The 57,671-nt window shown below is 70.8% G+C and carries 40 protein-coding genes and 4 pseudogenes (2 of these 44 running past the window's edge); 22 read left to right on the top strand and 22 right to left on the bottom strand.

What is annotated here, in order from left to right; translation table 11 throughout:
* Both DI272_RS42335 and DI272_RS42340 read right to left on the bottom strand, forming a co-directional pair.
* A protein-coding gene (locus tag DI272_RS42335; protein ID WP_109501323.1) for a DUF779 domain-containing protein crosses the window boundary here: on the bottom strand, positions 1 to 68 show its 5' portion. Its footprint begins 292 nt before the window's first position; 68 of the gene's 360 nt are visible here — the first part of the coding sequence; its start codon is at positions 66 to 68; its stop codon lies off the left edge, out of view.
* 240 nt (positions 69 to 308) lie between these two features.
* Entirely contained in the window at positions 309 to 1,655 is a 1,347-nt protein-coding gene (locus DI272_RS42340; protein ID WP_109500451.1) for a YhgE/Pip domain-containing protein, read from the bottom strand.
* Between the two features lie 410 nt (positions 1,656 to 2,065).
* Between DI272_RS42340 and DI272_RS42345 the strand changes: the two genes are divergently transcribed.
* The 3 genes and pseudogenes from DI272_RS42345 to DI272_RS45800 form a co-directional block, all read left to right on the top strand.
* A complete protein-coding gene (locus DI272_RS42345; protein ID WP_097260934.1) occupies positions 2,066 to 2,344 on the top strand; it encodes a metal-sensitive transcriptional regulator in 279 nt (92 codons plus the stop codon).
* 98 nt (positions 2,345 to 2,442) lie between these two features.
* Positions 2,443 to 3,231, top strand: a complete 789-nt coding sequence (locus DI272_RS42350; RefSeq protein WP_109501324.1) for an SAM-dependent methyltransferase — start codon at positions 2,443 to 2,445, stop codon at positions 3,229 to 3,231.
* A gap of 20 nt (positions 3,232 to 3,251) precedes the next feature.
* Positions 3,252 to 3,362: pseudogene (locus DI272_RS45800) on the top strand (sugar phosphate isomerase/epimerase); the annotation flags it as partial.
* A 1-nt stretch (position 3,363) separates the two neighbouring features.
* Here DI272_RS45800 and DI272_RS42360 read toward each other — a convergent pair.
* The 4 genes and pseudogenes from DI272_RS42360 to DI272_RS42375 all read right to left on the bottom strand — a co-directional run.
* Positions 3,364 to 3,558: pseudogene (locus DI272_RS42360) on the bottom strand (hypothetical protein); the annotation flags it as partial.
* A 22-nt stretch (positions 3,559 to 3,580) separates the two neighbouring features.
* On the bottom strand, positions 3,581 to 4,885 hold the full coding sequence (locus DI272_RS42365) for an MFS transporter (RefSeq protein ID WP_109500452.1): 1,305 nt from the start codon (positions 4,883 to 4,885) through the stop codon (positions 3,581 to 3,583).
* 274 nt (positions 4,886 to 5,159) lie between these two features.
* Positions 5,160 to 7,136, bottom strand: a complete 1,977-nt coding sequence (locus DI272_RS42370) for a nitrate- and nitrite sensing domain-containing protein (protein WP_109501325.1) — start codon at positions 7,134 to 7,136, stop codon at positions 5,160 to 5,162.
* A 71-nt stretch (positions 7,137 to 7,207) separates the two neighbouring features.
* Positions 7,208 to 8,608: an aldehyde dehydrogenase family protein gene (locus DI272_RS42375; RefSeq protein WP_219933877.1), complete on the bottom strand. Its 1,401-nt coding sequence runs from the start codon at positions 8,606 to 8,608 to the stop codon at positions 7,208 to 7,210.
* A 190-nt stretch (positions 8,609 to 8,798) separates the two neighbouring features.
* Here DI272_RS42375 and DI272_RS42380 point away from each other — a divergent pair, with 190 nt between their 5' ends.
* The 5 genes from DI272_RS42380 to DI272_RS42400 all read left to right on the top strand — a co-directional run bounded on the left by DI272_RS42380 (position 8,799) and on the right by DI272_RS42400 (position 17,654).
* Positions 8,799 to 9,419 (top strand): TetR/AcrR family transcriptional regulator, encoded by a 621-nt coding sequence (locus DI272_RS42380; protein ID WP_109500454.1) that lies wholly within the window; start codon positions 8,799 to 8,801, stop codon positions 9,417 to 9,419.
* A gap of 145 nt (positions 9,420 to 9,564) precedes the next feature.
* On the top strand, positions 9,565 to 10,557 hold the full coding sequence (locus tag DI272_RS42385; protein WP_109500455.1) for a hypothetical protein: 993 nt from the start codon (positions 9,565 to 9,567) through the stop codon (positions 10,555 to 10,557).
* Positions 10,558 to 10,661: 104 nt separating this feature from the next.
* Positions 10,662 to 12,500, top strand: a complete 1,839-nt coding sequence (locus DI272_RS42390; RefSeq protein WP_109500456.1) for an HSP90 family protein — start codon at positions 10,662 to 10,664, stop codon at positions 12,498 to 12,500.
* A 2-nt stretch (positions 12,501 to 12,502) separates the two neighbouring features.
* Positions 12,503 to 15,439, top strand: coding sequence for a hypothetical protein (locus DI272_RS42395; RefSeq protein WP_109500457.1), 2,937 nt, complete (start codon positions 12,503 to 12,505; stop codon positions 15,437 to 15,439).
* A gap of 1,399 nt (positions 15,440 to 16,838) precedes the next feature.
* A complete protein-coding gene (locus DI272_RS42400) occupies positions 16,839 to 17,654 on the top strand; it encodes an IS5 family transposase (protein WP_181387479.1) in 816 nt (271 codons plus the stop codon).
* Here the strand turns inward: DI272_RS42400 and DI272_RS42405 are convergent.
* Positions 17,626 to 18,096: a hypothetical protein gene (locus tag DI272_RS42405; protein WP_109500459.1), complete on the bottom strand. Its 471-nt coding sequence runs from the start codon at positions 18,094 to 18,096 to the stop codon at positions 17,626 to 17,628. The two genes, DI272_RS42400 and DI272_RS42405, sit on opposite strands and share 29 nt — an antisense overlap.
* Positions 18,097 to 18,228: 132 nt before the next feature.
* Here DI272_RS42405 and DI272_RS45805 point away from each other — a divergent pair, with 132 nt between their 5' ends.
* From DI272_RS45805 to DI272_RS42425, 4 genes are all read left to right on the top strand, one after another.
* Positions 18,229 to 18,555, top strand: a complete 327-nt coding sequence (locus tag DI272_RS45805) for a transposase (protein ID WP_109500460.1) — start codon at positions 18,229 to 18,231, stop codon at positions 18,553 to 18,555.
* A 23-nt stretch (positions 18,556 to 18,578) separates the two neighbouring features.
* A complete protein-coding gene (locus DI272_RS42415) occupies positions 18,579 to 19,178 on the top strand; it encodes an IS3 family transposase (protein ID WP_258314833.1) in 600 nt (199 codons plus the stop codon).
* 246 nt (positions 19,179 to 19,424) lie between these two features.
* Positions 19,425 to 20,303: a GNAT family N-acetyltransferase gene (locus DI272_RS42420; RefSeq protein ID WP_258314834.1), complete on the top strand. Its 879-nt coding sequence runs from the start codon at positions 19,425 to 19,427 to the stop codon at positions 20,301 to 20,303.
* Between the two features lie 334 nt (positions 20,304 to 20,637).
* A complete protein-coding gene (locus DI272_RS42425; protein ID WP_109500462.1) occupies positions 20,638 to 21,594 on the top strand; it encodes an IS481 family transposase in 957 nt (318 codons plus the stop codon).
* Here the strand turns inward: DI272_RS42425 and DI272_RS46355 are convergent.
* The 3 genes from DI272_RS46355 to DI272_RS42435 all read right to left on the bottom strand — a co-directional run bounded on the left by DI272_RS46355 (position 21,502) and on the right by DI272_RS42435 (position 22,805).
* Positions 21,502 to 21,951, bottom strand: coding sequence for a transposase family protein (locus tag DI272_RS46355; RefSeq protein WP_258314835.1), 450 nt, complete (start codon positions 21,949 to 21,951; stop codon positions 21,502 to 21,504). The genes DI272_RS42425 and DI272_RS46355 overlap by 93 nt on opposite strands.
* Positions 21,927 to 22,286, bottom strand: coding sequence for a transposase family protein (locus DI272_RS46360; protein WP_258314836.1), 360 nt, complete (start codon positions 22,284 to 22,286; stop codon positions 21,927 to 21,929). The genes DI272_RS46355 and DI272_RS46360 overlap by 25 nt, the downstream gene beginning before the upstream one ends.
* 63 nt (positions 22,287 to 22,349) lie before the next feature.
* A complete protein-coding gene (locus DI272_RS42435) occupies positions 22,350 to 22,805 on the bottom strand; it encodes a hypothetical protein (RefSeq protein WP_181387480.1) in 456 nt (151 codons plus the stop codon).
* A gap of 161 nt (positions 22,806 to 22,966) precedes the next feature.
* On the opposite strand from DI272_RS42435, the pseudogene DI272_RS42440 reads away from it, so the two are divergent.
* From DI272_RS42440 to DI272_RS42455, 3 genes and pseudogenes are all read left to right on the top strand, one after another.
* A pseudogene (locus tag DI272_RS42440) lies at positions 22,967 to 23,293 on the top strand (integrase core domain-containing protein); the annotation flags it as partial.
* Positions 23,294 to 23,924: 631 nt separating this feature from the next.
* Positions 23,925 to 34,490: a LamG-like jellyroll fold domain-containing protein gene (locus DI272_RS42450; protein ID WP_258314837.1), complete on the top strand. Its 10,566-nt coding sequence runs from the start codon at positions 23,925 to 23,927 to the stop codon at positions 34,488 to 34,490.
* 20 nt (positions 34,491 to 34,510) lie between these two features.
* Positions 34,511 to 35,032, top strand: a complete 522-nt coding sequence (locus tag DI272_RS42455; RefSeq protein WP_146238432.1) for an SMI1/KNR4 family protein — start codon at positions 34,511 to 34,513, stop codon at positions 35,030 to 35,032.
* Between the two features lie 373 nt (positions 35,033 to 35,405).
* Here DI272_RS42455 and DI272_RS42465 read toward each other — a convergent pair.
* Positions 35,406 to 35,663 (bottom strand): annotated as a pseudogene (locus DI272_RS42465) (IS110 family transposase); the annotation flags it as partial.
* Between the two features lie 13 nt (positions 35,664 to 35,676).
* Here DI272_RS42465 and DI272_RS42470 point away from each other — a divergent pair.
* The 4 genes from DI272_RS42470 to DI272_RS42490 all read left to right on the top strand — a co-directional run bounded on the left by DI272_RS42470 (position 35,677) and on the right by DI272_RS42490 (position 40,045).
* The gene (locus DI272_RS42470) at positions 35,677 to 35,865 is read left to right on the top strand and encodes a hypothetical protein (protein ID WP_109500465.1); all 189 of its coding nucleotides are present in this window, start codon (positions 35,677 to 35,679) and stop codon (positions 35,863 to 35,865) included.
* A gap of 11 nt (positions 35,866 to 35,876) precedes the next feature.
* Positions 35,877 to 36,254, top strand: coding sequence for a hypothetical protein (locus DI272_RS42475; RefSeq protein ID WP_109500466.1), 378 nt, complete (start codon positions 35,877 to 35,879; stop codon positions 36,252 to 36,254).
* A gap of 720 nt (positions 36,255 to 36,974) precedes the next feature.
* A complete protein-coding gene (locus tag DI272_RS45825) occupies positions 36,975 to 39,257 on the top strand; it encodes a tyrosine-type recombinase/integrase (protein WP_258314838.1) in 2,283 nt (760 codons plus the stop codon).
* 368 nt (positions 39,258 to 39,625) lie between these two features.
* Positions 39,626 to 40,045, top strand: a complete 420-nt coding sequence (locus DI272_RS42490) for a hypothetical protein (protein ID WP_258314839.1) — start codon at positions 39,626 to 39,628, stop codon at positions 40,043 to 40,045.
* Positions 40,046 to 40,207: 162 nt separating this feature from the next.
* Here DI272_RS42490 and adh read toward each other — a convergent pair whose 3' ends face one another.
* The 6 genes from adh to xylB form a co-directional block, all read right to left on the bottom strand.
* Positions 40,208 to 41,731: an aldehyde dehydrogenase gene (adh, locus tag DI272_RS42495; protein ID WP_109500468.1), complete on the bottom strand. Its 1,524-nt coding sequence runs from the start codon at positions 41,729 to 41,731 to the stop codon at positions 40,208 to 40,210.
* A gap of 77 nt (positions 41,732 to 41,808) precedes the next feature.
* Positions 41,809 to 43,074 (bottom strand): GAF domain-containing protein, encoded by a 1,266-nt coding sequence (locus tag DI272_RS42500; protein ID WP_109500469.1) that lies wholly within the window; start codon positions 43,072 to 43,074, stop codon positions 41,809 to 41,811.
* 92 nt (positions 43,075 to 43,166) lie between these two features.
* Positions 43,167 to 43,772, bottom strand: coding sequence for an N-acetylmuramoyl-L-alanine amidase (locus tag DI272_RS42505; protein WP_109500470.1), 606 nt, complete (start codon positions 43,770 to 43,772; stop codon positions 43,167 to 43,169).
* 125 nt (positions 43,773 to 43,897) lie between these two features.
* Complete coding sequence (locus tag DI272_RS42510; RefSeq protein WP_109500471.1) at positions 43,898 to 44,911, bottom strand: acetamidase/formamidase family protein; 1,014 nt, start codon at positions 44,909 to 44,911, stop codon at positions 43,898 to 43,900.
* A gap of 403 nt (positions 44,912 to 45,314) precedes the next feature.
* Entirely contained in the window at positions 45,315 to 46,523 is a 1,209-nt protein-coding gene (locus DI272_RS42515) for an ROK family transcriptional regulator (RefSeq protein WP_109500472.1), read from the bottom strand.
* Positions 46,524 to 46,772: 249 nt separating this feature from the next.
* Positions 46,773 to 48,218, bottom strand: a complete 1,446-nt coding sequence (gene xylB, locus DI272_RS42520; protein WP_109500473.1) for a xylulokinase — start codon at positions 48,216 to 48,218, stop codon at positions 46,773 to 46,775.
* 140 nt (positions 48,219 to 48,358) lie between these two features.
* Here xylB and xylA point away from each other — a divergent pair, with 140 nt between their 5' ends.
* Both xylA and DI272_RS45830 read left to right on the top strand, forming a co-directional pair.
* Positions 48,359 to 49,525, top strand: a complete 1,167-nt coding sequence (gene xylA, locus DI272_RS42525) for a xylose isomerase (RefSeq protein WP_109500474.1) — start codon at positions 48,359 to 48,361, stop codon at positions 49,523 to 49,525.
* Positions 49,526 to 50,011: 486 nt separating this feature from the next.
* Complete coding sequence (locus DI272_RS45830; protein ID WP_258314840.1) at positions 50,012 to 50,617, top strand: hypothetical protein; 606 nt, start codon at positions 50,012 to 50,014, stop codon at positions 50,615 to 50,617.
* 88 nt (positions 50,618 to 50,705) lie between these two features.
* Here DI272_RS45830 and DI272_RS42535 read toward each other — a convergent pair whose 3' ends face one another.
* From DI272_RS42535 to DI272_RS42545, 3 genes are all read right to left on the bottom strand, one after another.
* Positions 50,706 to 52,055 (bottom strand): esterase-like activity of phytase family protein, encoded by a 1,350-nt coding sequence (locus DI272_RS42535; protein WP_109500475.1) that lies wholly within the window; start codon positions 52,053 to 52,055, stop codon positions 50,706 to 50,708.
* Between the two features lie 141 nt (positions 52,056 to 52,196).
* Positions 52,197 to 53,543, bottom strand: coding sequence for an SWF or SNF family helicase (locus tag DI272_RS42540; RefSeq protein WP_258314841.1), 1,347 nt, complete (start codon positions 53,541 to 53,543; stop codon positions 52,197 to 52,199).
* Positions 53,540 to 56,485, bottom strand: coding sequence for a DEAD/DEAH box helicase (locus DI272_RS42545; protein ID WP_109500476.1), 2,946 nt, complete (start codon positions 56,483 to 56,485; stop codon positions 53,540 to 53,542). The genes DI272_RS42540 and DI272_RS42545 overlap by 4 nt, the downstream gene beginning before the upstream one ends.
* A gap of 244 nt (positions 56,486 to 56,729) precedes the next feature.
* On the opposite strand from DI272_RS42545, the gene DI272_RS42550 reads away from it, so the two are divergent.
* Positions 56,730 to 56,912 carry a hypothetical protein gene (locus DI272_RS42550; RefSeq protein WP_059198412.1) on the top strand — a complete coding sequence of 61 codons (183 nt, stop codon included), beginning with the start codon at positions 56,730 to 56,732 and terminating at the stop codon, positions 56,910 to 56,912.
* Between the two features lie 10 nt (positions 56,913 to 56,922).
* On the opposite strand, the gene DI272_RS45835 is transcribed toward DI272_RS42550, so the two are convergent.
* Positions 56,923 to 57,045, bottom strand: coding sequence for a hypothetical protein (locus tag DI272_RS45835; RefSeq protein WP_258314842.1), 123 nt, complete (start codon positions 57,043 to 57,045; stop codon positions 56,923 to 56,925).
* Between the two features lie 130 nt (positions 57,046 to 57,175).
* Positions 57,176 to 57,671, bottom strand: the 3' portion of a protein-coding gene (locus DI272_RS42555) for a hypothetical protein (RefSeq protein ID WP_109500477.1). It continues 365 nt past the right edge of the window; 496 of the gene's 861 nt are visible here — the last part of the coding sequence; its start codon lies off the right edge, out of view; the stop codon is at positions 57,176 to 57,178.

A 57,671-nucleotide genomic window follows, 5' to 3' on the forward strand; every position in this document is an offset into this window, starting at 1 on the left:
GCGCGCAGTCGGCGCAGCAGGTCGGCGGCGGCGGGGGTGAGTTCGACGCGCGGGGTCTCCTCGTCCATGCGCCCCAGCGCATCACGCGGGAGGTTGCGAGAAGGTTGCAGCCACGGGGCGCGCCTCAGCCGTCGGCTCCTGAACGGGCCGTTCGTGCCGACGTCGGGGGTGAGCAGGCCGAGCAACTGCTCGGCCACAGTGTCGTGTTCGAGGGGGAGCCCCATGCCGTGCCCGGTGGCGAGGGGACCGTGGCGACACGCCTGCGCAGATTCCGGCCAAGCGCGGCGCCCCGGTCGCGCCGCGGCCTGTTACGCGGGCTGCGGCGTCAGGCGTTTGTGGCCCTTGCGGTCGTAGTAGACGGTCATTGCGAAGCCGAACAGCAGCCCCACGACGGCGCCGATCGCGATCATCAGCCAGGAGCGGCTCAGGCCCGCGTCCCCACGCGCGTCGAAGTAGAGGATCGCGCGGACGCCGTCGCTGAGCTGTCGCATGGGCTCGAAGTGGGACAGGAAGCGGTAGAAGCCGGGGACCGCCTGGAGCGGGACGGTGGCGCCCGAGGACGGCAGGCCCAGGACGATGAACACGAACATGGAGACCAGCTGGCCGATGCCGCCGAACGCGGCGTTGATGGCCTGCACACCGATGCCGACGGCCAGCGCGGCGCAGTACGAGTAGATCCACAGCAGCGGCAGATGGGTCGCGTCCATGTTCAGGAAGGCGACGCACGCCAGCATCACCAGGGACGCGGTGATCAGGGTGATGACCGCGGTCATCGCCATCTTCAGCAGCAGCGTCTGGGTGCGGTTGATCGGCACCGTGGGCAGCCGGGTGTGCCAGGGGCCGATCTCGTTGTCGGCGTAGCCGAGCGAGGTGTCGACGCCGTTGCTGATGACGTTGGCGCCCATGAATCCGGCCAGCACCAGCAGCAGCGTGTAGTAGAACGCGGTCAGCCCGAGGCCGCTGCGGCTGCCGAGGGGGTGGCCGACCTGGGTGGCGACGGTCACCGGGTCGGCGAGCAGCAGCCTGTCGGTGGCGGTCGCCCGGGGAGCCGCCTGGACCAGCTGCCTGCCGATGGTCTGCGAGGCCTGATGCGCCGCCTGGGTGGTGATCTGACTGGCGAGGGACGAGCCGAGGCTGCCCTTGCCGGGGTTGGTCAGCACGGTGATCGTCGGCCGTTCGGCGGCGCCGGTCGTGGTGAGCGCGGCGACGGAGGCGGTGAAGTCGGGCGGGATGACGAGCGCGCCGTAGACCTTGCCCGAGTCGAGCTCGTCCTGGGCCTCGGCCCGGCTCAGCCGCCGCCACTCGGCCTTGTCGCTCGACGTGTCCGCGAGGATCGACCGGGCGATCTGCGTGCCCAGGTTCTGCCGCTGCCCGGGCAGCGGCTTGCCCGTGTCGCCGTTGACCAGCGCGATCGGCAGATTCTTGAGGTCGCCCTGCGGATTGACGATGCCGCCCATGTAGAGCAAGGACAGCAGCAGGGCGAGCAGTCCGCTCAGGATGGTGGGCAGCACCCACAGCTTGGGGTGGCGCACCAGAGTGGCGGCACGGGCCTGTGGAGCGGCGGGGGCATCGGGAGGGGCCGGGGCTGGGGAGGCGGCGGGGGCCGGATCCCGGGGGTCGGCCGGGGCGGGGTCCTGGGGGTCGGCGTCGGTCATGGCTCTCCGTCGGGTCGCGGCGAAGCGGTGCCCTTCAGTGGTACGCGACGACGGCCCCGGCCGCACCCAGACGGCCGGGGGCGGGGGCCGGATTCACCCCCGCGTCCGTGGCCCTGTCCGGCGGCCCACCCCGCCAGGCGCAGCGGCGTCTCCCCGAACGGCACCGCGTCCGCGTCCGGCCGGTGGTGCGAAAGCTTGGCCAGGAGCATCGCCATCCCGTAGCGGTCGGTCACGGCGCGGAGGAGCAGGCCCGCGTGGCGGCCCAGCGGCCAGGGTGTGCGCGACCCCGCCGGGCGGGGGCACGGCGACGGGGGCACGGCGACGGGGGTGGGCGTGGAACAGAACCCTTCGATGAGGTGTTGTACCCCCACGGGTAAGATACCCATGGGGGTATAGAGGAGGAGAAAAGCGTGCAACTCGACATGTCCGCCGAGGAGCTGAAGTCGGCGCTCAACCGGCTGCGCCGGGCTCAGGGCCAGCTGGCCGGAGTCATCCGCATGATCGAGGAGGGCCGCGACTGCGAGGACGTCGTCACCCAGCTCGCGGCGGTCTCCCGGGCTCTGGACCGGGCCGGGTTCTCGATCATCGCGACCGGCCTGGAGCAGTGCATGACGAGCGAGGACCCGGAGGTGCGGGACTCCGCGCAGATGCGGTCCCGCCTGGAGAAGCTCTTCCTCTCGCTGGCCTAGGCCCGTCCGGGGACTGCCGACCGTCCAGCCAACTCGATCTCCTTGCGCAGAAGTTGATGTGTGAAACTGTCGTCAGCCGATCACTTATGGAGTGCAACGTGACGCAGGACGGCAACGTCGAGGAGATCGACACCAGCAGGCCGCACCCCGCCCGGATCTACGACTACCTGCTGGGCGGCAAGGACCACTACGAGGTGGACCAGGAGGCGGGGGACCGACTGGTCTCCGTCGCGCCCGAGGCACGGATCGGGGTCCGCGCCAACCGTGCTTTCCTGCGGCGTGCGGTCCAGTACGTCGTCGGCAGCGGCGTCCGTCAGATCCTCGACATCGGCACCGGGCTGCCCACCTCGCCGAACGTGCACGAGATCGCCCAAGCGGCGGCCCCTGACGTGCGCGTCGCCTATGTCGACAACGACCCGATCGTGAAGGCGCACGGCGACGCGCTGCTCAGCCGCGCGGGCTCCACCAGCATCGTGCTGGCCGACCTGCGCGACCCGCAGAGCGTCGTGGACCACCCCGAAGTGCGCCGGATCATCGACTTCGACGAACCGGTGGCCCTGCTCCTGGTCGCGATCCTGCACTTCGTCACCGAGGCGGAGAAGCCCGCCGAGATCGTCGCTGCCCTGCGCGACGCGCTCCCGGCCGGCAGCTTCCTGGTGCTCTCCCACGCCACCAGCGATTTCGCGGAGCGCAGCGACGCCCAGGCCGTCTACAACAACGCGACCGCCAGCATGAACCTGCGCACCCGCGCCGAGGTCGAGCGGTTCTTCGACGGCTTCGACCTCGTCGAGCCCGGCCTGGCCCAGGTCCCGTTCTGGCGCCCGGACACCCCGCCGACGGCCGGGGCCGAGCAGATCGGCTTCTACGGCGGAGTCGGCCGGAAGTGAAGACGCGGGCCGCGGCGACGGGTTCCTCCGGGCTGCGCCACATCCTCAACCCGCCCGGCACCACGGCCCGTAGCCGCCGGCACCTGGACATCGGCCAGGGCGAGGCCGCCCGGGACGCGTTCCTCGGCACGTGGCCTCGCTCTCGGCGGCCCGCTCCGGGCGGCGGCCGTCGAACTCGCTGTTCATCAGGTTGAACTCGCGGTTCATCAGCGGGCATTCGAGGTCGGAGTTGATCTCGATCGTCCGCCTCCAGTAGCGGACGGCCGTCTGCCGCTCGGTCTTGTCCGGCGACGACCACGTGTACAGCGGCAGCACCGAGGACGACCGCTTGACGCGAGGGGAAGGACGCTCACCGCGTGCGGGCCCGTCCGGGCAGCGTCCCGAGCCCTACGCCGACCACAGCCGCGGCGCCTCCCAGAAGGCCCACCGCACCCGCGAGGCTCCCCACCACGGCCTCCCCGCCCAGCAGCACCAGCGGACAGACGAACTCCCCGCCGAAGAACGCCGTCATCCACAACCCCGTCCCGCGCCCCCGGTCCTCGAACGCCAGCCGGGACATCGCGGTCGTCAGCAGGGCCGGCAGCAGCATCCCCGTACCCACGCAGTTGATCACCGCCCCGACGACCAGCAGCGCCGCGTTCCCCGCCATGGCCATCACCCCGAAGCCGGCCGCGCACACCATCAGCACCACCGGCAGCAGCGGGTCGGGCACACGCCTCAGCCGCGCGAAGGCGACCGCCCCGCCCACGGTCGCCGCGCTGGCGACAGCGGTGGCTGCCCCGATCACACCGGAGTCCGTCACCCCGAGGTCGTCGAGGAGGTACGACATCTCGACCGGCACGGTGTAGAACACCATCGCCCCGAAGAAGGTGAGCGTGCAGACGCCGCCCAACTGCCGCCAGGGGAAGGGTCGTCGGGCCTGGACAGCGCCCGAGCCGTCAGCCGCCGACGCATCAGCCGTAGACCTGTCAGCCGCCTGCGCCGCCCGTACCGCCGCCGGCGCCGCCCGTACCGCCGCCGGTGCGGGCAGTACCGCCGCCATCAGCGGTGCGAGCAGCAGACTCACGGCGTACACCCAGAACGGCACCCGCCAGCCCGCCGCTCCGGCCGCCCCGCCGAGCACGAAGAAGACGGTGGCCGACGCGGAGGCGCACATGGTCTGGAGCGCGAGGTACCGCACGCGCTGCCGCCCGCTGTAGTAGTCGCCGATCAGGGTGGTGCAGCACGTCATGATCGCGGCCTCGGCGACCCCGACCAGCGCCCGGCTCGCGATGATCGCGCCGAGGGACTCCAGCCACAGCGGGGCCGTACCGAACACGGCGTAGAGCACGGTCGCCACGATCAGCAGCCGTTTGCGGCCCAGCCGGTCCACGATGACGCCGGCGAACGGCGCGAGAAGCGCGAGCGCCAGTGCCGGAACGGTCAGCGCCAGCGGCACCAGGGCCTCGGCGCCGGGCACCGCCGCGAAGTGGTCCTGCATCTTCGGCAGCACCGGGGCGATGAGCACCGCCCCGAGGATCGGCAGACAGCTGCCCGCCATGAGCAGGGTCACGCGCAGCAGATGGGCCGGGCCCGCGACGGCGACAGGGGACGCGGGGGCGTCTTCCGTCACCGTGGGGGACGGGGACGGGTGCGGGGACACGGAACCGGGCATGGCGACTCCAGGACAGGTGCGGGAGCTGGGCATGCCGGGGGGAGCGCCGACGGCGCACGGCATGCGGGGGACGTCCGCCGGTGGCGGCTGCCGCACCTCTGCGGTCGGTCCGGACAGCGGCGTGCGGTGGGACGACTATGGGCGGCCGGGCCGGGCCGGCGCCATCCCTCCCGCGATCCGAATCCCGTATCCGGCTCATCCACCCGATGAATGGGTTCGCCCCGCCCCCCCCACACCCCTGCCCGTGGCGCTGAACGGTCGGAGTGCTGTCGTCTCAGAGGTTGCCGTAGGCGGGCGCCCCTTCGTCCGCCAGCGTGGTGTACGGCAGCATGACCAGCGCGATGGCGCCGTACTCCGCCCGGGCGGGTCGCAGCTGGACGCGGATGCCGTGCCGTTCGGCCAGTCGGCCGACCACGAAGAGGCCCATGCGCCGGGAGACCGCGGCGTCCACGGTCGGCGGGTCGGCGAGTTTGCGGTTGAGTTCGGCGAAGTCCTGCGGGGTCAGGCCGACCCCTTCGTCGTGGATCTCCACCATGGCGCGGCCGTCCGGGAGCCGGGCGGCGGTGACGCGTACCGGGCTGCGCGGGGAGGAGAACGCGGTCGCGTTCTCCAGCAGTTCGGCCAGCAGATGCACCAGGTCGGTCGCCGCCCGGCCGTGGACGAGCGTGTCGGGGATGCCGGAGATCTGGACCCGCTCGTACTGCTCGACCTCCGACGCCGCCGCCCGCACGGTGTCGATCAGCGGCATCGGCTGGTCCCACCGGTGCCGGGGTTCCTCCCCGGCGAGGACGAGCAGGTTCTCGCCGTTGCGGCGCATACGGGTCGCCAGATGGTCCAGGCGGAACAGGTTCTCCAGCTGGTCGGGGTCGGCCTCGTTCTTCTCCAGGTCGGTCAGCAGATGCAGCTGTCCCTCGACGAGTGCTTCCGACCGGCGTGCGAGGCTGGTGAAGATGGCGCTGACGTTGCCGCGCAACAGGGCCTGCTCCGCGGCGAGTTGGACCGCCTCGCGGTGGACCTGGTCGAAGGCCCGGGCGACCTCGCCGATCTCGTCCCTGGTGCCGATGGGGATGGGGGTGACCCGGGCGTTCACCGGATGCGGGCGCGGCTGCGACAACTTCTCGACCAGCGCGGGCATTTGCTGCTGGGCGATGTCCAGGGCGCCCGCGCGCAGCCGCCGCATGCTGCGGGTCATCGAGCGCGCGACCCACATGGCCAGCAGGAAGGCCAGGACGACCGCGGCGACGATCACCACGGAGTTGACGACCGCGTCCCGCCGGGCGTCGTCGGAGATCCCCTCGGCCTTGGCGAGCGCCGTGTCCGTCAGCTGTACCTCGACGCGGCGGTAGGCGTCGAAGGCGAGCGTCGAGGCGGTGAAGAACGACTCGGCGGTGATCCCCTCGGTCCGCAACTGCGCGGCCGTGGCGCCGGACGAGATCCGTTCGGTCATCTCCTCCAGCTTCGGCGGGGCGACGAACGGCTTCCCGGCGTCCGCGGCCTGCCGGGCCGCATCGGACGCGAGCGCCTCCCCCTTCTCCCGCGCGGCGGTCAGGGCCCGGTCGAGCCGGTCCATGTCCTCGTCGGTGCCGGCGCCGGCGAACTCCTGGAGCGCGACCTGCTGGAGGTAGGCATAGGAGCGGAACGTGGCGAGCTGGACGTCGAGTTCGCCGCCCGCCAGATCGCCGCGGTCCTGGACCAGGAGGCGCTGGCCGATGGCCCGGGTCAGCGACTCCGCGGCCTGGGTGAGGGACAGGGCGTACAGTGTACGGCCGAAGCTCGCCTGGTTGCTGCTGCCGAACCCCAGCTCGTTCGACAGCTCCATGAGGGGATGCTGGACCAGGTGGTACTTCTCCTCCGTCGTGACGCCGGGGAGCCTGGTCGTGAAGGCGTTCTCGCGCAGCTCCGTCAGCGCCTTCTCGCCGGTCCGGACGGCCGCGACGCGCTTGAGGAGGCGGGGCGACCGCGGCATGTCCGCCACCGCCGCGTCGAAGTCCTCGCGGTCCTGGTCGGTGATCGCGCGTGCCTTCGTGATCGCGCTGTCCGACCGCTTCCCCCGGAGCAGCGGGACCACCGACACGTCCCGCTCGTTGATGACGTCACTGGCGTACTTGTTGGCCGCCTGCACCAGCTGGGCGACCCGTACGGCGTCCTCGGCGTCCTGGAGCGTGTCGATCGAGCGCTTCACCCGGAGGGCGCCGAGGGACAGCGCGACGAGCACGGGGATGAGGAGGACGACGTACAGGCGCTTCGCCATGCGCCAGTTGCGCATGGATAACGCGGCCCGGCTTGCTGTGCTCACGTGCGTGACGGCCTTTCGTGGTGGGGTCAGGTGAACCGGCGCATGATCCGGTCCTTGCCGCGGGTGAACGGCGGGTACGCCAGCCGCAGGGTGTCCGGCAGCCGCGGCTTGTCGAGTACGGCCTTGACGTGGCTGAACGTGTCGATGGAGTACGTCCCGTGGTAGCGGCCCAGGCCGCTCTCGCCGACTCCGCCGAACGGCAGCCCGGGGACGGCGAGATGGGCGTTGGGCACCCCGAACGCCAGGGCGCCGGAGGAGGTTTCCGTCATCAGGCGGCGCTTGGAGGCCGCCGAGGCGGTGAACGCGTAGAGGGCGAGCGGCTTTTCCCGCGCGGTGACGAACGAGATCGCCGCGTCCAGGTCGGGGACCGGCACGACGGGCAGGATCGGCCCGAAGATCTCCTCGCGCATCACGGGCGCGTCGAGGTCCACGTCGGCGAGGACGGTGGGGGCGAAGTAGAGCCGGGAGCGGTCGTGTTCGCCGCCGACCACGACCCGGCCGCCGGCCGGCAGCGCGGCGAGCCGGTCGAAGTGGCGCTCGTTGACGATCCGGCCGTAGTCCGCGCTCGCGTCCGGGTCCGCGCCGTACATCTCCCGGATCGCGGTGCCGAGCGCGTCCGTCAGGCCGTCGGCCGTACCGCCGACGGCCAGCACGTAGTCGGGCGCGACACAGGTCTGCCCGGCGTTCATGAACTTGCCCCAGGCGATGCGGCGAGCGGCCGTGGCGAGATCGGCACCCGGCTCCACGACGGCCGGACTCTTGCCGCCGAGCTCCAGCGTGACGGGCGTGAGGTGCCGGGCCGCGGCAGCCATGACGATCCGTCCCACCGTGCCGTTGCCGGTGTAGAAGACATGGTCGAACCGCTGTTCCAGCAGGTCTGTCGTCTCAGCCACGCCCCCTTCTACGACGGCGACGGCCTCGGGGTTCAGCACCCGTGGCAGCCATTCGGCCAGGGCGGCCGAGGTCGCCGGGGCCAGCTCGCTCGGCTTGACGACCGCGCAGTTGCCCGCCGCGAGCGCGCCGACCAGCGGGGCCAGGGCCAGCTGGAGCGGGTAGTTCCAGGGGCTGATGACCAGCACCGTGCCCAACGGCTCGCGGACGGTACGGGCGCGGGCGGGTGCCAGGGACAGGGGCACGCCGACCCGGCGCGGGCGCAGCCACCGGTCCAGATGGCGCAGGGTGTGGTCGATCTCGTTGACCACGAACCCGATCTCGGTGGTGTACGCCTCGGTGCGGCTCTTGCCGAGGTCGGCGCGCAGGGCTGCCGCGAACACCTCCTCGTGTTCGGTCAGCATCCGTCGCAGCGCGCGGAGTTGAGACTTGCGCCAGGCCAGGGGGCGGGTCAGGCCGGTGGCGAAGGCGGCGTTCAGGCGGGAGACGGCGCGGGACGCCGTGTCGGGGCATGCCAGATCTGTGGAGGAGGACATGCGGGCGAGCATAAACGAAACGAAAGCTTTTCGTTTCTGTATCCCGTTACTCTGTGACCCATGAGTTCCGAGCGTTCCTCCGCTTCCGTCAGTGCTTCAGCGCGTACGTCCATGAGTCCCCCCGCCCTCCTCAGGGCCGCCGCCGGGGCGCCGGCGGACGCCCTCGCCGAGCACGCCCCGGGACTGACGCGTGACTGACGCCGTACCGCAGCGGGGGCGGCCCCGGGACGCGACGCGGGACCGGGCGCTGCTGGAGGCCACGCTCGCCGTCCTGGCCGAGAGCGGGTACGGCGGACTGACCACGGCCGCCGTCGCGGCCCGCGCCGGTGTCTCCACGGCAACCCTCTACCGCCGCTGGTCCTCCAAGGAGGACCTGGTGATCGCCGCCGTGGCCGCCTACGCCGGCGACCTCGGGGCGCAGCCGGACACCGGGACGCTCGCGGGCGACCTGCGCGACCTCCTCCGGGACAAGGCCGTCGCGCTGACCGGCCGCAGCGGTCAGCTGATCCGCACCCTCATCGGCGAGGCCGCCCACAACGACGCCCTGGCCGAGGCGCTCACCGCGGCACTGATGGCGCCGGTGCGCGAGCGTGTGGACGTGATCGTCGAGCGGGCGGTCGCGCGCGGTGAGATTCCGCCCCTGGAGGACCGCGACCTGGTCGGCGACCTGGTCATCGGCCCGGTCGTCAGCCTGTTCACGCTCGCCCCGCAGCCGCCCCACGAGATCGCCGAGACCACGGCACGGGCGGCGGCGGACCGGTTGCTGCCGTTCGTGCTGCGCGCGGTCGGCGGGCAGGCCCCGAAGGGATAGGGCGCACGCCGGCGATGCGTGTGCCCCGGCGTCGGCCGGAGCCGGGGCGGTGCCGTGGGGCGCCCGTGAAAACCCTGTGGAAGCGGTGTCGGTGGGGACGTTTATGCTGCACCGAACGATCACGCGGGCCAGGGGAGGGCGCGGCATGTTGGGCAAGCTGTTCGGCAGGAGTGCGGAGAGACCGGCGGCGGATTCGCACGTCCTTCCCGCACCCCGTCGGCGGAAAGGCGGGATCTACAAGCTGCGCGCGCTGGGGGACGCGCGGGTGCTTGCGCTGGTCGAGGCGGCCGAGAACGGTGACTGGGCGGCGGTCAAGACGGCGCTGGCCCCCTTCGACCTCGGCCGCGAGCAGGAGGTGCTGGGGCAACTGGCCGTGGTGGACGGCGTCGAGGAGTGGATCGTCCGGGCCGCCGAGGAGGACAAGGGCGACCAGGAGCTGCGGGCGACCGCCCTGCTGATCTCGGGTGCGCGCCACGTCAACTGGGGCTGGGAGGCGCGTACGTCCGCCCGTGCCGTGGACGTCAGCCGCGAGCAGTGGCAGACCTTCTACGAGCGGCTGCGCATCGCCGAGGAGCACCTGCTGGAGGCCGCCGAACTGCGACCCGACTGGGTCACGCCGTGGCGCCATCTGCTCACCTCCGGACGCGGCATGTCCGTCGACGACAGCGTCCAGGAGGCCCGGCTCGCGGCCGGCCTGCGCCGCGATCCGCTGAACCTGGACATCCATCTGGAATGGGTGTCGCACCTCCAGCCCCGCTGGGGCGGAGAGCCCGGCCAGGCCCTGGAGTTCGCCCAGAAGGCCTTCGCCGCCGCGCCCGACGGGCACCGCCTCGGATGCGTCGTCGCCATGGCGCGGATCGAGGAGTGGGTGGAGTCCGACAACCGCGACTGTCTGCAGCAGCCGCGCATCCGGGCCGAGCTGAGAGAGGCCGCGGAGCGCAGCATCCTGCATCACACGTACGAGCGCCGCCTCGGCTGGCAGGGCGACTACAACATGTTCGCCATGGCGCTCTCGCTGGCGGGCAGCAGCAAGGCCTCCAACGTCTTCCGCGAGCTGGACGGTGCGTACACCGAATGGCCGTGGACCTTCATGGCGAATCCGGAGAACGCGTACGTGCGCTTCCGCAAGGCCTTCTGAAAGGCCTTCTGAGCCGTCGGCCACTCCGTTCCGCCCGCCCGCCCCGGCCGGTCCCGCCCGGACCACCGCCCGACTCCGCCGTTCTCCTCACTCCGGACTGACCCATGCCCCTGCGCCACAACGCCGCCGACCAGGCCGCCACCGACCGTACCTTCCAGGTCGACCTCCGCGGCCTGGTGGACCTCCTCTCCCACCACCTCTACTCCAGCCCTCGCGTCTACCTGCGCGAACTCCTGCAGAACGCGGTCGACGCCCTCACCGCACGACACGCCATCGAGCCCCGCGGCGACTTCGGCATCCGCCTGTACGCGGACGGCACGACCGTACGCGTCGAGGACGACGGCGTCGGTCTCACCGAGGCCGACGTGCACACCTTCCTCGCCACGATCGGCCGCAGCAGCAAGCGCGCCGAGCAGGTCGCCGAGCAACGCGCGAATTTCATCGGCCAGTTCGGCATCGGCCTGCTCTCCTGCTTCCTGGTCGCCGACGAGATCCACGTCGTCAGCCGGTCCGCCCGCACGCCGGACGCGCCAGCCGTGGAATGGCGGGGCCGCGGCGACGGCAGCTACACCGTCCGCACCCTGCCCGCATCCGCCCGCCCCCGGCCCGGCACCACCGTCACGCTGACGCCGCGCGCCGACGCGGGCGAGTGGACCCGGCCCGTCCAAGTGCACGCGCTGGCACGCCACTTCGGCTCGCTCCTGCGGCACCCGGTGACCTTCGACGACGGCTCGGGCGGCACGAGCGTGCCCGTCAACCCCGAGCCCGCGCCCTGGTCGCGCACGTACCCCACCCCCGGAGCCCGCTCCCGCGCGCTGGCCGCGTACGGCGAGGAGGTCTTCGGATTCACCCCGCTGGACACCATCGAACTGGACCTGCCGGCCGTGGGCCTCAAGGGCATCGCCTGCGTGCTGCCCGAGGCCGTGCCCGCCGGGCGGCGGCACGGCCACCGCGTGCACGTCAAGGGCATGCTGCTGTCCGAGCAGGCCGAGGAGATCCTGCCCGAGTGGGCGTTCTTCGTACGCTGCGTCGTCGACGCCGAGAGCCTGCGCCCGACGGCGTCCCGCGAGGCCCTGTACGAGGACGACACCCTCGCGGCGGTCCGTGACGCCCTCGCCGAACGGCTGCGGGCCTGGATCGCCCGCGCCGCCGCCAGCGACCCCGAACTGCTCAACCGCTTCCTCCAGGCCCACCACCTGGCCGTGAAGTCGCTCGCGGTGCACGACGACGAGATCCTGCGGATGCTGCTGCCCTGGCTGCCGTTCGAGACCACCGACGGGCACTGCACCCTCGACGAGTTCGCGCGCACCCACCGCACCGTGCTCGTGACGTCCAGCGTCGAGGAGTTCCGCCAGGTCGCGGCCATCGCCTCGGCGGCCGGCCTCGGTGTCGTCAACGGCGGCTACACCTACGACCGCCAACTGGTCCACCGGCTGCCCGAGATCCGGCCCGAGGTCAGCGTCGCCGACCTCGACCCGGCCACCCTCACCGCCCACCTCGACCCCGTCGACCGGGAGACGGAACTCGCCGCCGCGGCCTACCTGGCCCAGGCCCGCGACGCCCTCGCCGTCTTCGACTGCGACGTCGCGCTGCGCACCTTCCAGCCCGCCTCCGCCCCCGCCCTCCTCGTCGACAGCCGTGAGGCCCGGCACGAGCGCACCCGCTCCCAGCTCGCCCGCGAGCAGGAGGGCGGCCTGTGGGGCGACATCCTCGGCGCCCTGCGCCAGGAGGCACCGCGGGCCCAGCTGATCCTCAACCAGCTCAACCCGCTGGTCCGCACCGCCGTCACCATCGACGAGCCCGAACTCGCCCGCACCAGCGCCGAAGCCCTCTACGGGCAGGCCGCGATGCTCTCCCGACGCCCCCTCAGGCCCGCCGAGTCGAGCCTCATCAACCGCTCCTTCCTCGACCTCCTCGCCCACGCCCTCCGCAAGGACAGCTGACGATGACGACCTCACCTCAGACCACCGACGAGCTGTACGAGGCGCTCCAGGAGAACGACCGGCGCCCCTACGGCCGCACCCGCACCGTCACCGCCGAGGAACTCGTCGACGCCGCCGAGCAGTTCGACGAGCCGGTCCCGCTGATCCACGCGCTCCTCGAACTCCAGGAGGCGTACACCTACGGCGCCGAACCCCGCAAGTCGCCGGTCGTCTTCGCCCGCCTGCTCACCCTCTTCGACGAACAGCCCGACGTCTTCGACGAGCGGCTGCGCCACACGCTGTTCTGGCGCTTCAAGTGGGTGGCCAACGCCCTGCTCCAGCTGCCCGAGATCCCGCTGGCCAGCCTGCGCCAGTGGCAGACGGAGATGCGCGAACGGTACGAGAAGGAGGGCCTCGGCCTCCAGCCGTACTACGGGCAGGCGTACCAGCTCGCCGCCCACGTAGGCGAGGACACCGCCCTCGCCTACGAGCTGTGGGCCGCCCGCACCCGCACCCGGCTCAGCGACTGCGAGGCCTGCGAGATCTGCGAGCGCGCCCTGTACCAGCTCACCGCGGGCGACGACGGACGGGCGCTCGCCGCCTGGGAGCCCGTCTTGGCCGGAAAGGAGTCCTGCAAGGAGGAGCCGGCCCGCTCGATCTCGTACGCGCTGCTGCCCCTGCTGCGCACCGGCGCCACCGACCGGGCCCGCGAACTGCACCTCGTCGGTTACCGCAGCTGCCGCCGCAACCCCTCCATGGCCCAGGAGGTCGGCCGCCACCTGGAGTTCTGCGCCCTGACCGGCAACGAGGCCCGAGGTCTGGAACTGCTCGCCGAGAACCGGAACCTCTTCGACGAGGTCGACTCGCCGCTGGACCAGCTCGGCTTCCTCACCGGCGTGGAGGTCCTCCTCCAGCGCGTCGAGGCCCTCGGCCACGGAGAGCTGCCCGCCGCCGGGTACGCGGGCCGCGCCTGGACGGTGGCCGGGCTGCGCGCCGAGGTGCGCGGCCGCGCCGACGACCTCGCCGCCCGCTTCGACGCCCGCAACGCGACCACGGCCCACGCCGACCGCCGCCGGACCCGCCTCGACCGGGCTCCGCTCCTGGACGCGCTGGACCTCACCCTGCGCACCCGCACCCTCGACGACGTGGCGGCGACCGCCCCGGTCCCCGCACCCCCCACCGCCCGCACGACCACCGCCGTCCCCGACGCGCTCCCCGAACTCATCCTCCGGGCACGGGCCCTGGACGAACAGGGACACCCGGACGCACAGGCCTGCTGGGCGCGGCTGCGCACACTCCTCGCGGCGCCCGACTACAGCCACCCCGACGACCCGGCCGTGGGCCCGCTCGTCCGCCTGCGCGCCGACCTGCTGGCCGAGGACGCCAACCGGGCGGGCATCAAGGACGAGTTCGCCGACTCCGCCGCCCTCCACGAGGAGGCCGCGGCCCTCTACGACGACGCCGGTGAACCGGCCGACGCGGCGGTCTCCCGCGCCTGCGCCCTGCTGGCCACCGCGGAGATCCCCCCGGAGGGCCCGGACGGCGCCGAGACGCGGGTCGCCGCGCTGACCGCCGCCCACGCGTCCATGGTCCGGCTGCACGAGGAGACGCCCGGCCTGGCCCCGTACCAGGAGGCCCGGCTGCTGCGGCTGCGGGCGACCGCGCTCGCCGTCCGCCTGCAGACCTCGGGAAGCGAGGAACACATCGCGCCGGCCCACGCCGAGGTGGAGCTGCTGCACGCCTTCGCCACCCGCCACGACCTCGCCGGACAGGTCTCCGGTGCCCTGTTGCTGCGGGCCAGCACCCACGCCGTCGCCGGCGACCTGCCCACGGCGGTCACCGAGATCGACGCCCTCCTCGACCGGCTGAGGGCACAGGGCCCCGCCTGGCACCTGCCCCGCACGCTCGGCCTGCGCGGCCGGCTCCAGCTCGGCCTGCGGGACGCCCAGGCGGCGTACGCGGATCTGACCGAGGGCCTGCGGCTGGCCGCGGACTGGCCGGCCGACATCGTCGACCCCACCCGGCTCCTCGGCGACCTCGCCGAGGCCTGCATGCACCTGGGCCGCCCCGAAGAGGCACTGCGGCACCTGACCCGCTCGGCGGAGACGGACCTGCGCCGCGGCAGCCGCATGGACGCGTTCTGCACCTACAGCAACGCGGCCCAGCTCAGCCTCGACCTCGGCCGCGTCGAGGACTGCATCGCCCTGCTCGACTCCCTGCTGACCGAACCGGACGTGGCCTCCGGCGAGCTGGACGACCGGCTCGTCGCCCAGCTGCGGCTGACCCGCGCCCGCGCCCTGCGCACCGGCGAGGACATCAAGGCCGCCACGGCCGAGTTCGTCGCCCTCGCGGCCGAATCGGCGGGCTGGGACGACGACCCGGGCAGCCACGCCATGATCGCCGCGGAGACGGCCGTACTCCTCGGCGAGTCCGGCGAGTTCGACCGGGCCCGCGCCGCCGCGGACCAGGCACTCACCGCGCACGCCCAGGCGCCGCGCTACGAGATGCTCAGCAACTGCCTGCGCGAACTCGCCCGGCTCCAGGCCCAGCAGCAGGGCTCCGACGGCCTCGCCGCCGCCCGCGCCTTCCTCGCCGACGCGGCCCGCATCGCCGACGAGGCGCGCGCCGCCGAGTACGAGGCGCACGGCCGCTCCCTGGACAGCGCCCTGGCCTACGAGCACGGCCGGGTGAACGCCTACGCGGGCGAGTACGAGGACGCGCTGACCGCCCTGGACAGGGCCCTCACCCTGCTCGGCGATCCGGGGCAGGGGGACGACCACGCCGGTGAGTGGGCCGAGTGCGTCCGCCTCGCGGGCGCCGTGGAGGGCATCTACCTGGAGCGCCCGGCTCCCGCCCTGGCCCGCCTCGACCCCGCGATCGCCCGTCTGACGGCCCTGGGCCACACCGAGGAGGCCGAGTCGTTGACGTCCCTGGCGGCCCGCCTGCGCGACGAGGCATGACACACCGGTGCCGGGGCCGCCGACCGCCCCGGCACCGGAATGCCCTGGGGAGCAAGCCCGGCCCTAGAAGAAGCCCAGCTTCCGCGGCGAGTACGACACCAGCAGGTTCTTGGTCTGCTTGTGGTACACAGCTCAGGTGCAGTTTGACCAGCGAAAACGGCGCCGAGCGTCACAAGCTGCGGAGGGCTGGTCCTGGTATGGTCCGGATCTTGGTTCGAAGGTTCGTCGTGATGAGCGCTGCTCGGATGTCGCGCTTGGACGACGATGACGGCCTCGGCGCTGCTTCGAGAGGCGACGACGGGCCGCAGAAGCTGTCCTGATCGGATCGCGCCAGGGATGGATCCGGCGCTGGCGGAGGACAGGGCGGTTTCTTCGGCCCGGCCCTACAACCGTGGCGCTGTCCTCGCACTTAGAATTCGTCCTGTGCGGGCTCGGTCGGCTGAGGCGACGCGGCGGTGGGTTGATCAGTGCCTACCGGTATCTCCCGATCACGAGACGCCCCCGGGTCATGGTCGCAGAACCACGGTCCGAAGGGGCGGCTCCGGCGCAGTATGGCTGCGATCTGCAAGCTTGGGCGCGCGACATGGACCAGCTGCTTTGGAAGGGCAGAGCCGGCTGGCAGCCGTGGGTACTTCGCTCAGGAGTACAAGGTGTGGGCGAGATGCCGGTCGCGTATCAGGTTGCCCCTCGAAGTCGACGTGTTCCCGATGACCGTGCACGTGGAGTGCGTCGCGGTGCTGGAGCGTCTCCGAGAAAGCGCCTGACCTGCGGTATCTGGGGAGCGATCGGCTGTTCCACCTGTTTGGCGTGCTTGCAACAGGTGGACGTGAAGAATGCCGCCTGAGCTGCGGATTGCGGGGATTTGGAGGCCCGGTCGCGTGCCGTGTGCGGCATACGGCGGTGATTCCTGACGCACGAATGACGCATGTTCCGATGGTTCGTCAGTTGTGTCGGGGGCGCTGGACGCGGGGCGACGTGCTTCGGTCGGGCGACCGGGTCTGGACGGGATCCGGCTCTCGTCTCGGCAGGGGCACCGTGGACGCCCTGTCGGGGATCGGGCGGGTTTCGTCCCATGTACGGAGTCAGGAGCGGTCGGTGGCAGTGCGTCGTCCGGCAGCTGAAGGGCCTTTTAGACGTCATCCGCTTGTCGATTACGGGGCTGGACTGGTCGAACAGGGTTCCTGATCGGGTGATCGCGTGAGGGCCGGCCCATGGAAGCAGGGCCTCTTGGTAGTTCGGGGGTGCGATCCCAACCGAGTACCAGGAGGCCCTGTTGCCGAAGTCTTTCGCGTCCGCGTGCGTGGAGTCCAACTCGTTGCCACCGTCGTGTGACTGCCTCGCGCACAGGTTCGGCAACGCGGCGGACGGGCCGGACCGCGCTTCGAGTTATGGCTCCGACATGACGGAGGCGGAGTGGCGGTTCGTGCGGCCGTTGCTTCCGGTTCCGGCCTGGCTGGAGGGACGCGGCGGGCGGCCGGAAGGCTATTGCCACCGCGTCATGCTCGACGCAGTGCGCTATGTCGTGGACAACGGCGTGAAGTGGGTCAACCTGCCCGCGGACTTCCCACCGTATCGCCGGGTGCATGTCTTCGCCCGCCGCTGGCAGGTCACAGGACTGCTCGCTGAACTCCACGACCGGCTGCGCGACTGCGTCCGGGAGAAGGAGGGCCGCACGCAGGATCCGACGGCCGCGATCGTGGACTCGCAATCGGTGCGGGCGGCGGCGAACATCCCGCGCGAGACGTCGGGCTGGGACGGCGGCAAGAAGGTGGCCGGCCGTAAGCGGCACCTGGTGGTGGACTGCCTCGGCCTGGTCCTGGCCGTCGCAGTGACCGCGGCGAGTGTCCAGGACCGCGACGCCGCCGTCCCGCTGCTTCAGCGGCTGCGACAGCAGTACTTCTCCATCCGACTGGTGTGGGCGGACGGCGGCTATGCCGGCCGGCTCGTCGACTGGGCCCGCGAGAAGGCCCAGCTCACCCTGCAGATCGTCAAACGCACCGACGACACGACGGGGTTCGTGGTGCTGCCGCGCAGGTGGGTGGTGGAGAGAACCTTGAGCTGGCTGATGCGCTCGCGTCGTCTGGTGCGCGACTACGAAACCCTGCCGGTCATGCACGAAGCCATGGTGCTGTGGTCGATGACCATGCTCATGAGCGGTCGCCTGGCCGGACGCCGCCCGGGCGGCTTCAGAGGGCCGGCACCGCGAGCGCGGTGAACACTCCTGGCCGCACCTGGAGTGCCCATCCTCGCTCCACCAGGCGTTTCGCCTTCGATCGCACCCCCTCGACCTTCGCCGGGACGGCCTCCAGTCCCAGCGCGATGGCCAGTTGCTGGCAGCGCATGCCCTCCCGGCCCGCTTCAGACTCCAGCACCGACAAGATCCGCTGGTAGTCCGGCGCGAGGGCCGTCGCTGTCATGCCCGACTCCCGCCGGGGCACCGTCGAACCCGCCACCGTGCTTCCCGTCGGTTCCGGGGCCACCGAAGGGGCCCCGGCCAGTACCTCGGTCACTGTCACCCGGGCATCCACCAACCGCTGAAGCACAGCCTCCGCCTCACCGAGCGCGGCCTGCACCCGCTCGGCCTCCTCTCGCAGCCCCGCGATCTCTTCCCGGACCTGTTTCTCCCGGGCCTCCAGCAGACCGAGCACCGACGCCACCAGCGACCTCCACGAGCCAGACGAGCGGACGAACCACGCCCATCTCTCCCGCCACCAACGGGAGTTCATGCCCACCCACCCGAACTAAACGATCACGTTCGGAAAGCGGATGACGTCTGAGAGGATCGAGCCATGGCACGTCCGTCCTCTTACCCGCCCGAGCTTCGTGAGCGCGCGGTACGCATGGTCGCGGAGATCCGTCCCAACTACCCGACCGAGTGGGCCGCGATGAGGGCAGTCGCAGCCAAGCTGGGCATCGGTGCGGCGGAGACGGTGCGGACCTGGGTTCGCAAGGTCGAAGTAGACGCCGGCCAACGACCAGGCGTCACGTCCGAGGAGGCCGCGGAGATCAAGCGGCTGCGGGCCGAGAACGCCGAACTGCGGCGGGCCAACGAGATCTTGAAAGCGGCGTCGGCTTTCTTCGCGGCCGAGCTCGACCGGCCGTCGAAGCGCTCGTAGCGTTCATCGACGCACACCGCAAGGTGTTCGGAGTCGAGCCGATCTGCCGTGTCTTGACCAGCCATGGGCTGAGGATCGCAACGAGCACCTACTACGCGGCGAAGAACCGTGCCTCCAGCCCCCGGTCGGTCCGGGACGCGGAGCTGAAGACGCAGATCCGCCGGGTCCACACGGACAATTTCAGCGTCTACGGGGTCCGGAAGGTCTGGCGGCAGCTGCATCGCGAGGGCATACCGGTGGCCCGCTGCACCGTCGACCGGCTGATGCGCGACCTCGGTCTTCAAGGCGCCCGACGCGGGAAACAGATCCGGACCACCATCCGGGACGACGGCCACGACAGGGCCAGCGACCTGTTGCAACGCGACTTCACCGCGTCCCGTCCTAACGAGCGGTGGGTGGCCGACTTCACCTACGTGGCCACCTGGTCCGGGATCGTCTACGTCGCGTTCGTCGTGGACGTGTTCTCCCGGGCGATCGTGGGCTGGTCCGCTGCCACCAGCAAACGGGCCAAGCTCGTCCTCGACGCCCTCGACGCCCTCGACGCCCTCGACGCCCTCGACATGGCGCTGTGGCGCCGGGACCGAGCGGGAACTTCTACTGGACCGGGCCTTGTTCACCATTGAGTGGTGTGCATCGTGAAGTAGCAGGTAACGGGCCTGGCGTGCGTCGGCTCCGGGGTACTCATGCTGGTCACGGGCGGGTGACTTCGGTGGAGATCGTCGGTCAGCGGGCGGCTTCCCCGTTTGTGAGGACGAGCAGGCGTGGGCGCCCTCCCTCATCGTCGCCCACTGCCGCGGCGCCGCCTAAATCCGCTGGCGGCCAACGCCTCGTCCTGCGACAGTGCCGGAATGGAGTGGAGAGCCGTTTCCGTGGCGGACGTCGACGCCCTCGCCGAACTGCTCGGCCGGGACGAGGAGGCGACGGTCGGTCGCCGCGAGTCCGGCCCCGCCGAGGCGCGCAGCATGCTGGCTGCCCCCGGCCTGGACCTGCCCTCCCGCACGTGGACCGCGTCGGGGCCCGACGGCCTGCTCGGCTTCGCCGCCCTCCATCCCGCGCCTCAGCCGGGCGAGCTGCGTGCCCAGTTGGTCGTCGCCCCGTCCCCGGACGCACCTGCCGTCACCGCGACGCTCCTGGACCGCCTCGACGTCTGGGCCGCCCACGACTTGCCGACCCCTGACAGGCCGGTGACGCTGTATCAGCTTCCTGGCTGCTTCCCCCACGACCAACTCCTCAGCCGCGGCTGGACCGTCGTGGACAGCAGCAGCCGCCTCACCGTCGACCTGGACGTCATCCGCTTCCCCGAGCACCCCGCGCCCGCGGTGCGCGCGGCCCGGAACGGGACCGACCTCCGCGCCGTCCACTCCGTGCTGAACGAGGCCTTCACCGACGACCCGGAGTACCCCCACCCGGACTTCGACGCCTTCCACCACGCCCAGCGCCGACGCGAGGGCTACAACCCCGACTTGTGGCTCCTCGCCGAACTCGACAGCGTCCCCGCCGGTGCCCTCATCGCCCGCGACCCCGTCGACCGCGCCTGGATCGCCTGGTTCGGCGTCCACCCCGCCCACCGCCGCCACGGCCTCGGCGCCCAACTCCTCACCACCGCATTCAGCCTCCTCCGCGCCCGCGGCCACCGCACGGTCGGCGTCGACGTGGACACCCACAACACCGGCGCCCTGCAGGCCTACACCTCCGCCGGCATGACCCTTCTCGGCGCGGCCGACCAGTGGCGCAGGACCTACGTCTGAACCCGGCGCCCGCCCTGCGTCAGGCAAGGGCGACGCCGCCGGTGGTAGGCCCGGGCGAGAGCCAGAACGATCGGTGGAGATCGCCGGTCAGCGGGCGACTTCCCGGTTCGTCAGGACGAGCAGGGCCCGCACCAGCGCGGTCGCCCACCTCGGGTCGGTGCGGAGCTTGCCCAGCACGCGCCAGTTCTTCAGGTGCGCGAAGCCGTGCTCGACCGGGGCCCGGACCGCGGCTAGCTGTATTGATCACGAGCGTTGTTGACGCTGCGGGTCTTGATCATGGCGAAGACCTCCGATGTGGTGGAGCTGTCTAGGAACACACCGCACGGAGGTCTTCGTGTCCCACCGTAATGCCCGCCTGACTGTTCACGGCAGGCGGCTGCTCGTCGAACGTGTCTGCTCTGGTCGGCCGGTCGCTCATGTGGCTGCCGAGATGGGAATCTCGCGTGCCACGGCCCACAAGTGGGTCCGCCGCTGGCAGTCAGAAGGCGAGCCGGGGCTGCAGGACCGCTCCAGCCGTCCTCTGACGACCCCGCACCGCACTCCGGCAACCGTGGAAGCCCGGGTCTGCCGACTGCGGCAGGACCGCAAACTCGGCCCCGCCCGCCTCGGCCCGATCGTGGGCCTGCCCGCCTCGACCGTGCACCGCATCCTGACCCGGCACGGCCTGAACCGGCTCGCGCACCTGGACCGGCCCACCGGTGAGGTCATCCGCCGCTACGAACGCGACCGGCCCGGCGAACGCATCCACGTGGACGTCAAGAAACTCGGCCGCATCCCCGACGGCGGCGGCCACCGGACGCTGGGCCGTCAGGCCAGCCGCGCCCGGCGCAGCAACATGGGCTTCGACTACGTTCATTCCGCTGTCGACGACCACAGCCGCCTCGCCTACAGCGAGATCCACCCGGATGAGAAGGCCGCCACCTGCGCCGGCTTCCTGCGCCGGGCCGCGGCCTTCCTCGCCACCTTCGGCATCGACCGCATCGAGCGGGTCCTGACCGACAACGCCTGGCCCTACCGCAAGAGCTTCGCCTGGCAGCAGGCCCTGACCGACCTCGGCGCGACCGGCAAGCTCACCCGTGCTTACCGGCCGCAGACCAACGGCAAGGTCGAACGCTTCAACCGCACCCTGCTCGACGAATGGGCCTACGTACGGCCCTACACCAGCAACACCGAACGCACCGCAGCCCTGGCAGACTTCCTACACACCTACAACCACCACCGCTGCCACACCGCACTCGGCGGTCAGCCACCGATCAGCCGTGTGAACAACGCTGCGGCTCAATACAGCTAGCGCCTTGTTAGACAGCTTCTGGCCCCTGGTCAGGGGCCGGTTGCGGGCCGCCTTGTAGCCGGTGATCACCGCCGGGTCCGCGTCCGAGCCGCCAGCGTCGAGACCGACGAAGCCGAGGTCCGCGATCGCGCCGAGGCCGGCCGCGCGCAGGTGGGCGGTCAGTTTGTCGTGGCGGCAGGCGGTGATCTCCGAGGTGCGTCCGGGCCTCACCGCGCTCACCCAGACCAGTCGGCCCTTGTCGTCGGTGAGCGCGATCACGAGCAGGCCGTGGCATTTGTGCTTGCCGGAGTAGTTCTTCCGGTTCTCGGTCCCGGTGCGGCGGTGGGTGCGGATCAGGGAGCCATCCAGCAGGACCACCCGCCACCCGATCGGGCGATCTTCTTCAGTGCGCGGTCCAGGCGCGGGGCGCGGGCGGCCACCAGCCCGACGACTTCCCGCACCCACCGGGACACCGTGGTGCGGTGCACCCCGTTCCCGCCGGCCAGATCGCCGGGCCGCTGGTCACAGCGCAGCACCGCCAGCACGATCCCGGCGATCCTCCCCGCGGACAGGGCCCGCCACCGCGACCCGATCTTCCCCAGGTGGCCGCGTATCAGGCAGCTGAGCCAGTTCAAGGTGGCGCTCGACAGCGGCAGGCGAGCGGTGTAGACAAGACCGTCGGGGCCCTCGGCGAGGCTGTTGCTTTTCTTCACACCAAACTCAACTGCCGTTGAGGGCACTCCAGTTACGCCACTGCGGCTGCCGGGCAGGCACGGCTACAGGCGCGCGGTGAACTTCCCGTCGCCGCGCTTGTGCAGCCAGCCGCGGTCCGCGAGCTTGACCAGCTTTGCCCGCAGCGGCTCCAGCTTCCCGCGCACCTCCACCTGAAGGCCCAGCTCTTCGCCCACCGCCCGCACCTGCACCGGACCGCCGGCGGCCCGCACGATCGCCAGGATCCGACGGTAGTCGCCGGGAAGCGCGGCGTAGTCAACACTGTCGCCGCGGTGCGGGACCAGCAGCACCGCCCGCCCGCCGACCTGCGCCGACGCTGGTGCGACGGCAGCCCGTTCCCCGGCGATCTGCTCGCTCATCCGCGCCAGAACCTGCTCAGCGACTGCGAGTTCATCCCGCTCGGCCCGCACCTGGTCCAGTTGCTTGACCAGCTGTTCTTCCAGACTGTCCAGTTCCGCGCGGCGCGCGGCGATCCGTTCCAGTACCTCGGGGTCCACCATGCCCGGGAGCGTAGGAGCCCCCGGGCTGGAACGGACCAGAACCCGCGAAGCCCTCCCTGCCCGACGATCTACACGGCAGACTGCCGCGCGCGACCAGCACGAGCATCGGGGCACGGAAGAACACCAGGCCCGTGACCTGCCACTTCACGATACACACCACTCATTCGGATGCGGGCAGTCAGTACACATCGTTCGCGTTCACCGCACATCTCCTCGATGCCGCCATCGACGCTTCGATCGGCACCGTCGGCGATGCTCTGGACAACGCGCTCATGGAATCCCAGATCGGCCTCTACAAAACGGAGTTGATCAAACCCCGCAAGCCCTGGCACGGCCTTGCCGACGTCGAACTCGCCACCGCGGAATGGGTCGACTGGTTCAACAACCAGCGCCTCCACACGGCGATCGGGGACATCCCGCCGCACGAGCACGAGACCAACTACTACGCTCAACACCAGCCCCAACCGGCGGCTGGAGTCAACGCATAGAGCCTCCACTGATCCCGGAGCGGTTCAGTGCTGGGCCGATAAGGCATACCGGGGAGCCGACCAACCCGTCTGTGTGCCCTTTTGTGGCCGTGGGCTCAAGCGGTAGCAGCGACGACACAACAGCACCCATGCCAAGTCCGCTGCCTCAATGAGCAGGCCATGGCCGCCCTCAAGAGCTGGCGCCTCCTGCGGGAACTGCGCTGCAGCACTAACCGGATCACCGACATCGTGAAGGCCGTCGTCCTTCACCACGCCTCAACCTGAGGTTGGAAAAGGCTCCTTGTGTGGTCGGGGGAGTCCTCTGGCAGCGGCACCCCGGGGCGCTGGAGAGCCTCGATACCAGCAACGGCGCGGACCTGCGGGTGCGGAGGGAGGTTCGGCAGCGGCGCCATGGTCTCTGCGTAGCGGACGCAAAGTACCTATGTGTCGGAGAGTCAGTTGTGTAGCTAATCATCCGAAGCGAAGGCATTTGCCAGCAAACATCGAGTGATCATTGTCACTTCTAGTTGAGGGAACCGGGTGAGGGTCTTGTGCATCTCATGAAGATCTCTTAAGAATCTCCTGCTCTTGATCCGTAAGTGTGGGGGGTTCCGTGCGTCCGGCACGTCCGCTTGGTGTTGTTCTCGCCTTCGTGTTGGCCTTGGTGGCCGGCACCGAGCAGGTCGCGGTGGCGCTCGGCCGGCAGGCCGCGAACTCCTCGACGAACGCTCCCGATCAGGTCTGGGGTTCCGCCGCGGGACGCGGCCACACCGCGTCCGCCGCGGCGACCGATGCTGCGGCCAAGGGCGGGCGTGCCGGTGCGCTGAGCGGTCGCGGTGAGTTGCCCGCAGAGCAGACCGACAGTGTCACCCGGCTGCCCAGTACCGCGAAGACGCCGAAGCCGGGGCCCGTGAAGCGGGCCGCCGCGCCTGGTGGTGCCGTGTCGCAGGGCTTCGACTCCCGGCGCAGCAAGGAGATCAAGGGCGAGCGTGCCGAGCAGGAGCGCACCTATCTCAATCCGGACGGCACCTACACCACCCGCTTCTACAACGAGCCGGTCAACTTCCGTGCCGAGGACGGCTCCTGGAAGCCGATCGACACTTCCCTGGTGCCTGTGGACGGCGCCGGTCCGAGCACGATGAACGTCGGTGAGGACGGTTTCGAGACCGCCTCGACCGAGGCGCAGATCGAGTTCGGCGGAACGGCCGATGCCGATCCGGTCGTGCGGATGGCCGTCGATGAGGGGGTTTCCGTCGGGTACAGCGTCGACGACGCGAGTGCCGCTGCCGGGCAGGCGGATGGCAGCACGCTGACCTACGAGGACGTACGGGCCGGTTCCGACGTGGAGTTCGTGGTCGGCAGCGACTCTGTGAAGGAGACCCTTGTCCTCAAGGACGGGGACGCGCCCACCGAGTGGCGCTTCCCGCTCCATCTGGACGGCCTCACAGCGTCCATCGACGGTCACGGCAATGTCGTGTTCAGCGACGCCGCAGGCGTGGTGCGCGCCTGGACCCCTGCCGGCTGGATGCAGGACTCGAACCTCGCCCCGGACTCCAACGAGGGCGTCATATCCTCTGGTGTCACCTACAGCCTGACCGAGGAGGGCGGCCGTCAGGTCCTCGTCGTGAAGCTGGACAAGGAGTGGCTGTCCGCGCCCGAGCGGGTCTTCCCGGTCCGGGTCGACCCGTCGGTGAAGTCCGTCGATGCCACCTCCGGCACGTACGTCGAGTACCCGTACACGCAGAACTTCGCCTCCGACACGGTGCTGAAGGTCGGTACGTACGACGGTGGCAGCCACAAGGCGGCTGCGTTCCTGCGCTTCACCGGCGTGGAGAGCACGCTGAAGAACGCGTGGGTGCTCGGCGCCAACCTCGCGCTCTACAACACCTGGTCGCAGTCGTGCACCGCGCGCCCGGTGACCGTGCACCCGATCACGTCCAGCTGGTCGGAGTCGACGACCTCCAAGTGGCCCGGCCCCTCGACCGGTTCGTCTCTCGCGTCGAAGAGCTTCGCGCACGGCTGGCGGCCTGCAGGAACTGAGAGCTGGTCCTGCGGCCCCGCCTGGTCGACCATCAAGCTCGGGTCGGCCGGCCGCAAGCTGGTCGACGACTGGACGCACGGCCGCAAGAAGAACTACGGCCTCGCGGTGAAGGCGTCCTCCACCGACTCCAAGGGATGGAAGCAGTTCGGCTCCGACGACTACCCCAACGGCAAGCCCAGCCTGGACGTCACCTGGACCAAATACGGCGCCGCCTACAAGCTCGGCGACTTCACCGCCGCGGTGACGGCGACCACCGAGGGCGCGGAGACCGTCACCGTCACCAATCAGGGGCAGGAGACCTGGCCGTCCGGCGGCAACTACCAGCTGCGCTACAACCTGTTCGATGCCGACGGTGACGAGATCACCGACAGTTCGAAGATCCGCTGGACCAAGATGCCGCAGGCCATCTCGCCCGGCGAGAGCGTCACCCTGGACGCCAAGATCGCACCGCTGACGCCGGGGACGTACACCCTGCAGTGGACGATGGACGACGTCGGCATCAGCCGTTTCACCACCGCCGGGGTGCCCGGCCCCGCCGTCAAGTTGTCCGCGGTGAACATCCCGCCGCAGCTCACCGCCGAGTCCCCGGGCAGCGGTGTCACCGTCAGCACCCTCACTCCCACGGTGTGGGCGAAGGGCAGTGACGCGGACCGTTACCCGAAGGCGGCGCTGCAGTACTGGTTCGAGGTCTGCGAGGTCTCGGGCAGCAACCTGCGCAAGAACTGCAAGACCGGCTCCAAGACCAGCGAGCAGCAGTGGGCGGTGCCCTCCGGCTGGCTCTCCTGGAACAAGACATACGCCTGGTACGGATACGCCTACGACGGCAGTGCCTCCTCCACCCGGCCCGGTGCCGCCCTCTTCACCACCCAGGTCCCGCAACCCAACGTGACCAGCCACCTCGGTGGCGCGGACAACGGCAAGGAGATCGGCACTCGTGAGGGCAACTACGTCACTGCCGCGACCGACGCGGCCCTGACCACCGTGGGCCCGGAGCTGTCGCTCACCCGCACCTACAACTCCCTCGACCCACGCACCGACGGCGCCTTCGGCACCGGCTGGTCCACCCGCTGGGACATGCAACTGCGCGAGGAGACCGCCACCTCGACGGTGCTCGTGACACTGTCCGACGGTTCACAGGCCCGGTTCGGGAAGAACGCCGACGGCACCTACACCGGGCCGTCGAGTGGTGCGCTGACGCTGGCGAAGTCGTCCACCGACTGGATCCTGCGGGAACGTTCCGGCGCCACCTACCGGTTCCTCGCCTCCGGCGTCCTCACCAAGATCACGGACGCGGCAGGACGCAGCCAGACCATCACCCACGAGACCTCCACCGGCGGCCCCGTGAAGAAGGTGACCGACAACCTCTCAGGCCGCTCACTGTCGTTCGGCTGGACCGGACGTCACGTCACCACCGTCACCACCAGCGCCGTCGACGCGAACACGCCCGGGCTGACCTGGTCCTACACCTACACCGGTGACCAGCTGACCACTGTGTGCCCGCCGACCTCGACCACCAAGTGCACCGTGTACGACTACACCGCCGGCTCGGTCTACCGCAGCGGTGTCCTGGACGCGGCCCCCACCTCCTACTGGCGGCTCGGCGAGAGCGAGGGCTCGGTCGCGGCCAGCGAGGCGGTTTCCCGCACCGGGCTCAACGACGCCGTGCACCGGGACACCGTCCTGGGCTCGGAGTCGGCGATCGCCGGGACGACGGACACTTCGGCGACCTTCGACGGCACCGACTCGGTCGTCGAACTGCCCACCGACACCCTGAAGACGGCCGCCTTCCCGACGATCGAGCTGTGGTTCAAGACGACCACCGCCTCCGGCGTCCTGGTCGGCTTCCAGAACACCGAACTCGGTGAGAAGCCCAGCTCCTGGCGGCCCGTGCTGAACATCGACGGTTCGGGCAAGCTCCGCGGGGAGTTCTGGCTGTCCGGTGTGTCCGGCGCGAGCCCGATCGTCTCCTCCAAGACCGTCACCGACGGTGCCTGGCACCACGCGGTCCTCACGGCCGCCGTGAACACCCAGACCCTCTACCTCGACGGCGTCAAGGTCGGCACCCTCGACGGAGTCCTGACCGAGCAGTCCCGCGACTACGCCTACCTCGGCGCCGGCTACGGCAGCGCCGGCTGGATGGGCCTGGCGGAGGGCGAGTACCGCTTCAAGGGCCAGATGGACGAGGTCGCCTTCTACGATCACACCCTCGATCCGGCGACCGTCTCCGAGCACTACGCCGACCGCGCCGCCATCGGCCAGCTGACGAAGGTCACGCTGCCGTCGGGTCGGGTGCACGCCACCGCCGCCTACGACGGCGTCAGCGGACGGCTCATCCAGCACACCGACGAGAACGGCGGGACCTGGAAGGTCTCCGCGCCCGCCTACTCCACCTCTTCGTCCTCCTACGCTGACACCATCCAGCGCAGTGGCCCGACCGGCTACTGGCGCCTGGGTGAACGCAGTGGCGCTGCGGCCGTGAGCCCGCTCGGCGACGACTACGCGGGCAGCTACCTCGACGGCGCGCACCCCGGCAGCGCGGGCATCTTCGCCGACGGCGACGACACGGCCGTCACCCTCGACGGGGACAGCGCGGTGGAGATGCCCGTCGAGACGCTGGGCACCAAAACGGCGATGTCCGTCGAGCTGTGGTTCCGCACCGAGAAGCCCGGCGTGCTGGTCACCAACCAGAACGCCGACCTCGGTGAGACACCGACCAGCTGGCGTCCCATGCTGCTGATCGACTCCGACGGCAAGGTCCGCGGCCGCTTCAGCGGCGGCGCCACCAGCCTCGTCTCCGGCACCACCGTCACCGACAACAAGTGGCACCACGTCCTGCTCACCGGCAATGAGGGCATCCAGGCCCTGTTCGTCGACGGTGACTACCAGGGCAGCACCACCTCGGCCGGGGTGCCGGGCGACCGCTTCTCCCAGGTCTTCGTCGGCGGTGGCTACTCCTCCGCAGGCTGGGACGGCAAGGACGCCGGCTACCGCCACTTCACCGGCCAGATCGATGAGGTCGCCTTCTACGACAAGGCGCTGGTGACCTTCCTGTACACCGGCTCGGTCTGGAAGTACATCAAGTGGGGCGCGGGCGAGACCGACACGCCCAACCAGCACATCCAGGCCCGCCGCTCTCTCGTCGCCGGACGGGGTGACCAGTACGACGGGGTCGCCGTCGCCGACGCGCCGGCCGCCTACTGGCGACTGGGCGAGGCCGAGGGGACGACGCTTTCCAGCGCGGTCGGCGGTGCGGCGATGTCGGCCACGCTCAAGCCCGACGCGGCCAACGTCTCGGCGGTCGATCAGATCGGCATCTTCGGCGCCGGCGACAACCGGGCCGTGAAGCTCAGTGGTGGCGGCACCCTTCAGATACCCGGGTCCATACCTTCCGGGGCGAGCGAGTTGACCGCAGAGATGTGGTTCAAGACTTCTACCGCGAAGGCCGTATTGCTGGGCTTCCAGAACGCGGCCATCGGCTCGACCCCCACGTCCTGGCGCCCGGTCCTCAACATCGACGGCGCCGGGAAGCTGCGCGGAGAGTACTACCTCTCCGGGGTCTCCGGCGCGACCCCGATCGTCTCCAGCCAGACGGTGACCGACGGCGAATGGCACCACGTCGTCCTGTCCGCCACCGGCAGTAAGCAGACCCTCTATCTCGACGGCGTCAGCGTCGGTGAGCTGGCCGGCGCGATCGTCGACCAGTCCCGCAGTTACGCCTACATTGGCGGCGGCTACGGCAGTTCCGGCTGGATGGGACTGGACTCCGGCAACTACTACCTCGACGGCCAGGTGGACGAAGTCGCCCTGTACCGGCACGCCTTGACCGCCGACCAGGTCTCCGCCCACTACCGGGCCCAGGCCGAGGCCGTCGACTCCGGCCTCACCTCCACCGTGACGGTCACCGATCCACGGGAGCGCGCAAGCACGACGAGCTACGACGCCCTCAACGGCCAGCGCGTTCTGGCGCGTAAGGACGCCCTCGGCGCGGTCACGTCGTACGCCTACGACAGCATCGGCAACCTGCACACGGTCACCGACCCCAACGGTCACTCGGTGGTCACCGGCACGGACGCTCGCGGCAACACCGTGTCGACCACGACGTGCCGGGACGCCGACTCCTGCTGGACGAGCTTCGCCTCGTACTACCTCAACGCGAGTGACCCGCTCGATCCGCGCAACGACAAGCAGCTCACCTACCGGGACCAGCGCTCGACGGACTACCGCGACGATGCGTACCGCACCGCCTACACCTACAACACGCTGGGCCAGCGCCTGACCACGGTCCGCCCGGACAACAGCACCGCCTCGACCACGTACACGGCAGGCACCGAGTCGGCGGTCGACAGCGGGACCGTCCCGGCCGGACTGGTGCTGACCGAGACCACCCCTGGCGGTGCCAAGACGTCGTACGGCTACTACGCCAACGGCGACCTGGCCCAGGTGACCTCCCCCTCCGGGCTCGTGACCTCCTTCACGTACGACGGCCTGGGCCGGAAGGTGACGGAGAAGCAGGTCTCCGACTCCTTTGCGAGCGGTGTGACGACCACCTACGGCTACGACAAGGCGTCCCATGTCGTCACCGAGACCGGCGCCGGCGTGAAGAACGAGATCACCGGTACGACCCACACCGCAAAGATCACCCGCGCCTACGACGACGACGGCAACCTGCTGTCCGAGTCGACGGCGGACACCACCGGCGGCGACACCGCACGCACGACGGCCTATCACTACGACGCCTACGGCCTGAACGACACGATCACCGACGCCGAGCAGAACGTCACCTCCTACGAGCACGACGAGTTCGGCCGCGTCAACGGCATGACCGACACCGCGGGCACCCACTTCACCTACACCTACACACCCCGTGGCCAGCACGCCACGACGGTCCTCGACGACTGGACGGGTGATCCGTCCGGCACGGTCCGGGATCTGACGGTGGTCTCCAACGCCTACGATCCGGCCGGCCGGCTCGCCTCCACGACGGACGCGATGGGCGCAACGACCGCGTACACCTACTACGACGACGGCCTCGCGGCCACGACCACGGCCAAGCAGGTCACTCAGTCCGACGGCACGAAGCACGACATCGTGCTGGAGGCTGCCACCTACGATCCGGCGGGCCACCTGGTCAAGCAGGTCAACGGCGGTGGCAAGACCACGCAGACGTTCAGCGTGGACGCCCTGGGCCGTACGGACACCAGCGTCCTGGACCCCGGCGGCCTGAACCGCACCAGAACGTTCGTCTACGACAGCGACGACCGGGTGAAGGAACAGACCCAGTCCATTACCGGAGACAGGAAGCTCACCGTCTCCTCGGCATTCGACGCGGCGGGCAACGTCACCCGGCAGACGGTCACCGACGGCACCAGCACGCACATCACCACCGCCACCTACGACGACCGCGGCCTGCCGTTGACGACGGTCACCCCGCGCGGCAACGCCACCGGGGCCGACGCGACCGCGTACACCACCACTTACCGGTACGACGCACTGGGCCGCCTGGTCCAGCAGACCGCTCCGCCGGTACAGGTGGAGGAGAACGGAGCCGACGCAACCACGACGAAGCCGACCACACTGACCGGCTACAACACCTTCGGCGAGGCCACGGAGGCCAAGGACGCCCGCGGCAAGGTCACCCGCACCGAGGTGGACCGTCTGGGGCGTACGACCGCGGTGACGCGACCCGACTACACTCCACCAGGCTCGACCACCGCGCTGACGGCGACGACCCGCACCACCTACGACCCGCTAGGGCTGCCGCAGACGGTCACCGACCCGCTGGGCCGGGTCACCAGCTACGACTACGACCAGTTCGGCCACCTGCTGTCGAAGACGGACCCCGTCGCCGACGCGATCAGCGCGGCCTTCGCACCGGACACCGATCTGACCCCCGAGTCCCTCACCAGCACGAACGGCGCGGGAGTCACCGCCTACACCTGGACGCCCACCGGTCACCAGCTCTCGGTCACCGACCAGACGGGCGCCCGTACCGAGGCGACGTACGACGAACTGGGCCGACAACTGACGGCGACCACGGTCGAGCGCTACCCGACCACGACGAACCTGGTCAGCAGCTACACATGGGACGACGCGAGCAACCAGACCGCGTCGAAGACCCCTGCCGGGATCACCACGTCCGCCACGTACAACCCGGCGGGCGAGCAGCTGACGGTGACCGACCCGGCTGGCACCACCCGGCTCGGCTATGACGGCCTGGGCCGCCAGATCGAGGTCACGGACGCGACGAACCGCCGCACGACCACGACCTACGACGCCCTCGGCAACGCCACGGCGACCACGGAGTACGGCACCGGCACCACCGCCCTGCGCACGGCGTCCGCGGAGTTCGACGAGGACGGCAATCGGATCACGTCCGTCTCGGCGCAGACCAAGGCGCGCACGACGTACATGTACGACGCGCTGGGCCGGATGACGAAGCAGGTCGAGCCGGTCTCGGACACGGCATCGATCACGACGGCGTTCGGCTACGACGCGGCGGGCAACCGGACCCGGCTGACCGACGGACGCGGCAACAAGACCGTCTACACCTTCAACAGCTGGGGCCTGCCCGAATCGACGATCGAACCGTCGACGACCGCCCACCCCGACGCGGCCGACCGCACCTGGACCACGGCCTACGACAAGGCCGGCCAGGCGGTGACGGAGTCGCTGCCGGGCGGGGTCAAGCGTGAGCGCACTTACGACGGTCTCGGCCGCCTGGTGGCCGAGACCGGCACCGGCGCCGAGGCGGCCACCACGGCCCGGTCCCTGTCGTACGACCTCGCCGGTCGCCTCACCGAGGTCGGCACGGCCGACGGGACCACGAAGAACACCTACACCTACAACGACCGCGGAGAACTGCTGACCGCGGCCGGCCCTGGCGGCGCCGCCGACTACCAGTACAACGCCGACGGCAACGTGACCTACCGCAACACCAGCGCGGGCAGTGCCGCATACGGCTACGACAGCGTCGGGCGTATCGACTGGGTCCAGGACTCCATCACGGGCAACCAGATCTGGTACGACTTCGACGCCGCCGGACGCCCACGCCTGGAGCAGTACGCGGCCAAGCCGGAAGGGTCCACGTCGTACACCGCCACGGGCCAGCGCACCTACACCTACGACGAACTCGGCCGCCTCCGTGCCGATACCGTCACGAACCCCGCAGGTACGACGACGGTCGCCTCGACCACGTACGACTACGACCTGGACGACAACCTGACGTCGAAGAAGACGACGGGAACGGCCGGGGCCGGGGACAACACCTACGGCTACGACTACGCGAACCGCCTGACGTCGTGGGCGAAGGACGGCACGACGGTGTCGTACGAGTGGGACGCGGCGGGCAACCGCACCAAGGCCGGCTCGACCTCCGCCACCTTCGACGCCCGCAACCGGCAACTGACCGATGGCGCCACGTCGTACGCCTACACGGCGCGCGGCACGCTGGCATCGGTCGACACCGGCAGCGGTACGGCGCGGACGTCGACCTTCGACGCTTTCGAACGCAAGATCAGCGACAGCGGCGCGACGTACACGTACGACTCCCTGGACCGCGTCCAGACCCGCGGCACGACGACCTTCACCTACGACGGAGGCTCCAACAACCTCGCCGGCGACGGCACCACCACCTACAACCGGGCCGCCGACGGCAGCCTGCTCTCCTCGGCAACGGGGACCAGCAAGCAGTGGGCCCTGACCGACCAGCACACCGACCTGGTCGCCGGCCTCGACACGAACGCCACCGCCGTCACCGGCTCCACCGCCTACGACCCCTTCGGCAAGGAGACCGCCACCAACGGCACCACGCCCGCGGTGGGCTACCAGTCAGGCTGGACCGACCCCACGAGCGGTGACGTCAACATGGCCGCCCGCTGGTACCAGCCGGGCACCGGCTCCTTCGCCTCACGGGACACCTGGCAACTCGATCCTCTTCCGTCCGGCCAGGCCAACCGCTACAGCTACGGCAACGGCGGGCCGCTCAACGGCACGGATCCCAGCGGACATTGCTTCGGCCCGGTCCTGCTGATCTGCGTGGCCGGTATCAGCGACGCCGTCTTCGGAACCAGCCTGGTCGCTGCCGGCTACTCCTCGTACCAGCTGGGCCACACCAACTTCTCACTGAGCTTCGGTGGCTCGGACAGCCTGACCACCGGCCACTACTACACCCAGTCGACCGCGCTCTCCCAGACGATGGCGAACACCGGCAGCCTGGCCGACGCGATCGCCGCACAGGCCAACAACCTGGCCCTCGGCGGCGGACACTCCGGGGGAGCCGGTGGCGGTGGCGGAGGCGGTGTCAACACTGGTCCTTACGTCTGCACCTACAACTGCGGCGGCGGTCTCGCCATCGCCCAGCCCATGGTCGTCACCCCGCCCAAGCCGCCCATCGATCAGAACCCCAACAACGGCGCGCACCCCAGGCCAGCCCCCACCCGCCCCATCCCCAAGCCCGACTGGGGCGGCAAGGGCAGCGGGGGCTGGGAGCCCGGTGACGGCTTCGATCTGATCATCAGCGCCCTGAAGATGCTCAGCCTCGCCGACGACGACGAGTACACGCCGGACACGCACGAAGCTCTGGGGACCGCACCCTCGCAGGACTCCGGACGCGGCTCGAACACGGATGACGAGGACGAGGAGAACTGCACCACGCACCTTGAGAAGACGAACGCCGAGCGCGGCGTGGCTGGGATTGTTTGCTTCAGAGCCCCCACCGGAGCGACCCAGGCTCAGATCGACGAGCTCAAGGACCACATCGCGGCTCTGAACGCGATCCCCAACTACTGGTCTCCGAAGGGCAGGGTTTCACCGCAGAACGAGCACGTCGTTGGCTCGGACGGCAAGGTGAGGACCCTCTCGAAGGTTGCCAAGAACATCAAGGAAAAGCACATCAGCGAAGTCAAGGACACTCCATACGAGTATCAGCCGGGTACTGTCGCCGGGCACCTTCCGGACACCACCTGGTCTGGCCAGCAGAGCCCCTACTGCTGGCATCAGCAGGACACACGGGTCAACTCGCTGGTGGGCTCCTACGGCACGAAGTATCAGGTCGGTTATCAACCGACAGGCTTCTACTACGCTGGCGTGAACAATGACCCCAGCACATATACGACCCAGAAGCCCACGGGGTCCGTGTCGCGCGGGCAGTACGGGATTTGCGAGATCAGCCGTCCTTGACAGTGGCCATGGAGAAAATCATGGGGATTCGAGACCTGCTCATTGAGCTAACCAATCAAATGATTCGCGAACACTTCTCCAAGACGCCGATTTACGGTATTGTTCCGCGGATTTATCCGCCCGCAACGAGGCAACAAATCGCTGCCCTCGGCGAATTTTTCGGGCAGGATTTGGAGCAAGGGTACAGTGAATTCCTCGCACTGACGGATGGGCTCGACGGCTTCTATCCTGGAATGCGGATTTTGGGGTGTCGAGACTGGTTGCGAGAGGGATCGGAAGGTATTCCCATCCAATATTTGGAGATTCTCCGCGAGTCGGGAACTCCGGCCGATGTCGGACTCCCTGGAGACGTGAACCTCTCCCCCGTCGCGATCGATTCAGATGGGACGGATGGAATTTTCATGCTAAAAGCCCCTGAAATTCTCCCAGAGAGGTTCTGGTGGATCGGCGAAGGCAGTAGCTCCTTTTTCGGGACGTTCGCCGACTTGCTCGGCTTTGCGATCGATCCACTTTCCTATTCTCCCCGCGGAGAGGTTACCTGACAGTTGGGCGCTGACCAGAAGACAAGCAATGCCTGATAATTCACCCAAGGGTCCACAAGGCGGTGCCGACTTGTCTTCGCTCATGTCCGGCGATGTGCGGGAACAACTCGCCCGCACTCCGGGCGAGAACACTCCCAAGGAGCCGTCCGCGCGAGCCCGCACGGTCGTCACCGAACGCCACCGACGGCAGGAGGCCCGGGCGAACTGCCCGAGGGCTGGCGCACCGGACCGTTGTGGCGGGAGAAGAAGCGCGGTCGGCGGATACGGTCGGCGCTCGGCGTGCTGGTCGCGGTGGCGGTCGTGGCCCTCAAGCCGTCGGTGATCCCCGGCCCGGGGGTGCTTCTATCTGTTCGGTCAAGGTCTGTGTGCTTGGTCAGGCTGCTTGTTCGTGCCTGGGCTGGTAGAGGGTGCGGTGTTTGAGCATGGCGTGCAGGACGTCGACGCGGCGGCGGATGAGGCAGATGAGGGCTGCGTTGTGGCGTTTGTTCTCCGCACGTTTCCTGTCGTAGTAGGCCCGCGATTCGGGACTGCTCAGGGAGGCGGCCAGGAACAGGGCCTGTTTGAGCGTCTTGTTGCCGCCCCGCGCCCGGCCCTCCGCCGGGTCGCCGGCCGCGGAGTGGGCCACGGGCGCGGCCGCGATCGAGGTGCCGGAGGCCAAGGCGGTCGGCGGGGTCACGGCCGCCGACGTCGCGGAGGGGCTGCGGCTCACGAAGGAGTACCTGGTCGCCGCGAACCTCGATCGCGAAGTGATGTACGGTGCCGAGCCGACGAAGGCCCTGGGGCTCATCGACCCGCTGCAGAAGGACCACCTCTCCCGGCTGCGGTCCCGCTGAGCCGGCCCACGGTGGAGAACGACCCCAAGTGGGAGTTCACGCGCTTCGACCCCGACGAGGTCGAACTCGTGGGCAGCGAGGTGAAGGTCCGGGGCCGGATGACGGTGGGGAAGCGCGGACAGTCCGGGCAGGCGCGGGTTCGGCCGGGCTACACCTTCATCTATCCCCTGGCCAAGTGCGGCGGCGAAGAGGTGGTCCGCGCGATCGTCCGCATGGTTCTCGATGTGGAGGTCTCGGACCTCGCCCGCTTCCAGAGGGCCAAGGGAGATCTCTGGGTGTTCCGGAGCAACGCCGAGATCGGCACGACTTCTGCCGGAAGGGTGACGGCTTTATCCACCCGATGTTCCAGGCCGACCCGTACGCGAGGCCCCAGGCGACCGGCGAGGTGAGCGACCCGTATGACTGCGGCAGGCCGCTGGACGGGATGGACGAGTACGGCACCGTGTCACGGACCTGACGACCCGATACGAAGAATGCGAAGAAGAGGAACAGCAGTGTTCAGTGGGAACCGCCGAAACCCGGCCATGGTGTCGCTGTGGCTGGCCCTTGCGTTGGCAGCCCTGTGCACGGTCGGGTGCGGGGCCGGTGGCGACACCGGCAGCGCCCAGCCGGAAGGGCCGGAGGCATCGCCTACGCGTTCAGCGACACCGTTGACGGACGGCGAGAGGTCTGAGCCGTCGGTGAATTCGCCCGCGAGCGCGTCGCGGTCGGCGTCCCCGAATCCGACGCCCTCGAAGTCCAAGGCAGTTCAGGAGACTTCGGGAGTTTCCTCGGGAAGTGGGTCCGGCGGTTCGGCCGGGGCCGGTGATTCCGATGCCGTCCCGCAGAACCCCAACCGTGGCTCGACGCCTCCACCGGCGCCGTCCCGGCCGACCCCTACACCGGAGTACAGCTCGGGCGCATGGCAGCACGGCGACCCCGTCGAAGCGACCGCTCCGGCCGCGACACCGAGCCAGAGTTGAGGCACAACCGTGATCAGCCGCGAGGGTCGGCCGGGTGGGGTGACTCCGGGGCGTCTATGCGACCGGTGCGCGGGGTGCGTGCCTGCAGGCTCCGTCTGCACGCTTTCCTCACGGCTTCGTGGGCCCCTTCGCCGCGCACAGCTGCCGGTGCACCGCACCGGAACGGTCAACCTGCGCGGGCTGCGGCCCTTGCTGCGGGCGGAGTTGCAGTGGGGCATGTATGTCCACGGTCTGCAGTCGGTCGCCGTGTGGCATCTGACGTGGGTGCAGTCGCTCGCGGACGAATGCCAGCGCCGCGACGTGGCGTCCCTTGTCGGCCTGGATGCGTCTGTCTTCCGCCGCGCCTACCACCAGCGCATGGTCCAGGAGGTCCAACAGGCCCTACGGAAGATCTACTTCGCTCCCTCCGACACCCGGGAGGCCGGCTACATCGAGACCGAGCACTTCGGGATGCGCTTCCCGGGCCGCTCCAGCTACGTCGACCTGACCTGTATCTCCCAGCGGTGGCTGCGCGACCTGTTGTGGGATCACATCGCTGACGCGCTGAGCTCGCCCACCTGTCCGCGCAGCGCCCAGCCGGTGGACTTCGTGCGCCGCGCTGGCGCCGGACTGTCCGCGTTCTTGGAGGCCGAGGCACCCTGCGGCGGCCACGAGCCCAGCATGCTGCGCGGCGAGCACATTCACTGTTTCGTCGCGGACCTCCGCAACCGCGAACGCCTCGGCCTGGCCTTCCGCGGCCAGGCCCGCCTGGACGGCAAAAGGGCCAAGGTTACTGAGAACTCACGCCGGATGGTATTCAACTACGGCCGGGCCCTGCTGCGCGGCGCGCTGAACAGCGGCAGCGCCGAGAGAATCGGCTTGGACCGCGGCTTCATCGCCGCCATGCCTGTCGGCGGCCCGGGCACGCCCCGCAGCCGCAACCCTTTCCTCGACGAAGTCGCCCGGGCGCTTGCCGACGAGGCCAACCTGCGGCAGCTCGCCGACGGCCACGACCGGCACGACCGGGGCCTGCGGGATATGTGGGAGATCATCATCGTCACCGGGCGGCGCGCCAGCGAGGTCATCCAGCTCCGGCTGGACTGTGTCGGCCGGTACGGCGGGCTGCCCCTGCTATGGCATGACCAGACGAAGGTCGGCAACCTGAACGCGGCCGTCCGTATCCCCGACCATCTCCTGGACCGGCTCGAAGAACGCCGCCAAAAGACCCTGGCCCACTACGCCGACCGGCACGCCAGCCGCCTGCCCACTCCCGCCGAGCGCGCCCATCTGGCCTTGTTTCCCACCGACATCCTCAACCCCGACGGCCGCCGCGCTTTGTTCTACACCTGGTTCCACACCGGCTTCCGTAGCTGGCTCGCCGAGCTTGACCTCGGCGGTCACTACGTCGCCCACCAGGCCCGGCACACGCTGGCCACCCGGCTGCTGCGACACGGCGCGAGCCTGACGCACATCCGCCGCTACCTCGGCCACGTCTCCGACCGCATGGCCGAGCACTACGTCCACCTGACCCAGCCGGATCTGGACAACGTCCTCCAGCACGTGTGGGTCGCCGGACCCGGCACCGCCCACCCCGGCGAACTCCTCCCCAGCGACATCACCCCGCTCACCCGCGAACAGGCCCAGGCCCTGGCCATCGACCTGTCCCGCCGCAGCACCCCCGCCGAGGGTGGATTCTGCACCTTCCAGCCCGTCGTGAATGGCGGCGCCTGCCCCTTCAACCTCGACTGCCACAACTGCGACAAGTTCGTCTTGTCCGGCGCCGACCTCCTCTATTGGCGCCGCAAACGGGAACAGTGGCGGCTGCTGGCCAAGACCGACGCCGCTGTTGAGTGTGTCCACCAAACCATCGCCCGGCTCCGACGCGGGAAAGCTCAGATCAGTGTCGCCGTCGTCGCCCGCCGAGCGGACGTCTCCCGCACCTTTCTCTACGACAACGTCGAGGCCAGAGCTGCGGTCGCCGCAGCTCTGACGCAGGTCGGCGAAAGGCGGACGGGGATCCTTGTTGAGCAGGACGGCGAACGCGAGGCGACCTGGCGCGAACGGGCGTTGAACGCCGAGGACGCCCTCAAGGCCGCCCACGCCGAGATCCTCGCCCAGCGCAACCGTATCGGTGAACTCCTCGGTCAAATCCGGGACTTGGAAGCCGAACGGACCGAGGAGGCCATCCAGCGGGTCAACACCGAGAACACCAGCCTCAAGCAACGAGTCCGTCAACTGGCCGCCGACAATCGCACCTTCGATGAACGGCTCAAGGCCGCCCGTTCCTTCGCTTCCAGGACCGGCGCATCGCCGACCTCGAAGCCCGGCGTGCCGACCCGCTTTGTTGAGGGGGAAACGATCTACCCTCGCAGCAACCGTCGGCGGAGGGCTTCCTGCTCTGCGCTCCGCTCAGGGGCCGCCTGCTGCGGCGCAGGCATGGTGGGCGCGTGAGCGAGGGCGTGGTCGATGCGGTCGCTGCTGCGGATGATGTCTGCGTCGGACTGTGGCGCCGGCCATGTCACCAGGAGGTAGTCCTCCACCGGCTCGGCGCTGGCCTTGTCCGGAAGGACGTTGCGGCCTCGCGCGTGAACGCGGAGGCGGTACCAGCCCGGTCCCGCTGGGCTGAGGGGCCGAGTTCCGCGACCGGGCCCTGTTCGAGGGACTCGACCCGGAGGAGGCCCGTGGGGGCGTGCACACTGACTTCCACGATCTCCCCCCAGGAGGCATCCATGCTCGCGGCCGGGGGACCGGCCAGAGCGGTTGCAGCTGACCGGATCTGACCGGTGTGGATCCCCGTGACGATGAGGGCCCCCTGGGACATGGGGACGGCGAGCCCGTTGCTCCAGTCCGCCGTCTGGACAGGGATTTACGCCTCTCACATCGAACGGTTCGGGGTCTTGCCGGACGGTCGACTGTTCCGGAATCAGGCCGGCAACTATGTGGATCCCGCGGCGTACGGCACGACGTGGGCGCGGGCGCGGAAATACGTCCTGACGCGTACGGAACTCGCTTCCGGGCTGGCCAAGCGGCCCTACGATCTCCGGCACGCGGGGATCTCGTTCTGGCTGTACTCGGGTGTCGACCCGGCGGAATGTGCCCGCCGCGCGGGCCAGAGCATCGAGGTGCTCTTTCGTCACTATGCCAAGTTCCTGGATGGCGTCCGGGAACAGGCGAACCGCCTCATCGAGCAGTCCATGCAGGAGTGGGACCGCGTCAACAGCGTGGCGGCTGTGGAGTGAGTCGGGGCTTTGGTCCGTGACTGGTCCGGAAGAGCTGGTCAGGAGTGGGACAGCGATGGGAGGAACTGGCGGTTACGACATAAAACGAGCCCCAGGGTGAGTGGAGCGAGCGAGAGGCGCCTGACGGTCGAAAGACCAGGTCAGGCGCCTTTTCTCGTGCCCTTAGAAGAAGCCGAGCTTCTTCGGCGAGTACGACACCAGCAGGTTCTTGGTCTGCTGGTAGTGCTCCAGCATCATCTTGTGCGTCTCACGGCCGATGCCCGAGCCCTTGTAACCGCCGAACGCCGCATGCGCCGGGTAGGCGTGGTAGCAGTTCGTCCACACCCGGCCCGCCTGGATGCCCCGGCCCGCCCGGTACGCCGTGTTGATGTCCCGGGTCCACACGCCCGCGCCGAGGCCGTACAGCGTGTCATTGGCGATCTTGATGGCGTCGTCGAAGTCATCGAAGGACGTCACCGACACCACCGGTCCGAAGATCTCCTCCTGGAAGATCCGCATCCGGTTGTCGCCCTCGAAGATGGTCGGCTGGACGTAGTAGCCGCCCTTCAACTCGCCGTCGTGCTCGATGCGCTGCCCACCGGTGAGGACCTTGGCGCCCTCCTGCCGGCCGATGTCCAGATAGGAGAGGATCTTCTCCAACTGGTCGTTGGACGCCTGGGCGCCGATCATCGTGTCCGTGTCGAGCGGGTGGCCCGTCTTGATCAGCTCGGTGCGGGCGACCGCGGCCTCCATGAACTCGGCGTAGTGGCCGCGCTGGACCAGCGCCCGCGACGGACACGTGCACACCTCGCCCTGGTTGAGGGCGAACATGGTGAAGCCTTCCAGCGCCTTGTCACGGAACTCGTCGTCCTTCGCCGTCACGTCGTCGAAGAAGATGTTCGGGGACTTGCCGCCGAGTTCCAGGGTGACCGGGGTGATGTTCTCCGAGGCGTACTGCATGATCAGCCGGCCGGTCGTGGTCTCACCGGTAAACGCCACTTTCGCCACCCGCGGGCTGGACGCCAGCGGCTTGCCCGCCTCCACGCCGAACCCGTTGACGATGTTCACCACGCCCGGCGGCAGCAGGTCCGCGACCAGGCTCATCCAGTAGTGGATGGACGCCGGGGTCTGCTCGGCGGGCTTCAGCACGACCGTGTTGCCCGCGGCGAGCGCCGGCGCCAGCTTCCAGGTCGCCATCAGGATCGGGAAGTTCCACGGGATGATCTGCGCCACGACCCCGAGCGGCTCATGGAAGTGGTACGCCACCGTGTCGTCGTCGACCTCGCCCAGCGAGCCCTCCTGCGCACGGATCGCGCCCGCGAAGTACCGGAAGTGGTCGATGGCGAGCGGAATGTCGGCCGCCAGCGTCTCCCGCACCGGCTTGCCGTTCTCCCAGCTCTCCGCCACCGCCAGCGGTTCGAGATACGCCTCCATACGGTCGGCGATCTTCAGCAGGATGTCGGATCGCTCGGTCACCGAGGTGCGCCCCCAGGCCGGGGCGGCCGCGTGCGCCGCGTCGAGCGCCCGTTCCACGTCCTCCGCCGTGCCCCGCGCGATCTCGGTGAACGTCTGCCCGTTCACCGGCGAGGGGTTCTCGAAGTACTGCCCGCGGATCGGCGGCACGTACTCACCGCCGATGAAGTGGTCGTAGCGCGCCTGGTAGGAGACGATCGCGCCCTCGGTGCCGGGCGCCGCGTAACGGGTCATGCTGGTCTGCCTCCCTGCGAAGCGCTGCCCGCCGTTGGGCAGCTCTCGGCGCGAGGCTAGAAAAGCGGACGTTGCAACTACGTTGCCGACGGCCGCCGCCAGCCGAACTCGGACTCCAGGGCCGCGAGCCGGGCCCGCACCGCCGCCGTCGGCCGCACCGCCGCCAGCGCCCGCCACACGTCGAAGTCGTCCTCGCCCCAGGGCGTGTGCGCCCAGTCCGCCAGCAGGTCGGGGTCGCGGCAGGCGATCAGCGCGGTTCGGAGCCCGTCGGCGAGCCGGTGCCGCAACCGCACCACCGCCGGCGCCTGCGAGGAGGGCAGCAGCGGACCGGTGTACGCCGTCACCGCCGCCGTCACCGCCCCGGTCTCCAGCCGCCGCTCCACCACGGCGACGTCCGACTCGACCGGCACCGTCAGCCGGTACGGGCGCGACTCCAGCAGCTCGGGACCGAGCACCCGGCGCAGCCGCGCCAGCTCGGCCCGCAGCGTCACCGGCGTCACCGACTCGTCCTCGTACAGCGCGCACAGCAGCTCGTCGCCGGTCAGCCCCTCCGGGTGCCGGGACAGCAGCACGAGGAGCTCGCTGTGCCGACGGCTGAGCCTGATCCTGCGCCCGCCGACCAGCAGGTGTGCCTCGTCGCGGCCCAGCGCGGTCAGCTCCGCCAGGTCGGCGGCGGGCAGCTCCGGCGCGAGCAACGCCAGCTGGGACTCGGCGGCCCGCGCCACCGCCTGCACGAAGCCCAGGCTGTGCGGATGCGCGAGCCCGTCCCCGCCGGTGATGTCCACGGCACCGAGCACCCGGCCCGTGCGCGGGTCGTGCACCGGGGCCGCCGCACAGGTCCACGGCTGCACCTGCCGGATGAAGTGCTCGGCCGCGAACACCTGTACCGGCCGGTCCACGGCGACCGCCGTACCCGGCGCGTTCGTCCCCACCGCGGTCTCCGCCCAGCGCGCACCCGGCACGAAATTCATCCGGTCCGCCCGCCGCCGGGTCGACGCGTGCCCCTCGACCCACAGCAGCCGACCGTGCGCGTCGCACACCGCGAGCAGATGCTCGCCGTCCGCCGCGAACGTGCCCAGCAGCTCACGGAAGAGCGGCATCACGCGCGCCAGCGGATGTTCGGCCCGGTACGCACCTAGGTCGCCGTCCACGAGCTCCACGCTCGCGGTGGCGTCCGGACCGACGCCGGCCCGCGCCGAACGCCGCCACGAGTCCGCCACCACCGGACGCACCGGACGCGGCACGGTACCCGCCTCGGTGAACGTCTCGTGCGCCCGGCGCAGCATGCGCACGTGCTCGGCAGGGTCGGCCCCCGGCGACAGGGCCACCCACGGATCGGTCAACGTGGCCTCCCCGGACGGCGATGCGGCTGGTGCCATCGTCACCCCAGGTACACGCCCGGACAACCTTTTCGACCGCAGTCACTCGAACGACGTCATCGCACGGCCCGTTCGACCGCCCTCATGTACCGCGCCCAGTCCCAGTAGGGCCCCGGATCGGTGTGGTCCGTGCCCGGCACCTCGTGGTGACCGATGACGTGCGTCCGGTCGATCGGGATGCCGTGCCGCAGACAGACGTCCGCCGTCAGGGCCGCCGACTGTTCGTACAGGGCGTCGGTGAAATACGCCGGCTGGTCCACCCACCCTTCGTGCTCGATGCCGATGCTGCGCGTGTTGTATTCCCAGTTCCCCGCGTGCCAGGCGATGTCGGCCTCGCGGACGCACTGCGCGATGTTCCCGTCCCGGGAGCGGACCACGTAATGCGCGGAGACCTTCTTCCCGGGGCTCCGGAAGGTGCCCAGGGTCCTGCGGTAACTGGTCTGCGTGACATGGATGATCACGAGGTCGACCCGGTGGTCCGTCGGCCGTTTCGACCGTGTGCGGTTGGCAGGTGTCGCCGGCTGCCATTCGGCGAGCGGATGGTCGACGGGGTGGGTCTCCGCCCCGGCTCGCGCGTCGGGCAGCAGCGCGTACGGGACAGCGGTCAGGGCGGCGCCCTTGAGGAGTCGCCGTCTGCTGGGCAGTGGTCGTGCCCGGTCCATGAACGATTGCCTTTCGGAGGAGCGGTGTATCGGGGTTGAGCCGTGAACGATTGCCTTTCGGTGGTGTGGTGCCGGGTCGAGGCGTGAACGTCTTTCGGTGGTGTGGTGCCGGGGCGAGCCGTGGTTCAGGGAGTGAGTGTCTCCGCCGTCTCCCGCAACCGGGCATGCATGCCGCGGTGCGTCTCCCGCGCGGGCAGCCACTCCTTGCGGATCTTCGCCACACAGGTGTAGTTGGTGTCGCACACGTTGGCCAGCGGCGACTCGACGGCCTGGGTGGCGAACTGGTACGCGTCCAGCTCGCTGAACCCGTAGTCCCGCACGAGCCACTGCACCAGATCGAGCTGGGATATCCGGAACGCGTCCTCCAGCGGGCGGGCCGACCCCGTCGAGATGATGTGCGTGTCCGATTCGATGCGCGGCCAGGGCGTGGCGAGCCCCTTCAGCAGTTCCACGATCACCACCGTGTTCATCGCGCACTCGACGGCGACCCCGCAGGTCTCGCCCTCGCCCTGCCGGGCGTGCCCGTCGCCGAGGCTGAGCAGCGCGCCCTCCACGTTCACCCCGAGGTAGCAGGTGACGCCGGCCCGCATCTCCGGTGTGTCCATGTTCCCGCCGTGCGCGTCCGGCACCAGCGCCGAGCGGACCTCCAGGTTGGCCGGGGCCACGCCCACGGTGCCGTGCATCGGGTCCATGGGCAGCTCGGCCTCGATGTCACTGTCGTGCGCCCGGAACCGCGCCGTGCGACGCGTCCGGTCCAGCTGCCAGATCCACACCGTCTCGGGAAGCGGCGGTTGCAGCGTGGCCGTGGTGTGGGTGGAGGTGAGCGCGCCGAAGAGGGGGACCGTGGTGGACGCGGCCCAGTCCCTCGCCGGTTCGATCGACACGAAGTGCACGGCGACCGTGTCGCCCGGTTCGGCGCCCTCGATGTGGAAGGGGCCGGTCTGGGGATTCAGGAACGGGAACTCGCAGACTTCGGACACCAGGTCCTTCTCGGACCGCACCCGGCCGCCGAAGCAGTCCTCGGTGTACAGGTCGAGGACCGTGCCGGGCACGATCCGCGCCACGGGCGGCGCACCGCCGAACGTCCAGGCGTACTCGCCCGGTTCGGGCCGGACCGTCAGGATGCGGGGGTCGCTCATCGCCGTACTGCTCCGTTCTGTTCAAGGTCGGTGGGGGAGGGGGCGTCGAGGTGGACGCGGGCCGTCTCGGCCACGCGTCCGGGACGGCGTCGTATCAGCACGACCAGCACCACGGCTCCGGCCGCCATGGCGGTTGCGCCTCGCGTGAATCACGGTACGGCGCGGGCGGGTCGGGCAGAAGGGTGCGGTGGGTTTCGGTGGACGACGCCGGATCTGTGGATATCTCGATCACCCACAGGGGTGAAGCCGCCCTGGGAGCAGGCGCGTTCGGTCATGGACCGACCTTGGGGGCAGGCGGGTTGCGGCACGTTCGGGCGTGGTGCGGCGCGCCGGGGACAAGCGGGTGTGGGGATGGTGGACGCGCTGGGGGCAGGCGGGTCCGGGCATGGTGGGCGGGCCGGGGTCAGGTCCTTTCGGCCACCGCGGCTGGGTCGTCGAGGACCCCGCGGACCACCGAGTGCGCGGCGCCGAGCAGCGGTCCCTCGGGTCCGAGCCGGGACACGGACACCGGACAGGCGGGGCCCGCGGTACGCCGGTCGAGCTCGGCCTCCAGTGAGGGCAGCAGCCAGGGCGCGAGCCCGGACAGGGCACCGCCGAGCACGACGCTCTCGGGGTCCAGCAGGTTCACCGCGCCGGTCAGCGCGACGCCGAGCGCCACCCCCGCCTCGCGCAGCGCACGCCGTACGTCCTCGTCGCCGTCGGCGGCACGGCCCGCGAGGAGCCCGACACGGTCCTCGCCCGGTTCGAGCCCGGCGGCCCGCAGTACCGCCTCCTCACCGGCGTACTGCTCCAGGCACCCGCGCCCCCCGCACGGACAGGGCGGACCCTCCGGCTGCACCGGCACATGCCCCAGCTCACCCGCGAAGCCGCGGGTGCCGCGCAGCAGGCCGCCGGCGACGACGACCGCCGCACCGATACCGATCTCCGCCGACACGTGCAGGAAGTCGCGTGGCGTCGCGTCCCCGAGCCAGAGCTCCGCGAGAGCACCGAAGTTGGCCTCGTTGTCCACGGTCAACGGGTACCCGGAGGGCAGCAGGGCGCCGAGATCGGTGTCGTGCCAGTCGAGGTTGGGGGCGCGGACGACGGTACGGGCGTCGCGGGCGACCAGGCCCGGCACGGCCACCGCGAGCCCCGCGGGCCACAGGCCCTCGCCCTGCGCCTCGGTGATGACGCGGTGCAGCAGTTCGGTCAGCTCCTCGACGACCGGGCCGGCCGCGCGGCCACGGTTCGTGACATGCCGCTCGGCCCGGGCGCGCACCTGCCCGCGCAGGTCGACCACGCAGACCGCGAGGTGGTCGACGCCGATCTCGGCGCCGATCCCGGCAGGGCCGTGCCCGCTGACGGCGAGCGCCGAACCGGGACGGCCCACCCGGCCCGGCCGCTCGGGGCCCAACTCCTCCAGCAGGCCGGAGCGTATGAGCTCGTCGACGAGGCTGGACACGGCCGCACGGGTCAGCCCGATCCGCGAGGCGACCGCGGCACGGGACAGGGGGCCCTCGGCACTGACTGCGTGCAGCACCCGGGCCAGGTTGCGGCGGCGCATGCCCTGCTGGGTGTCGGGCAGCGCGCGCCCGGGTCCGGCCGGGTGGGCTTCGTGCAGCGGTGCGGTCATGCCTCTGTCAGTCCCTCGATCCCTCGGCCACTCGGCCCCTGTATCCCTCAGCGTTCAGCCCTCGGCCCTCAGCGTTCAGCCCTCGGCCTTCAGCGTCGGCCCTCGGCCTTCAGCGTTGGCTTTTAAGCCTTCAGCGTCGGCCATCAGCCATCAGCCATCAGCCATCAGCGTCGGTCCTCAGCCCTTCCGGCCTCAGCCCTTCCGGCCCCAGCCGCTCGGCCTCAGCGTCCGGCCAGCGGTGGTGTTCTCTCAGCGACCCCCCGTCGGCCGCTCCAGCAGCGGAGCCGCGTCGGAGAGTACCCCGGAGATCCGCGCCATCGTCGCCTCGTCCCGCTCCACGGCCTCCAGCACCGGGCCGGCGGTCGTGTTCCAGCGCCGGGCGACGGCCGCCGGGTCCTCGCCGGTCAGCAGGCCGGCGGCCTGTGCGGCGGCGCCGAGCGCGACCAGTTCCCTGGCCTCGGGGACCTGGACGGGACGCCCCGACAGCCGTCGTACGGTCTCCTGCCAGGCCCGGCCCCGGGCGCCGCCGCCGATCAGCAGCAGTGGCGTGGAACGGTCCGCGTCCTCGTCCAGGACCAGGTCGAGGGCGCCGAGGAGGGCGTGGACGGCACCGTCGTAGGCGGCCTGGAGGAGCTGGCCGCCGGTCGTGTCGTGGCGCAGACCGTGCAGCAGGCCCGAGGCGTTCGGCAGGTTGGGGGTGCGTTCGCCGTCCAGGAAGGGCAGCAGGGTGACGCTGGAGGTGGGCTCCACGGCCTCGCGGTCCAGGCCCAGCAGCGCGGCGACGCGGTCGACGGCGAGGGTGCAGTTCAGGGTGCAGGCGAGCGGCAGCCAGTCGCCGCGCGCGTCGGCGAAGCCCGCCACCGTGCCGGTGGGGTCGGCGGGGCGCCGCTTCGAGACCGCGTACACCGTGCCGGAGGTGCCGAGGCTCAGCACCGGGGTGCCCGGGCGCAGGCCGAGGCCCAGCGCCGCGGCGGCGTTGTCGCCGGTGCCGGGGGCGACCAGGGTGCCCTTGGAGAACGGCAGGTCGTGGCTGTCACGCACGGTGCCCGCCACCTCGCCGGGGCGGACCACGCGGGGCAGCAGCGCCGGGTCGAGGCCCACATGGGCGAGGATCTCGTCGTCGTACGACTCGGTCGCCGACGCCCACCAGCCCGTGCCGGAGGCGTCGCCGCGGTCGGTGGTGCCCTGGCCGGTGAGGCGCTCGGTGAGGTAGTCGTGCGGGAGCCGCACGGACTTCGTCGCACGGATCGCGTCCGGTTCGTGCTCGGCCAGCCAGGCCCACTTCGTGACCGTGAAGGAGGCGCCCGGCACACTGCCCGTGCGCTCCGCCCAGGCCTTCGGGCCGCCCAGTTCCTCCACCAGACGCGCGGCCTGCGGCGCCGAACGGACGTCGTTCCACAGCAGGGCCGGGCGCACCGGTTCACCCCGCTCGTCCAGCGTGACCAGACCGTGCTGCTGGCCGCCGATCGACACCGCGGTGGCCTCGCGCGCGGCATCACCGCACTGGCGCAGGGCCTCGCCCAGCGCGTCCCACCACTGCCGCGGGTCGCTCTCGCGGCCGTCGCCGGACGACACGGTGTGCGGCGCCTGACCGCTCGCGACCACCCGGCCGGTCGACGCGTCGACGACCAGCGCCTTGGTGGACTGCGTGGACGTGTCCACGCCGACGACGAGCGGACCCTCGGCAGCTGACATCGGGTTTCTCCCTCATGTGCGGCGTGTCTCCTTCTGGAGACATCTTGTCTCTTCCCTGAGACGCTTGGGCATACTAATTTGTAAACCGCCATGACGAAATAGTCGTGGAGAGCAGTCGTCAGCGAGCAAGGAGCCGCGGCATGAACTACCAGCCCACCCCCGAGGACAGGTTCACCTTCGGCCTGTGGACCGTCGGCTGGCAGGGAAGGGACCCGTTCGGCGACGCCACGCGGCGTGCCCTGGACCCTGTCGAGACCGTGCAGCGCCTGGCCGAGCTCGGCGCCCACGGAGTGACCTTCCACGACGACGACCTGATCCCGTTCGGGTCCTCCGACAGCGAGCGCGAGGGGCACATCAAGCGCTTCCGTGAGGCGCTCGACGCCACCGGCATGAAGGTGCCGATGGCCACCACCAACCTCTTCACGCACCCCGTCTTCAAGGACGGCGGGTTCACCGCGAACGACCGTGACGTGCGCCGTTACGCGCTGCGCAAGGTCATCCGCAACATCGACCTCGCGGTCGAGCTCGGCGCCGAGACCTACGTCGCCTGGGGCGGTCGTGAGGGTGCCGAGTCCGGCGCCGCCAAGGACGTACGGGTCGCCCTCGACCGCATGAAGGAGGCCTTCGACCTCCTCGGCGAGTACGTCACCGAGCAGGGCTACAACATCAAGTTCGCCATCGAGCCCAAGCCGAACGAGCCCCGCGGCGACATCCTGCTCCCGACCGTCGGCCACGCCCTCGCGTTCATCGAGCGCCTGGAGCGCCCGGAGCTTTACGGCGTCAACCCCGAGGTCGGCCACGAGCAGATGGCCGGGCTGAACTTCCCGCACGGCATCGCGCAGGCGCTCTGGGCGGGCAAGCTCTTCCACATCGACCTCAACGGCCAGTCCGGCATCAAGTACGACCAGGACCTGCGCTTCGGCGCGGGCGACCTGCGGGCCGCCTTCTGGCTGGTCGACCTGCTGGAGAGCGCCGGTTACGCGGGCCCGAAGCACTTCGACTTCAAGCCCCCGCGCACCGAGGACCTCGACGGCGTCTGGGCGTCGGCGGCCGGCTGCATGCGCAACTACCTCATCCTGAAGGAGCGTTCGGCCGCGTTCCGTGCCGACCCGGCCGTCCAGGAGGCGCTGCGCGCCGCGCGTCTGGACGAGCTGGCGCAGCCCACGGCGGCGGACGGCCTGAAGGCGCTGCTCGCCGACCGCTCGGCGTTCGAGGAGTTCGACGTGGAGGCGGCCGCCGCGCGCGGCATGGCCTTCGAGCAGCTCGACCAGCTGGCGATGGACCACCTGCTGGGGGCGCGCGGCTGACGGCACACGCGCGTGCCCACCCCGTGATCGCACGCGCGCGTGGGCCCGCGGCAGGTCTTGTGCCGCGGGTCTTGTCAGGCACGCGCGCGTGTTCGGGCGCCCGACCCCCGCACGGAACGCTCCGCGCGGAATGCTCCGGAATCATGCGATCCATGGCATGAGTCCGTATCAACTTCCGTGCGGGGGTCGCGTCCTGCCCGCTTCGCGGCGACTCTGGACGGTATGGCCATGCCGCCCGTACCGCCTCAGCCGCCCGGGCCGCCGGGTGGCACCCCGCCTTCCGGCGGCGGTTTCGGACCGCCGCCCGGGGGCTTCGGCCCCGGTCCCGGGCCGACAGGGGGCTATGGGCCTCCTGGAGGGTACGGCCCTCCTCCCGGAGGCAACGGGCCACCCTCATACGGAGGATGGCAGCCACCACCGCCTCCGCCGGACCCGCCCGAGGACCCGGGCGGGCGGCGCGGTCCGGGACGCAACCCGCTGTACATCGTGCTCGCCGTCCTCGCGGTCGGCGGCGCCGTGGCCGCCGTCGTCCTCATGGGCTCCGGAGGAGACGATTCCCCCGGCGACAAGCCCAGCGCGAGCGTGAGTGGCTCGCCCCGCCCTTCGCTGAGCCTGCCGAGCGAACTGCCGAGCACGCTCCCCAGTGAGCTTCCGTCGCGGCTGCCGTCGCGGCTCCCCACCCAGTTGCCGAGCGAGTTCCCGAGCGGCCTGGAGTCGCTGGTCCCGTCGTTGGCGGCCGACGAAGTGCCGTACTACCTGCTTCAGACGGGTGACTGCTTCGACACCGACGCCGCCCGCCCGGGACAGGCGGCCAGGCGTTCCTGCCGCGAACCGCATGACGCCGAGGTCGTGCAAGTGGCGGAGCTGGAAGGCGATTACCCGTCCGACCGTGCTCTGAGGGAGGCCGCCTCGGACCTGTGCGAGCAGCCGCTGAACAGGAAAGCGGAGGGCCAGCCCAAGGGCACCGTAGGCGGCATCCTCGTGCAGTACCCGGACACCACGGGCTACGGGGTCGGCATCGACGACGTCGCCTGCAGCCTGGCTGCCGACACAGGTGCCGGCAGCCGTAAGCTCACGCATCCCCTGACGTGAGCGACCGCGCGCGGGGCCGTGCACACGGCAGCGCGTGGAGCGGTGGGTACGACCGCGCGTGCGGACGTGGCTGTAGCCGCGCGCGTGGTCAGATCGCGTGCGGCAGCCGTACGTAGGTCACCGTCGTCTCCACCTCGCTGTCGACCAGTCGGCCCTGCGCGTCGAACGCGCCCGCGCCGTCCGTCATCCCGAAGTCGTTGTCGTTGATCAGCGCGAGCGTGGCGCGGTCCACGCGCGCGATGCCCTCGATCTTCCCGGGCACCCCGGCGACCGTCCCCAGGTCGACGACGAGGCGCTTGGCCAGGACCGGCACCCCCGCGGCGGCAGGGTCGTCGAGCTGCTCCAGTGACGGCGTCGTCGCGTCGTCGTCCCAGGGCCCGCCCAGGATGTTCGCGGCACGCTCCAGTCGGACGAGCTGGAGCCGTGCGGCCTTGTCGGTGCGCTCCTCGACCAGCAGCCGGTCGCCGCCCACGGCGACCACCGAGGAGATCTTCAGCTCCGAGGTGTCGTCCTCGCCCGGGTCGACGACGCCCACCGGGTCGAACCGGTACGCGTACTCGGCCGTGACGGCCTTCTTCCTGGGGGAGAAGCGCAGCAGCCGGGTCGTGCGCGACGCCTCGCCCGCGTCGGCGTCCGGCAGGGACAGCGGGCTCTGTACGGCCATCACCAGGTCGCCGCCCGGGAGTTGAGCGAGACCTTCGAAACCGCGGTTGCCCTTCCGGTGCAGCAGCACGGAGGGCAGCGACTCGACCACCGGGTAGTCGGTGCCCGTGAGGTGCAGTCCTTCGGGCACGTACCGGGTGAGCACCTTCCCGCGCGCGGAGACGTGCACGAGACTCGGCCCGTACTCGTCCACGAGCCAGAAAGTCCCGTCCGCGGCCCGCACGATGCCCTCGGTGTCCAGCCCGTTCGGGTCGTACGCCAGCCGCGTCCGCGCGTCATAGGTGTACGGCGCCTCGTCGCGCCCCTCCTGGTTCGACAGCCCGGTCACGGGCTTCCCGGACGAGGTCGTGATCGCCATGGCGTCCAGCACCTCGACGGTGTCCCCGGAGACCCGGATCTTCACGATCGCCGGGTCGAAGCCCGGCACCGGGAACGTGCGGCGCTTCGTGCCGTCGACCTTGATCTGGCCGTTGGGCCCGCGGTCGGTGACCGTCCAGAACTCGCCCTTGCGGCCCGCCGGGTAGAGGTCGCTGCCGATGCCGCCGAGATCCACGCCTCGGTCGTCGGCCACCGTGCCGGGCAGGAGCGCGTTGCTGAAGGTGCCCAGCGGGATGTCCCCGAGCGTGGCCGCACGCGTCACGTGCGCCGCTTCGGGGGACGCGTGTGACGCCCCCGCGGCGGGACCGGCCGTCACGAGCGCGGCCAGCACGGCGAGGGGCACACCCGCCGCGACGGAACGGTGGACGCGGCGCCGGTCGGTGGCGTGCGGGGACATCGGGCCTCCTGGGGAACAAGTGCGGTGACAGCGGCCAGATTTGGGCCCCGCGTGAAACGCCGTACGGCCGCCGGGTGAACGGATCGTGGACGGGGCTCGTCGAGCTCGCGCGAGCGCCCTCCACGAGCCCCGCCCGCTACGTCATCCCGCGTTTCCGGATCTGTCCGTGGCAGCCTCCTCCACGGAGGCCAACGCCGTCGCCGGGTCCTGGGCCGCGGCCCCCGCGGGCACCCAGTGGTCCCGCTCCCTCCGGTACGGCCACCAGCGGCCGTCCCGGCCCAGGCGCAGCTGGGTCCGGCCGTCGGAGACGGTCCATCGGCAGCCCCGCGCGGACAGCGAGGGGCGTTCGTCCTCGTCCCACGCCGCGTCGAGGACGGCACGCGCGCGTGCGAGCTCCTCGCCCTCGACCGTCCGCTCCTCCTCCAGCACGGACAACGCGGCCGCTCCGCCGTACCGCCACGCGCGCACGGCCAGTGCCAGCTCCTCCGTGTCCCGTCCCGACCCCACGGCCAGCCGCTCGGTCAGGACCTGCTCGCCACCATCCGCCGCGAGGCGGACCGCGTCCTGCTCGACCGTCAACTCCTCCTCCGCGCCGCCCTGTTCACGCAGCGCCGCGGCCAGCAGGCGGTGCGCCTCCACCGCGGTCCGGGCGGCCAGGAACTCCAAGGCGGGCGGGTCGACGCCCGGCGGGGGCGGTGTCCCGGTGTCCAGCGACGGCGGAATGCCCGGTTCGGCGGGGAGTTCCGGCAGCGCCGGGAGCGGCGGAAGGATGTCGCCGGCCGCGAACGCCTCGGCGGCGTCCGCACCCTCTGGCCGGGCAGGTGCCTCGACCGGTGCAGACGCGGCGGTACGTGCCTGGAGATCGTCCAGCACGGCGCGTTCGCCGCGCCCTCGCATCAGCAGCAGGACGAAGGGGTCCTGGTCCAGCAGCCGGGCCACCTGGTAGCAGAGCGCGGCCGTGTGCCCGCAGTGGTCCCAGGCGCCGCAGTCGCACTCCGGCTCCAGATCACCCAGCCCCGGCAGCAGTTCGACGCCCGCGGCCGCCGCGTCCTCGACCAGGTGCGGCGGCATCTCGCGGTCCAGGAGCGCGGCGATGTGTCCGGCCCGCTCCACGGCCATCTCCAGGAAGCGGTCCCACTGTTCGCCGGAGAGCTGCTCCAGCAGTACGTCCGCCCGGTGCGGGGTGCGGTCGCGGTCCTGGACGACGGCCGTGATGCGGCCCGGCCGCACCGACACCGCGCCGACGGCCCCCGCGCGCGCGAGCCGGCGCCCGGTCTTCACCTGCTGCGTGTCGAGCGCGGTGTCCTCCAGGGCCTTCAGCCAGGCCTGCCCCCACCAGGTCTGCGCGAAGCCCCGCCCCTGCGCGGGCGGGAACGCGGCGAAGGTCCGCTCCGCCGTGTCCTCGTACGGGCGCGGATCGTCGTGCGGGTCCGTCTCACCGTACTGCCGTGTCTCGTCGTACGGTCGTGTCTCGTCGTACCCGTTCATCGCGCGCCCCCTCGCAGTTCGACAAGGTCGGCCAGCTCGGCGTCCGTCAGCTCCGTGAGTCCCGCCTCGCCGGTGCCGAGCACGGCGTCGGCCAACTCCCGCTTGCGGCTGAGCATGTCGGCGATACGGTCCTCGATCGTGCCCTCGGCGATCAGCCGGTGCACCTGCACGGGCCGGTTCTGGCCGATGCGGTACGCGCGGTCGGTGGCCTGCGCCTCGACGGCGGGGTTCCACCAGCGGTCGTAGTGCACGACGTGCTCGGCCCGCGTCAGGTTGAGCCCGGTCCCCGCCGCCTTCAACGACAGCAGGAACACGGGCACTTCACCGTCCTGGAAGCGTCGCACCATCGCCTCGCGCTCGGCGATCGGGGTACCGCCGTGCAGGAACTGCGAGGACAGTCCGCGCCCGGCCAGGTGCCGCTCGATGAGGCGCGCCATCCGCACGTACTGGGTGAAGACCAGCACGCTCGCCCCTTCGGCCAGGATGGTGTCGAGCAACTCGTCCAGGAGTTCCAGCTTGCCGGAGCGCCCGGCGATCGTCGGCTGCTCCTCCTTCAGGAACTGCGCCGGATGGTTGCAGATCTGCTTCAGGCCGGTCAGCAGCTTCACGATCAGCCCGCGCCGCGCCATGCTGTCGGCGCCGGAGATCTCCGCGAGGGTCTCGCGCACCACGGCCTCGTACAGGCCGGTCTGTTCCGCGGTGAGCGAGACCGCGAGGTCGGTCTCCGTCTTCGGCGGGAGCTCCGGGGCGATCCCCGGGTCCGACTTGCGGCGGCGCAGCAGGAAGGGGCGCACGAGCCGGGACAGCCGCTCGGCGGCGGCCGGGTCCTGGCCGCCCTCGACGGCCTGCGCGTACCGGGTGCGGAAGGTCCCGAGACGCCCCAGCAGGCCGGGGGTGGTCCAGTCCAGGATCGCCCACAGCTCGGACAGGTTGTTCTCCACCGGGGTGCCGGTGAGCGCCACGCGCGCGCGTGCGCCGATGGACCGCAACTGCCGTGCTGTCGCCGAGTACGGGTTCTTCACGTGCTGCGCCTCGTCCGCCACGACCATGCCCCAGGACACGTCGGCCAGTCGGCCGGCGTCGAGCCGCATCGTGCCGTAGGTCGTGAGCACGAACTCCCCGTCGGCCAGGCCGTCCAGGTCGCGGCGCGGTCCGTGGAAACGGCGCACCGGCGTGCCGGGCGCGAACTTCTCGATCTCGCGCTGCCAGTTGCCCATCAGGGACGTCGGACAGACCACGAGGGTGGGACCGGCCGCCGACGGCTCCGACTGCCGGTGCAGATGCAGGGCGATGAGGGTGATCGTCTTGCCGAGTCCTATGTCGTCGGCGAGGCAGCAGCCGAGCCCCAGCGAGGTCATCCGGGCCAGCCAGTCGAGACCGCGCCGCTGGTAGTCGCGCAAGGTCGCCGTGAGCGCCGCGGGCTGCCCGACGGGCTCCTGGGCCTCGGGGTCCGCCAGCCGGTCCCGCAGCCCCGCCAGCCACCCCGTGGGCTGTACGTCGACCTGGCGGCCGTCAACCTCCGTGGAGCCGGTGAGAGCGGCGGCGAGCGCGTCGATCGGGGTGACCTTGCGGTCCTGCCGGGCGCGGGCCCGGCGCAGCTCCCGGGGGTCGATGAGGACCCACTGATCGCGCAGTCGTACGACGGGGCGGTTGGCCTCGGCCAGCCGATCCAGTTCCGCGCGCGTGAGCTGCTGGTCGCCGAGCGCGAACCACCAGTTGAACGCCAGCAGCGCGTCGGCGGACAGGAACGACGGCGTGTCCGAGAGGGCCTTGCCGGGACCCGGGTCCTCGTCCGGTGGGCCGACCACCGCGCGGGCCGTCAGCCTGCGGGCCAGCCCCTTGGGCCAGTGGACCTCGACCCCGGCGGCGGCAAGCGTCCGGGCGTCGTCGGCGAGCAGGTCGGTGATCTCCTCGTCGGCGAGTTCCACGGCTTCCGGCACGGCCGCCGACAGCAGGGGTGCGAGCGGCGACCAGGCACGGGCCGCGCGGCGCAGGGCCAGCAGCGCGTCCATCCGCGCGCGTGGGCCGAACGCCCCCTCGTCACCGGCCCACACCGCGGAGGCGTCCGCGACCAGACCCGGTTCGCGCACGCTGTGCACCTGCGGTACCGCCCGGAAGGCCGGAACGGCGCCGTCCTGTGCCGCCGCGTCCAGACCGGAGACCTCGATCCGCAGTGACAGCCGGACACCGGCGTCATGCCCGGCGGCCACATCGGCGGCCCAGGCGCGGAACTCGGGCACGTGCCGCGGTTCCCGCGCGGTGTAGGCGGGGCCGCCCGTCACGAGCGGGGCCGCGGGGGAGCGGGGCAGGGTGTCGGCCACCGCGTCCAGGAAGGCACGCAGCAGCCGCTCGGGGTCGGGCAGTCGCAGGGGCCTGGCGTTGCCCAGGGAGCCGTCACCCTGAGACCCGGAGCCGCCCCCCCGAGACCCGGAGTCGCCCTGAGACCCGGAGTCGCCCGGGTAAGTGCCGTCGCTGAGGGGAGTGGCATGCGCTTCCGGCGGCATCGCGGCGGCGAGCCCCCGGACGCGTTCGATGTCCTCGGGACGCAGAGGGCCGGCACGCCATGCCTCGTGGTCGCCCTCGGACAGGCCGGGCAACAGCAGCCCCCGGGCCGCCAGTTGCAGGGCGTGCACGGTGGCCGCGCCCCAGAACACGGCCGCCCGGTGCGCACCGGACACGGTACGCGCGCGCGTGAGAACGGGCAGGGCCGAGCGCACCGGCAACAGCACCGCCGGCACGACCACCGCCTCCACGCCGTCCTCACCGGGCACGACGACGCTCAGGTCCTCCACGGTCCCCGACGCCACGCCGGGTGGTGCGTCGGCCTCGGGGTCCCAGAAGGCGACGCGACCGGTGCGGGCCGGGTCACCGGGTACGAACACGGCGCAGCAGCGCGCCAGTCGAGAGATCTCGGACGGTGTTGCCGCGGGAATCCTCGGCACAGGAATGCAGACTCCTCAAATTTGACTACTCGAAGCGCGATGGACGAGGCTACAGCACCGTGCAGAGGAGCCCGGCATGACAGGGCTGTGAGCCGGGTCACTTCGGCGAGAGGATGGGTATCCCCTCTCAGGGGCGTGTAGGGGTCGCGCCTCAGGGACGTCTCAGGGTCGTGATGCGGAACCGTGGGAAGCACGGGCCCGTTTTCAGGACAGAGAGCGGCAGTGGCCGCGAAGGAGGCGACACATGTCGAAGAACGCGAAGATCGCCGCAGGAGGTGTGGCGGTCGGCATCATCCTGCTGTTCTGGCTGCCGTGGTGGGCCGCGCTCCTGATAGTCCTGGGAGTCCCGGCCGCCGCGTACCTCACGCTGGACCCGTCGCAGCGGCGCAGGCTGCGCCGCGTAACCCGCAAGGAGCTCGGTCGCTGAGTCCCGCGGCTCACCGGGCCGCAGCGGCGCGGTGGGCCAGGGCGCAGGAGTCGACCACATCGGCGCCCGCGGGCCGGTCCTCGACCTGGTCCGCGGGCGGCGGGGTGCCCCGTTCCCCCAGTGCCGCGAGCACGCCGAAGGCCGTCCGGTCGCGGGGCGACAGGACCGGTCGCGGGGCGACAGGATCGGGGCCGCATGGATGACGCCGCGGCACGGTGTTCGTGGCGGGCTGCCGGGTGGCCGGCCGTCCTGGCCGGGCGTGCTCAGAGAGGCCGTACGGCCATCTTGTCGAGCGCCTCCAGCAGACCCGGCAGTTCCGGGCCGCGACCGACCGGGAGGACCTCGCCGGGCTCCTCGTCCAGCAGGACGAAGGCCATGTCGTCGGTCCTTGCCACGAGCGACCAGCCGGGCCCGTCCGCGCGCAGCGTGCGGGCGTCCCCGGGCGCGAAGGACGACCGGACCCGTCCCAGGGGCGGCGGTGTGTCCACGTACCCGCGGGCCTCCGCGAGCACGCGCCGGATGCCTTGGTGGCCGTCGGTACTGCCGGGCTTCTCGTCCGCCCCAGTGTCCTCCGTCGCCTCCGCGGCCTCGTCGGTGTCCTCGGCCGGACCCGGCGTCGGAAACTCGGCGTCGTCGATCTGCTCCCGCCACAGCGACCACTGGACGGCGATCTCGTCCGCACCCAGGCGTCGCTGAGCCGGCCCCCACGTGGAGGTGTCCGGTGGTGTCAGCGGTGCACGGTCCGCCGCCTCCGGGTCG

The organism is Streptomyces sp. Act143, assembly GCF_003143935.1.
Lineage (GTDB): Bacteria > Actinomycetota > Actinomycetes > Streptomycetales > Streptomycetaceae > Streptomyces.

What these genes read in the sequence shown, in the direction of transcription:
- DI272_RS42340 (WP_109500451.1), bottom strand. Translation starts at nt 1,655, where the DNA reads ATGACCGACGCCGACCCCCAGGACCCCGCCCCGGCCGACCCCCGGGAT.
- DI272_RS42365 (WP_109500452.1), bottom strand. Translation starts at nt 4,885, where the DNA reads ATGCCCGGTTCCGTGTCCCCGCACCCGTCCCCGTCCCCCACGGTGACG.
- DI272_RS42370 (WP_109501325.1), bottom strand. Translation starts at nt 7,136, where the DNA reads ATGGCGAAGCGCCTGTACGTCGTCCTCCTCATCCCCGTGCTCGTCGCG.
- DI272_RS42375 (WP_219933877.1), bottom strand. Translation starts at nt 8,608, where the DNA reads ATGTCCTCCTCCACAGATCTGGCATGCCCCGACACGGCGTCCCGCGCC.
- DI272_RS42385 (WP_109500455.1), top strand. Translation starts at nt 9,565, where the DNA reads ATGTTGGGCAAGCTGTTCGGCAGGAGTGCGGAGAGACCGGCGGCGGAT.
- DI272_RS42390 (WP_109500456.1), top strand. Translation starts at nt 10,662, where the DNA reads ATGCCCCTGCGCCACAACGCCGCCGACCAGGCCGCCACCGACCGTACC.
- DI272_RS42395 (WP_109500457.1), top strand. Translation starts at nt 12,503, where the DNA reads ATGACGACCTCACCTCAGACCACCGACGAGCTGTACGAGGCGCTCCAG.
- DI272_RS42400 (WP_181387479.1), top strand. Translation starts at nt 16,839, where the DNA reads ATGACGGAGGCGGAGTGGCGGTTCGTGCGGCCGTTGCTTCCGGTTCCG.
- DI272_RS45805 (WP_109500460.1), top strand. Translation starts at nt 18,229, where the DNA reads ATGGCACGTCCGTCCTCTTACCCGCCCGAGCTTCGTGAGCGCGCGGTA.
- DI272_RS42435 (WP_181387480.1), bottom strand. Translation starts at nt 22,805, where the DNA reads ATGGTGGACCCCGAGGTACTGGAACGGATCGCCGCGCGCCGCGCGGAA.
- DI272_RS42455 (WP_146238432.1), top strand. Translation starts at nt 34,511, where the DNA reads ATGGGGATTCGAGACCTGCTCATTGAGCTAACCAATCAAATGATTCGC.
- DI272_RS42490 (WP_258314839.1), top strand. Translation starts at nt 39,626, where the DNA reads ATGGGGACGGCGAGCCCGTTGCTCCAGTCCGCCGTCTGGACAGGGATT.
- adh (WP_109500468.1), bottom strand. Translation starts at nt 41,731, where the DNA reads ATGACCCGTTACGCGGCGCCCGGCACCGAGGGCGCGATCGTCTCCTAC.
- DI272_RS42505 (WP_109500470.1), bottom strand. Translation starts at nt 43,772, where the DNA reads ATGGACCGGGCACGACCACTGCCCAGCAGACGGCGACTCCTCAAGGGC.
- DI272_RS42510 (WP_109500471.1), bottom strand. Translation starts at nt 44,911, where the DNA reads ATGAGCGACCCCCGCATCCTGACGGTCCGGCCCGAACCGGGCGAGTAC.
- DI272_RS42515 (WP_109500472.1), bottom strand. Translation starts at nt 46,523, where the DNA reads ATGACCGCACCGCTGCACGAAGCCCACCCGGCCGGACCCGGGCGCGCG.
- xylB (WP_109500473.1), bottom strand. Translation starts at nt 48,218, where the DNA reads ATGTCAGCTGCCGAGGGTCCGCTCGTCGTCGGCGTGGACACGTCCACG.
- xylA (WP_109500474.1), top strand. Translation starts at nt 48,359, where the DNA reads ATGAACTACCAGCCCACCCCCGAGGACAGGTTCACCTTCGGCCTGTGG.
- DI272_RS42535 (WP_109500475.1), bottom strand. Translation starts at nt 52,055, where the DNA reads ATGTCCCCGCACGCCACCGACCGGCGCCGCGTCCACCGTTCCGTCGCG.
- DI272_RS42540 (WP_258314841.1), bottom strand. Translation starts at nt 53,543, where the DNA reads ATGAACGGGTACGACGAGACACGACCGTACGACGAGACACGGCAGTAC.
- DI272_RS42550 (WP_059198412.1), top strand. Translation starts at nt 56,730, where the DNA reads ATGTCGAAGAACGCGAAGATCGCCGCAGGAGGTGTGGCGGTCGGCATC.